Annotated in this window: 58 protein-coding genes (2 of these 58 cut by a window edge); 40 read left to right on the top strand and 18 right to left on the bottom strand. The window is 54.9% G+C overall.

Features of this window, described 5'->3' with window-relative positions; genetic code table 11:
• The 8 genes from FIV00_RS20865 to FIV00_RS20830 form a co-directional block, all read left to right on the top strand.
• A protein-coding gene (locus tag FIV00_RS20865) for an enolase C-terminal domain-like protein (RefSeq protein WP_152502565.1) crosses the window boundary here: on the top strand, positions 1-595 show its 3' portion. Its footprint begins 530 nt before the window's first position; the window shows 595 of its 1125 coding nt (coding positions 531-1125); the start codon falls outside the window, past its left edge; it ends in the stop codon at positions 593-595.
• A 57-nt stretch (positions 596-652) separates the two neighbouring features.
• Positions 653-1645: a substrate-binding domain-containing protein gene (locus FIV00_RS20860; protein ID WP_152502564.1), complete on the top strand. Its 993-nt coding sequence runs from the start codon at positions 653-655 to the stop codon at positions 1643-1645.
• A 76-nt stretch (positions 1646-1721) separates the two neighbouring features.
• Positions 1722-2696, top strand: coding sequence for an ABC transporter permease (locus tag FIV00_RS20855; protein WP_173006083.1), 975 nt, complete (start codon positions 1722-1724; stop codon positions 2694-2696).
• Complete coding sequence (locus FIV00_RS20850; protein WP_152502562.1) at positions 2693-4204, top strand: sugar ABC transporter ATP-binding protein; 1512 nt, start codon at positions 2693-2695, stop codon at positions 4202-4204. Before FIV00_RS20855 ends, FIV00_RS20850 begins: the two co-directional genes overlap by 4 nt.
• Entirely contained in the window at positions 4201-4968 is a 768-nt protein-coding gene (locus FIV00_RS20845) for an SDR family NAD(P)-dependent oxidoreductase (protein WP_152502561.1), read from the top strand. The genes FIV00_RS20850 and FIV00_RS20845 overlap by 4 nt, the downstream gene beginning before the upstream one ends.
• A 2-nt stretch (positions 4969-4970) precedes the next feature.
• The gene (locus FIV00_RS20840; RefSeq protein WP_152502560.1) at positions 4971-6008 is read left to right on the top strand and encodes a zinc-binding alcohol dehydrogenase family protein; all 1038 of its coding nucleotides are present in this window, start codon (positions 4971-4973) and stop codon (positions 6006-6008) included.
• A complete protein-coding gene (locus FIV00_RS20835) occupies positions 6001-6966 on the top strand; it encodes an aldo/keto reductase (protein ID WP_247649267.1) in 966 nt (321 codons plus the stop codon). The genes FIV00_RS20840 and FIV00_RS20835 overlap by 8 nt, the downstream gene beginning before the upstream one ends.
• Entirely contained in the window at positions 6963-7796 is an 834-nt protein-coding gene (locus FIV00_RS20830) for an amidohydrolase (protein WP_152502558.1), read from the top strand. The genes FIV00_RS20835 and FIV00_RS20830 overlap by 4 nt, the downstream gene beginning before the upstream one ends.
• Before the next feature lie 84 nt (positions 7797-7880).
• Here FIV00_RS20830 and FIV00_RS20825 read toward each other — a convergent pair whose 3' ends face one another.
• Entirely contained in the window at positions 7881-8780 is a 900-nt protein-coding gene (locus FIV00_RS20825) for an FCD domain-containing protein (RefSeq protein WP_152502557.1), read from the bottom strand.
• A 146-nt stretch (positions 8781-8926) separates the two neighbouring features.
• On the opposite strand from FIV00_RS20825, the gene FIV00_RS20820 reads away from it, so the two are divergent.
• The 3 genes from FIV00_RS20820 to FIV00_RS20810 all read left to right on the top strand — a co-directional run bounded on the left by FIV00_RS20820 (position 8927) and on the right by FIV00_RS20810 (position 11784).
• Positions 8927-9910 carry a sialic acid TRAP transporter substrate-binding protein SiaP gene (locus FIV00_RS20820; RefSeq protein WP_152502556.1) on the top strand — a complete coding sequence of 328 codons (984 nt, stop codon included), beginning with the start codon at positions 8927-8929 and terminating at the stop codon, positions 9908-9910.
• A 72-nt stretch (positions 9911-9982) separates the two neighbouring features.
• Complete coding sequence (locus tag FIV00_RS20815; protein WP_152502555.1) at positions 9983-10507, top strand: TRAP transporter small permease; 525 nt, start codon at positions 9983-9985, stop codon at positions 10505-10507.
• Positions 10504-11784: a TRAP transporter large permease gene (locus FIV00_RS20810; protein ID WP_152502554.1), complete on the top strand. Its 1281-nt coding sequence runs from the start codon at positions 10504-10506 to the stop codon at positions 11782-11784. The genes FIV00_RS20815 and FIV00_RS20810 overlap by 4 nt, the downstream gene beginning before the upstream one ends.
• 178 nt (positions 11785-11962) lie before the next feature.
• Here FIV00_RS20810 and FIV00_RS20805 read toward each other — a convergent pair whose 3' ends face one another.
• The 4 genes from FIV00_RS20805 to FIV00_RS20790 all read right to left on the bottom strand — a co-directional run bounded on the left by FIV00_RS20805 (position 11963) and on the right by FIV00_RS20790 (position 17130).
• Positions 11963-13918 carry a tripartite tricarboxylate transporter permease gene (locus tag FIV00_RS20805; protein WP_152502553.1) on the bottom strand — a complete coding sequence of 652 codons (1956 nt, stop codon included), beginning with the start codon at positions 13916-13918 and terminating at the stop codon, positions 11963-11965.
• A 74-nt stretch (positions 13919-13992) separates the two neighbouring features.
• A complete protein-coding gene (locus FIV00_RS20800) occupies positions 13993-14943 on the bottom strand; it encodes a tripartite tricarboxylate transporter substrate binding protein (protein ID WP_209006640.1) in 951 nt (316 codons plus the stop codon).
• Positions 14944-15025: 82 nt separating this feature from the next.
• Positions 15026-15958, bottom strand: coding sequence for a hydroxyacid dehydrogenase (locus FIV00_RS20795; protein WP_152504360.1), 933 nt, complete (start codon positions 15956-15958; stop codon positions 15026-15028).
• Positions 15959-16143: 185 nt separating this feature from the next.
• Positions 16144-17130, bottom strand: coding sequence for an ester cyclase (locus FIV00_RS20790; protein ID WP_152502552.1), 987 nt, complete (start codon positions 17128-17130; stop codon positions 16144-16146).
• A gap of 149 nt (positions 17131-17279) precedes the next feature.
• Here FIV00_RS20790 and FIV00_RS20785 point away from each other — a divergent pair, with 149 nt between their 5' ends.
• The 17 genes from FIV00_RS20785 (at position 17280) to FIV00_RS20705 (ending at position 33626) form a co-directional block, all read left to right on the top strand.
• Positions 17280-18335, top strand: coding sequence for an ABC transporter ATP-binding protein (locus FIV00_RS20785; RefSeq protein WP_152502551.1), 1056 nt, complete (start codon positions 17280-17282; stop codon positions 18333-18335).
• Positions 18336-18407: 72 nt separating this feature from the next.
• Positions 18408-19643, top strand: coding sequence for an ABC transporter substrate-binding protein (locus FIV00_RS20780; RefSeq protein ID WP_152502550.1), 1236 nt, complete (start codon positions 18408-18410; stop codon positions 19641-19643).
• A 73-nt stretch (positions 19644-19716) separates the two neighbouring features.
• Positions 19717-20742, top strand: coding sequence for a carbohydrate ABC transporter permease (locus FIV00_RS20775; RefSeq protein ID WP_152502549.1), 1026 nt, complete (start codon positions 19717-19719; stop codon positions 20740-20742).
• A 3-nt stretch (positions 20743-20745) separates the two neighbouring features.
• Positions 20746-21627, top strand: a complete 882-nt coding sequence (locus tag FIV00_RS20770; RefSeq protein ID WP_152502548.1) for a carbohydrate ABC transporter permease — start codon at positions 20746-20748, stop codon at positions 21625-21627.
• 12 nt (positions 21628-21639) lie between these two features.
• Complete coding sequence (locus FIV00_RS20765) at positions 21640-22641, top strand: hypothetical protein (protein ID WP_152502547.1); 1002 nt, start codon at positions 21640-21642, stop codon at positions 22639-22641.
• Positions 22638-23174 (top strand): ester cyclase, encoded by a 537-nt coding sequence (locus FIV00_RS20760; RefSeq protein WP_152502546.1) that lies wholly within the window; start codon positions 22638-22640, stop codon positions 23172-23174. The genes FIV00_RS20765 and FIV00_RS20760 overlap by 4 nt, the downstream gene beginning before the upstream one ends.
• Positions 23175-23317: 143 nt before the next feature.
• Positions 23318-24628, top strand: a complete 1311-nt coding sequence (hisD, locus tag FIV00_RS20755; protein ID WP_152502545.1) for a histidinol dehydrogenase — start codon at positions 23318-23320, stop codon at positions 24626-24628.
• Positions 24625-25257, top strand: coding sequence for a glutathione S-transferase family protein (locus FIV00_RS20750; RefSeq protein WP_152502544.1), 633 nt, complete (start codon positions 24625-24627; stop codon positions 25255-25257). The genes hisD and FIV00_RS20750 overlap by 4 nt, the downstream gene beginning before the upstream one ends.
• The gene (locus FIV00_RS20745; protein ID WP_152502543.1) at positions 25254-26309 is read left to right on the top strand and encodes an ester cyclase; all 1056 of its coding nucleotides are present in this window, start codon (positions 25254-25256) and stop codon (positions 26307-26309) included. Before FIV00_RS20750 ends, FIV00_RS20745 begins: the two co-directional genes overlap by 4 nt.
• Positions 26306-27073, top strand: a complete 768-nt coding sequence (locus tag FIV00_RS20740) for an SDR family NAD(P)-dependent oxidoreductase (RefSeq protein WP_152502542.1) — start codon at positions 26306-26308, stop codon at positions 27071-27073. Before FIV00_RS20745 ends, FIV00_RS20740 begins: the two co-directional genes overlap by 4 nt.
• On the top strand, positions 27073-28104 hold the full coding sequence (locus FIV00_RS20735) for a LacI family DNA-binding transcriptional regulator (RefSeq protein ID WP_152502541.1): 1032 nt from the start codon (positions 27073-27075) through the stop codon (positions 28102-28104). Before FIV00_RS20740 ends, FIV00_RS20735 begins: the two co-directional genes overlap by 1 nt.
• The gene (locus FIV00_RS20730) at positions 28091-29059 is read left to right on the top strand and encodes an ester cyclase (RefSeq protein ID WP_152502540.1); all 969 of its coding nucleotides are present in this window, start codon (positions 28091-28093) and stop codon (positions 29057-29059) included. The genes FIV00_RS20735 and FIV00_RS20730 overlap by 14 nt, the downstream gene beginning before the upstream one ends.
• A gap of 30 nt (positions 29060-29089) precedes the next feature.
• The gene (locus FIV00_RS20725; protein WP_152502539.1) at positions 29090-30055 is read left to right on the top strand and encodes a cupin domain-containing protein; all 966 of its coding nucleotides are present in this window, start codon (positions 29090-29092) and stop codon (positions 30053-30055) included.
• Positions 30056-30105: 50 nt separating this feature from the next.
• Positions 30106-31239: a cobalamin-independent methionine synthase II family protein gene (locus FIV00_RS20720; RefSeq protein WP_152502538.1), complete on the top strand. Its 1134-nt coding sequence runs from the start codon at positions 30106-30108 to the stop codon at positions 31237-31239.
• On the top strand, positions 31236-31928 hold the full coding sequence (locus tag FIV00_RS20715) for an alpha/beta fold hydrolase (RefSeq protein WP_152502537.1): 693 nt from the start codon (positions 31236-31238) through the stop codon (positions 31926-31928). Before FIV00_RS20720 ends, FIV00_RS20715 begins: the two co-directional genes overlap by 4 nt.
• On the top strand, positions 31928-32623 hold the full coding sequence (locus FIV00_RS20710) for an RraA family protein (protein WP_152502536.1): 696 nt from the start codon (positions 31928-31930) through the stop codon (positions 32621-32623). The genes FIV00_RS20715 and FIV00_RS20710 overlap by 1 nt, the downstream gene beginning before the upstream one ends.
• 352 nt (positions 32624-32975) lie before the next feature.
• Positions 32976-33626 carry a peroxiredoxin gene (locus tag FIV00_RS20705; RefSeq protein ID WP_152502535.1) on the top strand — a complete coding sequence of 217 codons (651 nt, stop codon included), beginning with the start codon at positions 32976-32978 and terminating at the stop codon, positions 33624-33626.
• A 157-nt stretch (positions 33627-33783) separates the two neighbouring features.
• On the opposite strand, the gene FIV00_RS20700 is transcribed toward FIV00_RS20705, so the two are convergent.
• Complete coding sequence (locus FIV00_RS20700; RefSeq protein WP_209006639.1) at positions 33784-34185, bottom strand: cytochrome c family protein; 402 nt, start codon at positions 34183-34185, stop codon at positions 33784-33786.
• Between the two features lie 172 nt (positions 34186-34357).
• Between FIV00_RS20700 and FIV00_RS20695 the strand changes: the two genes are divergently transcribed.
• A complete protein-coding gene (locus FIV00_RS20695; RefSeq protein ID WP_152502534.1) occupies positions 34358-36451 on the top strand; it encodes a 4Fe-4S binding protein in 2094 nt (697 codons plus the stop codon).
• Between the two features lie 44 nt (positions 36452-36495).
• Positions 36496-37374 (top strand): FAD:protein FMN transferase, encoded by an 879-nt coding sequence (locus FIV00_RS20690; RefSeq protein ID WP_173006082.1) that lies wholly within the window; start codon positions 36496-36498, stop codon positions 37372-37374.
• Positions 37375-37551: 177 nt separating this feature from the next.
• On the opposite strand, the gene FIV00_RS20685 is transcribed toward FIV00_RS20690, so the two are convergent.
• Positions 37552-38469: a transporter substrate-binding domain-containing protein gene (locus FIV00_RS20685; RefSeq protein ID WP_152502532.1), complete on the bottom strand. Its 918-nt coding sequence runs from the start codon at positions 38467-38469 to the stop codon at positions 37552-37554.
• Positions 38469-39194 carry a cytochrome c-550 PedF gene (gene pedF, locus FIV00_RS20680; protein ID WP_152502531.1) on the bottom strand — a complete coding sequence of 242 codons (726 nt, stop codon included), beginning with the start codon at positions 39192-39194 and terminating at the stop codon, positions 38469-38471. Before pedF ends, FIV00_RS20685 begins: the two co-directional genes overlap by 1 nt.
• Positions 39195-39358: 164 nt before the next feature.
• Here pedF and FIV00_RS20675 point away from each other — a divergent pair, with 164 nt between their 5' ends.
• Genes FIV00_RS20675 through FIV00_RS20650 form a run of 6 tightly spaced genes read left to right on the top strand, consistent with a single transcriptional unit; the run spans position 39359 to position 44079 of the window.
• On the top strand, positions 39359-40531 hold the full coding sequence (locus FIV00_RS20675) for an ABC transporter substrate-binding protein (RefSeq protein WP_152502530.1): 1173 nt from the start codon (positions 39359-39361) through the stop codon (positions 40529-40531).
• 3 nt (positions 40532-40534) lie between these two features.
• Positions 40535-41506, top strand: coding sequence for a YVTN family beta-propeller repeat protein (locus FIV00_RS20670; protein WP_152502529.1), 972 nt, complete (start codon positions 40535-40537; stop codon positions 41504-41506).
• A gap of 19 nt (positions 41507-41525) precedes the next feature.
• Complete coding sequence (locus FIV00_RS20665; RefSeq protein WP_152502528.1) at positions 41526-41984, top strand: hypothetical protein; 459 nt, start codon at positions 41526-41528, stop codon at positions 41982-41984.
• Positions 41981-42703, top strand: a complete 723-nt coding sequence (locus FIV00_RS20660; RefSeq protein WP_152502527.1) for an ABC transporter ATP-binding protein — start codon at positions 41981-41983, stop codon at positions 42701-42703. The genes FIV00_RS20665 and FIV00_RS20660 overlap by 4 nt, the downstream gene beginning before the upstream one ends.
• The gene (locus FIV00_RS20655) at positions 42700-43491 is read left to right on the top strand and encodes an ABC transporter permease (RefSeq protein ID WP_152502526.1); all 792 of its coding nucleotides are present in this window, start codon (positions 42700-42702) and stop codon (positions 43489-43491) included. The genes FIV00_RS20660 and FIV00_RS20655 overlap by 4 nt, the downstream gene beginning before the upstream one ends.
• A gap of 39 nt (positions 43492-43530) precedes the next feature.
• Positions 43531-44079 (top strand): tetratricopeptide repeat protein, encoded by a 549-nt coding sequence (locus FIV00_RS20650; protein WP_152502525.1) that lies wholly within the window; start codon positions 43531-43533, stop codon positions 44077-44079.
• A 124-nt stretch (positions 44080-44203) separates the two neighbouring features.
• Here the strand turns inward: FIV00_RS20650 and FIV00_RS20645 are convergent, their stop codons facing one another.
• The 5 genes from FIV00_RS20645 to FIV00_RS20625 all read right to left on the bottom strand — a co-directional run bounded on the left by FIV00_RS20645 (position 44204) and on the right by FIV00_RS20625 (position 48455).
• The gene (locus FIV00_RS20645; protein WP_152502524.1) at positions 44204-44860 is read right to left on the bottom strand and encodes a transglycosylase domain-containing protein; all 657 of its coding nucleotides are present in this window, start codon (positions 44858-44860) and stop codon (positions 44204-44206) included.
• Positions 44861-45153: 293 nt separating this feature from the next.
• A complete protein-coding gene (locus tag FIV00_RS20640) occupies positions 45154-46020 on the bottom strand; it encodes a PHB depolymerase family esterase (RefSeq protein WP_152502523.1) in 867 nt (288 codons plus the stop codon).
• 104 nt (positions 46021-46124) lie between these two features.
• Entirely contained in the window at positions 46125-46724 is a 600-nt protein-coding gene (locus FIV00_RS20635) for an ATP-binding cassette domain-containing protein (protein ID WP_152502522.1), read from the bottom strand.
• On the bottom strand, positions 46721-47497 hold the full coding sequence (locus tag FIV00_RS20630) for an ABC transporter permease (RefSeq protein WP_247649266.1): 777 nt from the start codon (positions 47495-47497) through the stop codon (positions 46721-46723). Before FIV00_RS20630 ends, FIV00_RS20635 begins: the two co-directional genes overlap by 4 nt.
• Positions 47478-48455, bottom strand: coding sequence for an ABC transporter substrate-binding protein (locus tag FIV00_RS20625; RefSeq protein ID WP_152502520.1), 978 nt, complete (start codon positions 48453-48455; stop codon positions 47478-47480). Before FIV00_RS20625 ends, FIV00_RS20630 begins: the two co-directional genes overlap by 20 nt.
• A 344-nt stretch (positions 48456-48799) precedes the next feature.
• Here FIV00_RS20625 and FIV00_RS20620 point away from each other — a divergent pair, with 344 nt between their 5' ends.
• The 4 genes from FIV00_RS20620 to FIV00_RS20605 all read left to right on the top strand — a co-directional run bounded on the left by FIV00_RS20620 (position 48800) and on the right by FIV00_RS20605 (position 52969).
• Positions 48800-50563 (top strand): PQQ-dependent methanol/ethanol family dehydrogenase, encoded by a 1764-nt coding sequence (locus FIV00_RS20620; RefSeq protein WP_152502519.1) that lies wholly within the window; start codon positions 48800-48802, stop codon positions 50561-50563.
• 119 nt (positions 50564-50682) lie between these two features.
• Positions 50683-51411, top strand: coding sequence for a response regulator transcription factor (locus FIV00_RS20615; protein WP_152502518.1), 729 nt, complete (start codon positions 50683-50685; stop codon positions 51409-51411).
• A 243-nt stretch (positions 51412-51654) separates the two neighbouring features.
• The gene (locus FIV00_RS20610) at positions 51655-52311 is read left to right on the top strand and encodes a CoxG family protein (RefSeq protein ID WP_152502517.1); all 657 of its coding nucleotides are present in this window, start codon (positions 51655-51657) and stop codon (positions 52309-52311) included.
• A gap of 103 nt (positions 52312-52414) precedes the next feature.
• On the top strand, positions 52415-52969 hold the full coding sequence (locus tag FIV00_RS20605) for a tetratricopeptide repeat protein (RefSeq protein ID WP_152502516.1): 555 nt from the start codon (positions 52415-52417) through the stop codon (positions 52967-52969).
• Positions 52970-53048: 79 nt separating this feature from the next.
• Here the strand turns inward: FIV00_RS20605 and FIV00_RS20600 are convergent, their stop codons facing one another.
• The 5 genes in view from FIV00_RS20600 to FIV00_RS20580 are tightly spaced (at most 2 nt apart) and all read right to left on the bottom strand, a layout consistent with a single transcriptional unit that may run on beyond the window.
• On the bottom strand, positions 53049-54473 hold the full coding sequence (locus FIV00_RS20600; RefSeq protein WP_152502515.1) for an FGGY family carbohydrate kinase: 1425 nt from the start codon (positions 54471-54473) through the stop codon (positions 53049-53051).
• Complete coding sequence (locus tag FIV00_RS20595; RefSeq protein WP_152502514.1) at positions 54470-55108, bottom strand: nucleoside/nucleotide kinase family protein; 639 nt, start codon at positions 55106-55108, stop codon at positions 54470-54472. The genes FIV00_RS20600 and FIV00_RS20595 overlap by 4 nt, the downstream gene beginning before the upstream one ends.
• Positions 55105-55953, bottom strand: coding sequence for a sugar phosphate isomerase/epimerase (locus FIV00_RS20590; RefSeq protein ID WP_152504358.1), 849 nt, complete (start codon positions 55951-55953; stop codon positions 55105-55107). Before FIV00_RS20590 ends, FIV00_RS20595 begins: the two co-directional genes overlap by 4 nt.
• Before the next feature lie 2 nt (positions 55954-55955).
• On the bottom strand, positions 55956-56948 hold the full coding sequence (locus tag FIV00_RS20585) for an ABC transporter permease (RefSeq protein WP_152502513.1): 993 nt from the start codon (positions 56946-56948) through the stop codon (positions 55956-55958).
• Positions 56945-56991, bottom strand: partial view of an ABC transporter permease gene (locus FIV00_RS20580; protein ID WP_152502512.1) — the 3' portion only. 967 nt of this gene lie beyond the right edge of the window; only the last 47 of its 1014 coding nucleotides appear in the window; its start codon lies off the right edge, out of view — the gene reads right to left on this strand; it ends in the stop codon at positions 56945-56947. The genes FIV00_RS20585 and FIV00_RS20580 overlap by 4 nt, the downstream gene beginning before the upstream one ends.

Below are 56991 nucleotides of genomic sequence, written 5' to 3'. Positions count from 1 at the left end.
AGTGCGCGCCGCGGTTAGTCAGGACATGATCCTGATGTCCGACCCGGTGTCCGAATACACACTTTCTGAAGCAATCAAAGTGGCCAGGCAGCTCGAGGATCTCAATTACAGATGGCTCGAGGAACCTTTCCGTGACTACGAACTTGATAAATACGCCAAGCTTACCCGCGCCACCGATATCGAAATCGTTGGAACCGAAACCACACGCGGCGGCCCCTGGGGAATTGCTCAAGCCATCAAGTTCGACGCGGTTAACACCGTGCGCGCGGACGTCTCATGGAAGGCAGGCATCACGGGAACCCTGAAATCCTGTCATCTAGCCGAAGCCCACGGGATGAACTGTGAACTGCACACGACAACCATGGGCCCCATGGACATGGCGAATGTTCATGTCTCTTGTGCGGTTCGAAACTGCGATTTCTTCGAACTCTTTGTTCCAGAAGACATTTTCCAAGCCCCTATGCGCCAGAGCTACTACGAGTTCATCGACGAAAATGGCGACATTCACGCTCCTGAGGGGCATGGACTTGGCGTGGAGATCGACTGGGACCTCGTCGATGACAACTGCGTATCTCATCGCATCTACAGCAACTGATTATCACCGGCGCAGGAGGAAGCGCACGGAATAATCGAACTGGGAGGAAGTAAAAAAATGAAACTGATCGCAAAACTCGTAACCGGTGTCGCACTGAGTGCGATGACCATGGTTTCGGCCGTGGCTGACGACGCTCGCTACGCCTGGTATGCGTCAACCGTGCATCCTTATTTCGATGAAGTGCAAAAAGGCGTCGACAAGTTTTCGGAAGACTTTGGGATCGAGGTCACTAAGCGCCTTGGCCAGGATTGGACACAGGACAACCAGAACGAAAACGTCGCCGCCATGGCAGCACAGGGTTTCAATGCTTTCAGCATTTTTCCGTCAGATGTGTCAGGTGCCAGAGGGCTCTATGAAGAGCTTGCCGAGCAGGGCATCACCATCGTGGACTTTGGTCAGGCAACCAAGGAGCCTACCCCAGCTGCCTTCTATGTCGGGACCCAGCTGAAAGAGGCGGCGATGCTCGCCACGGAAGAGCTGATCAAATCCATGGGTGGCAAAGGCAACATCATCAATGTTCTGGAGGTTCCGGGAGACAACACCCGCTTGCGTCAGGAAGGTGTCGAGGAAGTGGTAGCCAAGTATCCTGATGTCAAGATCATCCAGACTGTCGGCGATCTATCTTCTATCGAAGACAGTGTCGAAAAGGTCCAAAACGCTATTGCCGCCAACCTTGGCAATATCGACGGCATGATCGCGACCGGTTACACACCTACCGTTGCCATTGCCCAGCTGCTGACCGAGTATCATGAAAATGGCGGTGAGCGCATCCACTTCTACGGTATCGACACGGATGCTGTTGTTCTCGATGCGATCCGGGCTGGCCATATAGATGGAACGATGGCGCAGAACCCATTCGGGCATGGCTATATTCCAATGGTATTGCTGAAAAAACTGTCCGAGGGTTACAAGCCTCGCGAAGGCGTGCATGCGATCGATGCTGGTGTCGTGCCGGTTACTGCTGAAAACATCGATACATTTCAGGCTGATATCTCTGAACTGACCAAAGACATCATCGACAATCTCGACAGCACTTATCTGACCAATTGATCCAGCTGAAATACCTCGCGGAACCGGCTTGCCGGTTCCGCGAGCCATGCTCATATGTCAACGACAGGACCCAGCTGTGTTTCTCACCAGGCTAAAGTCGGGAAAGATCATCACGGGAGCAGAGTCAGGCATCATTGGTGCCGCCCTGATCCTGGTAATTTTGTTCGCACTCTCATCGGACAGCTTTCTGACCCAATACAATCTGTTCAATCTCACACGCACGCAGTCGCTCTATATCTTTGTCGCTCTTTCGCAGGCGGTAATGCTGGCTACCGGCAACATGAACCTTTCGGTTGGGGCGATTGCCGGACTGACCGCGGTAATTTTCGGCTACTCCGTCGACACGCTCGATCTCGCATGGCCGCTCGCTCTGTTGATTGCATTGGGTGTTGCCTTGTTTGCAGGTGCTTTCAACGGGTTCGTCATGACCGTTCTTGGTGTGAACTCGTTTATCGTGAGTTTGTCGACCCTCTTCATTTTCACCGGGTTCGTCTACGGGATTTCGGAGGGTTATTCCTACCGCGAGATACCAGCGGATTTTGTCAGGATAGGCCGCGGCAACTTTCTGGGATTGCCCTATTTGTTTTACCTGATGGTCGCGACCTTGATCGCTGTTTGGTACATGTTCCGGTACACAGTTTTTGGACGGCAGGTGCTAGCAACCGGCAGCAATCTGGAAGCTGCAAAACTCTCAGGCATCAACACTGGCCGCATCATAATGGGCGCTAATCTCCTGTCGGCATTCTTTGCTGGCGTCGGCGGCTTGCTTTGGGTGTCCAGGCTGGGGTCTGCTCAACCTGCCATCGGTCAGAATTGGCTTCTGATTTCATTTGCAGTCGCGATCATCGGTGGAACAGCACTCGCCGGTGGCCGCATTACAGCCATCGGCCTTTTCTGTGGCGGCCTGATCATGGTTCTGATCAAAAACGGCCTCATCCTGGTGCAGGCAAATGTCTACTTCGAGCAGGCGTTTTTGGGATCAATCATCCTCCTGACCATATTGCTCGACCGGGCTCGTGAGGTCTGGAGCCGCAAGGCTGGAAAGTCATGACGCTCGAGCTTAGGAACATAAGCAAGTCCTTTCCCGGTGTGAGGGCCCTGGACGATGTGTCAGTCACATTTAATCCAGGGGAGGTTCATGCGTTGCTCGGTGAAAACGGCGCCGGGAAAAGCACTTTGATCAAGGCCATTTGCGGCATTCAAAGGGCCGACCACGGCACGATCTCGTTGGATGGTGTTCCGCTTAACCTGTCGTCCCTGAAGGACGGAATGCGTCACGGCATCACTATCGTGAACCAGGAAATCCAGGTGTTTTCGGAAAGCAGCGTCGCCGAAAACATCATGATCGACAAACTTGAAAAGTACCGCGGCTTTGGCGGGATTTCCTGGAAGCGTCTCAACGCTGATGCGCTAGAATATCTTGAACTTGTCGGACTTGAGATTGACCCGGAGACACCTATTGGCGGCCTCAGTGCCGCGCAGAAGCAACTTGTCCAAATTGCCAAGGCGCTTTCCAGCAAGGCGACTGTCATTTTGTTCGATGAACCGACATCATCCATTACCGCAAATGAAGTCACCAAACTGTTTGAGGTGATTGGGGACCTCAAGGCCAAGGGCTACACCTTGATCTTTGTGTCCCACAAGCTTGAGGAAGTTCTCGAGATTTGTGACCAGGTAACCGTGCTTCGCGACGGTCGTCATGTCGGGACGCGATGTATCTCGGAGCTGGACAAGGAAACCATCATTGAGTTGATGATTGGCCGGAAAATTCAGATCGAGAATTTTGCCAGGCTTGAGACCGATCCAGATGACGTGGTCTTGAGTGCAAAGGAACTGTCGTCGAAAGGTCTGTTCGAAAACGCGTCATTCAATCTCCGGCGCGGAGAGGTCCTGGGCTTTTACGGATTGGTCGGTTCCGGGCGGACCGAACTTGCAAAGACGATTATCGGCCACTTTCCCATCAGTTCCGGAGCGCTGTCCGTCCATGGACGCGATGTAAAGGTGCGAAACGTCGCGGACTGCATCAAGACGCATAACATCGGCTACGTGTCGGAGAACCGCAAGGAAGACGGTCTTTTTCTAGATTTTGATATCGAAACCAACATGACATTGGCGATCTGGAAGAGAATTCAGAATCCTTTGACACGCGCTATTGACGTAAAAGAACAACGCAACGTTGCAAACGGGCTGATGAGTGCGCTGGATGTGCGTGCAACCGGTATCGATCAGCGTGTCGGCAATCTGAGCGGAGGCAATCAGCAGAAGATTTCGATCGCAAAATGGCTTGCAGCAAATTGCGATATCCTGATTATCGATGAACCGTCGGTTGGCGTCGATATCGGCGCGAAGACCATGATTCACAAGCTGATCTGGGATCTTGCCAAGGTCGAGAAGAAGTCGATTATCCTGATTTCCTCGGATATGCCGGAAATGATTTCGCTGGCCAGCCGGATCCTTGTTTTCAAGGAAAAACGCATCACGGGCGTGGTTCCGGGCATCGCAGAACCCGGGCAAACCTACGATGCATTGAGCCGCGGGATCGGGAGACTGATGGCATGACGACACTGGAAAGTCCGTTCCGCCTGGACGGGAAAGTAGCCTTGATCACCGGTGGGGGAAGCGGATTGGGGTTGGCCATGGCCCGCTGCTTTGTTGCTTCAGGTGCCAAGGTTCTGATTGCCGGCAAGACAGAAGCAAAGCTGCGGAGCGCTGTGTCGGAACTGGGCGAAGGCGCTTCGTATCATGTCGCCGACATCACCTCGCAAGGTGCTGCACGCGATTTGGTCAGCACCTGTGTCGAGCGCTATGGAGGCCTCGACATACTGGTCAACAACGCCGGAAATCATGTCAAGAAACCACTCCTTGAAACGGAAGTGGGAGACATTCAAGCCATATTGGACACCCATGTGCTGGCGGCATTCGAGCTGAGCCGAAACGCCGTTCCGGTTATGAACGCCCGGGGTGGTGGCTCCATCTTGTTTATCGCATCAATGGCTTCATATCTCTCCGTACCCCAAGTCATCGGCTACACGGTGGCAAAATCTGCGGTGCTTGGGCTTGTCCGGGGAATAGCAGCGGAAATCAGTCTGGAAGGCATCCGCATTAATGGAATTGCCCCAGGGTGGATCGAGACCCCCATGACGGCCAAGGCACTCGACAACGATCCAGAACGCAAGAACAAGATAATTTCAAGAACACCGATGAAGACCATGGGCACGCCGGAAGATATCGGCTGGGCGGCGACGTATCTGGTCTCAGATGCCGCCGCCTTTGTGAACGGTCATGTGCTGGTCGTCGATGGTGGGGCCCTTAGCGGATTTTAGCAATGAGAGCATTTTATATTGACAGCCCCGGAGTGACGCGCTTCGGGACCGCAACGCCGCCTGAGATGAAGGAAGATGAAGTTCTTCTGAGAGTTCAAAGGATAGGCTTATGCGGGTCAGATCTGAATACGTATCGAGGGCGCAATCCTCTTGTCAGTTACCCTCGCATTCCTGGGCACGAAATTGCCGGTGAAATTGTCAAAGTCGGTTCACGGGTTCCGGGCTCAATCCAACCTGGTCAACACGTCACTCTGAACCCTTACAAAAATTGCGGTGAGTGCCCGGCATGCCGCAAAGGACGGATCAATGCTTGCCGCAACAACCAGACCATGGGTGTTCAGCGTGAAGGCGCTTTGACCGAAGTCATCGCCGTTCCCTGGGAGCGGATCGTGAAGGCATCCGTCAAGGAACTCAATCATCTTGCGCTCATCGAGCCGATGGCCGTTGGCTTTCATGCGGTCCGGCGCGGGCGAGCCCACAAGGGGGACAAGGTCATCGTGTTCGGCTGTGGTGCCATCGGGCTTGGGGCCATCGCCGGCTGCGTGCGTGCTGGCGCGGAGGTTTTGGCAGTCGATATTGTCGATCGGAAACTGGAGATTGCACGTGAAGTGGGCGCCGTTGCAACAATCAACAGCAGGTCTCAGGATGTCATTGATTTCGTGATGGATTTCACCCGCGGCGACGGTATGGACCTCGCAATCGAAGCCGTGGGCCATCCCCAAACCTTTGTTGATTGTGTCGAGGTGGCGGCTCCTGCTGGACGCGTGGTTTATATCGGTTATTCAAAAGCGCCGGTGTCTTACGACACAAAAAAGATCCTGACCAAGGAGTTGGACATCATGGGATCCCGCGGTGCGTTACAGCAGGATTTCGAGGATGCGGTAAATTATGTCGAGGCGGGCGGCTATCCAGCCGATGCGACGATCACCAGAGTTTTCGATTTCGAAGATGCCGGCACCGCGCTTCAGCTTTGGGAAGAGGACCCGAATTCGGTTACCAAGTTCATCATAGCGCATCCTGAAGTACCCAGCCGTGACTGATGCTGTTGGCGGTCTTGCTTTTGGCACTTCTGCGCTTGCCGGCCTTTATAGGCCTTGCGACGCGGATGCTGCCAATTCAGTGCTCTGGGCGGCTTGGGCACATGGCATCCGCTCGTTTGACACGGCGCCTCACTATGGCAATGGAATGTCCGAGCGGCGTTTGGGCGATTTCCTGCGGGAGAAGGAGGGATGGGTTCTTTCAACAAAGGTCGGCCGTCTCCTGACACCTGCCGCCGAGACGGCCGATAGTATCAATGGGTTCCACAATCCGCTGCCCTTCGACCAGCATTTTGATTTTTCCTACGACGGCATTATGCGGTCTGTTGAGGCAAGCTTTCACAGGCTTGGTCTCAACCGGATCGATACGCTTTATGTTCACGACATTGGCGATCCCGTCGCTGGCACTGATACAGCTGTTCACAAGAAGCAGCTGCTTGAAGGCGGGCAGGTGGCCCTAAGCGAGTTGAAGTCTGCCGGTGTCGTCAAGACGGTTGGACTGGGCGTCAATCACACGGCGATCTGCTGTGAGCTTGTGCCAGATATGAACCTTGATCAAATCCTGCTTGCCGGAAGATACACGTTGCTGGATCAATCCGCTCGGGAAGAGCTGTTTCCGATACTTGAAAAGAGAGGTGTCCGTCTGGTTGTCGGCGGAGTGTTTAATTCGGGTATTCTGGCAACAGGCCCAACAAAGGGTGCGCACTATGACTATGCTCCGGCTTCGGACCTTGTATTGAAGAAAGTGTCTGAAATCGAAGCGATTTGTAAAAGCCACAACGTTCCACTTGCGGCAGCCGCTTTACAGTATCCGGCACGTAATACCCTGGTTGCATCGACCTTGATCGGAACGGCCAGGACAAGTTCATTGATGAGAAACATCGAGCAATTCAAGACACCCTTGCCCGAGGCATTGTGGAATGATCTGCGACGATCCGGGTTCATTGGAGAGAGAGAATGATTGTCGACGCCCATCAGCATTTCTGGACGCTGGCAAGAGGTGACTACGCCTGGCCGAACGAAAGCGTCGCGCCGATTTTCAAGGACTTCGGTCCACAGGATCTGGAGCCATTGCTTGTCGCTGCAGGCGTTGACCGCACGGTTCTGGTTCAGGCGACCGATAGTGTCGACGAAACAAGGTTTCTACTCGATTTGGCCGGGAAGTCGGACCGCATTGCCGCAGTGGTCGGATGGGTCGATTTTGCATCCAATGCGGCGGTCAACACAGTTCAAGACCTGGCGAAGAACCCGCTGCTCAAGGGGCTCAGACCCATGTTGCAGGGGATTGAACAGTCAGACTGGATTTTGCAAGACGCAGCCGAAGCTGTCCTGACACAAATGGTCAGTGCCGACTTGCGGTTCGACGCGTTGGTCCAGCCGCGTCATTTGCCGCATCTATTTGAACTGGCAAAGCGTCATCCGGGTCTGTCGATTGTCGTCGACCATCTGGCCAAACCGGAAATGGGAGAAGGTCGCGAACCTGATCATCTCTGGCGGACGGGCATGGAGAGCCTTGCAGCAAGGCCGAACGTCTATTGCAAACTCTCCGGCATGGTTACGGAAATAGGGCCAGACTGGAAACTGCAGGACCTGCAGCCTTTTGCAAAGACGATCCTTGAATGCTTTGGACCTGATCGGGTGATGTTTGGGAGCGACTGGCCAGTCGTAAACCTTGCAAGCGACTATGCTTCCTGGCTAACAGCTGCTCGTTCACTTCTGTCTGGTTTGTCGGAGAGCGACGTGAGCAAGATCATGGGCGGCACGGCGCGGAAATTCTACGGGATCGACTAGCCTGATCTGTGCTGCGAAGATCAGAGATCTCTTACGAGCCGATGATGTCATTACAAGATCTGAAGCCGAATACCCGGAACGCGATCAGGATATTTGCGGCCTTTCCTGAAAACGGTTGAGGACTGAGCGCCAGGCATGCTTGAGATGTCGACGCATGACAGCTCTGGCCGCACTGCGCTCGCGGGCTCGAAGAGCGTCGATGATTTCCAGATGATCATTGAGCGCAATAAGCCGCCGCTCCGTGTTGTGTTCCCGCCAGCTTTCGTGGAACCTGAAATAGAATATCAGGGACAAAGCAGCTTCGTTGACCAGCAACAGAATGCTGCTTGAATACTTCAACAGCAGGCGATGGAAGGCTGCATCCATCTCAGCGACATTCTGAGAGGACTCTTCGGGAGCGTCGAGGTAGGATCTGTGCAGCTGTTGTGCTGCGTCCAGGTGTTGCCAGAACTCAGAATCTTCGGGCAAGTCGACAAGTTTGTCCAACGCCGACATCTCGCAGTAGTACCGGAAATCAAAAAGGGTATCAGCCAGTTCTCTGGTGAAGCCATGGTAAGTCCAGTTTCTGTGCTGTTCTTTGCTGAGAAACCCAAATCGGCTGAAGCTGACAAAAATCTGGTGGAGTGTTGCGATCGGGACATTGATCTGAGAGGCAACATGACTTTCGGAGATCCTGGCTCCTCTCGCGATCTTCTCATCCAAAAGCCAATTGAAAAACCGTGTTTCAGCAATTTCGCGTGTAGGCTTCGTCAAAACGGGAGAGTAAAAATCGGAGCCTCTGACAGGCTGCAACAGTTGAACGCCATCATCGTTCCTTTCGATGATCTTGTTCTTTTCCAGGTGAGCCAAGACCTTTCGCGCTGTCGTCCGGCTTACTCCAAGGGCCAAGGCAAGCCCTTGTATGGTCGATGGAAGTTTTCCTTCACGGCATAAATTCAGCGACTCATTGTAGGACAGCTTAAATGTTTTGTCGGTTCGAGCCATTTCAAGCTCCGCTGCTGGAATTCTGAGTGTTCTTAATATCTGTTTTATATTTTTAAAAACATCTTCTCAAGGCATGCGTGTCTTTTATAAATTTTGAACATAGAAGTGTGCGGCTGGATGGAGGTCTGGTCGAGGAAGGAGACACAATGTTCAAGAAATCTATGAATCGCCTGTTGGCCACGTCCATAGTCAGCGCAACTGCTGTTTTGGGAGCAAGTGCTGTTCAGGCTCAAGACGTTTTGAAGTTCGGACATGTTTACGAGGCGGCCACCCCTTACCATGAGGCAGCGCTCCGGACCGCGGCTGAATTTGAAAAGGCAACTGACGGCAGATTCAAAATTGAAGTGTTTCCTGCGTCTCAGCTCGGCAAGGAAGTCGCGTTGAACGAAGGATTGTCTCTCGGCACTGTCGACATAATCTACACCGGCATGGGGTTCATGGGTCAAAGCTACCCGCCAATCTCCATTTCAGACTATCCCTTCACACTGCGTGGGTATGACCATTGGAAGGCCTATGCCACATCGGATCTGTTCCGTGAGCTTGCTGGCGAATATACGAAAGTAACGGGCAATCTGGTTGCGTCGATGACGTATTACGGAGCCCGTCACGTAACGTCGAACAAGCCTATCCTGAAGCCGGAGGACATGGCTGGTCTTAAGATCCGCACGCCAAATGCACCCGCCTACCAGTTGTTCCCGAAGGCAACCGGTGCGAACCCGACACCGATGGCATTTTCTGAAGTCTATCTTGCGCTTCAGCAAGGCGTTGTCGACGCTCAGGAAAACCCGCTTCCGACGATCCAGTTCAAGAAGTTCTACGAGGTTCAGTCGAACATCAACCTGACCGGTCACATCACCAACTCGCTGGCGGTGCTGGTGTCGCCGATTACGGCTCAGAAGCTGGGCGATGACTACGCGGTTCTTCAAAAGATCCTGGGTGAATCCTCTGATTGGGCTTCGGGAAAAATTGTTGAATCCGAAAACAATCTCGCTGGTTGGTTTCGCGAACAGGGCGTAACGGTCAATGAAGTCGACCGGGCACCGTTTATCGCTGCCGTGGCGCCGCATCTGAAAGGCGACGAAACACCGTTCTCGGCGGAGCTTTACGACAAGCTTCAGGCGATCAAATAACCCACCCGGATTGTTTGAAACGTTTATTGGTTTGCCCCAACCGGGGCAAACCAACTGGCGAAAGGACGGTACATGGCTGTGGACCCGGCAAGCATTGAAAAGCTGCTAAAAGAACAGGAAGTGGAACAGGCAAAAGCGACCGAAGGAAACCGGCTGTCCATAACCGACTATGTGCTTCTGGCGATTTTCCTGACGCTTTTCGTCGTCGTATTCCTGCAGTTTTTCACCCGCTATGTTCTCAACGACTCCATCGCTTGGACCGAGGAGGCTGCACGTTATCTGCTCATCATCCTCGGATTTGCGGGAGCCTTTAAGTGCCAACAGCTCGATCTTCACATCAGGCTGGAATTTGTAGACCACTGGCTGCCCAGACAAGCAAAGTATCTTAAGTTCTTTGCATTGATTGCCACGACGGTGTTCTTTGCATTCTGCGGCTATTCCTTGCTGGAACTGATCGAGAAAACGAGTTTTCAGCACATGGTGTCGCTCCCGTTCCCCAAATACTACCTCTATTACGTGCTCTTGGCGGCAATCGTCGCCGTCGTCTGCCTCCAGCTGGTGCAGTTGACGAAGGCTTTTCGGACACTCCTCAAATGACAATCTTCCTTTTGTTTGCAAGCCTCTTTGCGCTGATGCTGTTGCGCGTACCGATAGCCGTCGCTCTCGGACTGTCTTCGCTGGGCTACATTCTGATTGAGGGGCTGCCTGCTGTTGTCCTGCCGCACAACATGATTGGGGGTATGGACAGTTTCCCGCTTCTGGCTGTTCCATTTTTCATTCTCGCCGGCGCTTTGATGAACTCGGCCGGTATCACCTCACGCATATTCGATTTCGCGCGTTCCATTGTCGGATGGATGCATGGCGGCCTTGGTCATGTGAACATTGGCGCGAGTATCATTTTTGCCGGTATGTCTGGCGCCGCCGTCGCAGATGCCGGCGGGCTTGGTGCAATCGAAATACGGGCGATGCGGGACTCCGGTTACGATGACGACTTTTCCGTTGGTGTTACGGCAGCTTCGTCGACAATAGGCCCGATTATTCCTCCGTCGCTTCCGCTTGTGATCTTTGGCGTAATGGCGTCCGTCTCAATCGGCGAATTGTTTGTTGCAGGCATCGTACCCGGGCTGTTGATGGCGTTGTCGCTGATGGTCATGGTCTGGTTCTATTCGCGTCGGCGCAACTACCCGAGGGACACCGAATTTCGCATGGGGAATGTCTGGAACACCTTCAAACGCGCCTTTTTGCCCTTAATGACACCGGTCATTATCGTCGGCGGCATCGTTTCTGGAGCCTTCACACCAACGGAAGCTGCGGTTTGCGCGGCTGCCTATGCCATGTGCCTCGGGCTGTTCGTGTACGGGACACTTAATGCCAAGCGTCTGGCCACGGCTGCGATGGAAACGATCGAAATGACGGCGTCCATCCTCCTCATTGTCGGCGCGGCAAGCGTGTTCGCCTGGATCCTGACCTCCAATCAGGCCGCGGCCCTCTTCGCAAAAGGGCTGTTGTCGCTGACCGAAAACAAATATCTGATCCTGCTGTTGATCACTCTGGTGGTCCTGGTTGTGGGCCTGTTCATGGAAACGATTGCGGCGATTTCCATTCTGGTTCCGGTTCTGTTGCCCGTGACACAGCAAATTGGCGTCGATCCTGTACACCTGGGCATCATCGTCATTTTGAACCTGATGATCGGACTTTTGACGCCGCCCGTCGGTATGGTGCTTTTTGTCCTCTCGAAGGTTTCGAACGTGCCATTTGAAAGATGCGTCAAAGCAACGGTGCCGTTCCTGGTGCCATTGGTAGGCGTCTTGCTCCTCCTGACCTTCGTGCCCTCGCTGACACTCTATTTGCCGGAGGTTCTTTACCGGCAATAGTGCCTTCGCGTATCAGCGCGAAGGCACGTGTAGAGCGCAAAAGTATTGTGAGGGAACGAGACCACGTTCCGGCGTGCAGGTTGTCCCGGCTGCGACATGGCGCTGTTTGAACACAGTCTATTCTAACAGTTGAGACAATGGTCAAATAAGCCTTCTTGGTCTCACAAGAAGAGGCAAATTACGGCAAAGGCACTGACAAGACTTCGCTGAAGAGCAGGGTGCATGCGGCGATTACTCCCGTGACACTCAGGATCAGGATCGTCCAACTCTTCGCCGAGTATTTGTCATGCTGTGCAATGACTGTCAGAACCAGGCCAAGGAGCGCTGCCGCAATTCCAAACCCGAGGATGGGAAAGAGAAACACTGCGCCGAGCATGGCGATGGGCAACGCCCAAATTCGGATCCACGAACCTTCCACAGCGAACTCGGTCACGTGCCTTGTTAGCGCAAGCCGAAGAAGAGCAAGACAAACAAACGCTGTCATTGCCATTGCGATCGTGCGAGGGAACACAGCAGCTTCAGGATTGAGATGCGCCGACTGCTGAAGAGCCAGCAGCGCGATCCCGCCAGCGATCAGAAGAGCAATCAGGTCGCGCATGATCGCGGGTCTTGCTGCGCGCTCGCGATCATGTCCAGGTGTCTCCTCGCGTCGAGAGACGATTTGCTTCAGGCGCGGCAGGAACGGGTAGAAAAACGTAAGCAATGTCAGCGCAATGATCGCCATGGACAAGGGACGCCCAAAGAACTGCCCCCAGAGATTGCCGATTGCGTCGCCAATCGTCCAGCTTTGAACGAACCCCTGTTCCGCGATGCGGCCGAGGATCAGGCCAAGTACGATGGGTGAAACGGAAAACCCGCGCTTGCCTGCAACCCAGCCGACCACGCCAAGCACGATCATGATCGCAATGTCCGACAGGCTGTTGCGGATTGCGAATGTGCCAATCACTGTCATGAAGGCAACCACCGGAACGAGGGCAGCTTTCGGTGCCCGCACAATAGCGCCATAGGCAAAGCGGCCGATCATCAATCCGACAGGCAGCATCAGAACCGTCGCCAGCAAGAGGCCAAAGATAAAGGTGTAAACGATGCTGGCACCGTCAGCGAAAAGGCTGGGGCCTGTGCGCACTCCCTGAACCAGCAATGCACCGAGGATAACCGCGTCGGGTGGTGTACCTGGAATGCCGAGCACCAGGGTTGGAATGAAGCCGCCTCCGACTGTGGCGTTGTTTGCAGATTCTGTTGCGACAATCCCGCCAGGGTTGCCCTCGCCATAAGGTGGTTTGCCTTTGTTCGTGCGCCTTGCTTCGGAGTAGGCAACCAGACCTGCAATCGATCCACCAGCGCCTGGCAGCGCGCCTACCATGGTGCCGACCACGGAACTGCGAATGACGTTGACCTTGTTCTTGATCAGAAGCCGAAATGCTTCCGGAAGCCGAAAGCCGCGGGTCTGCTCCGGTGCCTTCAGATGCCGGTCCGGGGTGGCGACGAGATCAATCAGAACGGGGATACAATAAAGGCCGATCAGGGCGGAAACAGTCTCGACACCACCTAAAAGCACATTTGACCCGAAGGTGAAGCGGACCTCCGCGCTTGTCTCGGAAATTCCAATCATTGCAAGAAGCAGCCCGAAGCATGCGCCGATCACGCCTTTCAGAAAATCGCCTGTAGACAGCGCAGCAATGAGCGAAAGTCCGAAGATGGCAAGCCAGAAGTATTCCACCGGGCCAAAAGCCAGGGCTGCCTCGGCAAGCGGTGGCGCAAGCAACAAGAGCGCTAGGGCGCCGACAAGCCCTCCGATGACCGACGAGATACAGGCGACCGACACCGCCAGGTCTCCATCACCGCGTTTGGCCATCGGATAGCCGTCGAAGGTTGTCGCGATTGCCGATGGTGTGCCGGGTGTATTCAGCAAAATGGCGGCATATGCGCCGCCATAAATTGCTCCGGTGTAAATCGCCCCCATGAGAATAAGCGCGCTGTCCGGCGACATTGTAAATGTTAGCGGAACCAGAACCGCAACGGCCATTGTCGCTGTTAAACCGGGAATGGAGCCGATGATTGTACCTGCTGCCACACCCAACAGGGCGAGCAGCAGATTTAGCGGTGACAGCGCACCGACAACAAACTCGAGCATCGATTCCTCCTGGGAGAGACGGGCGCGTCAGGGACGTGAAGAAGGAGGCGCGAGGTGCGCCTCCTTCAGCAGTGTCACTCGATGATACCCGCTGACCGCGCAGCATTCAGATAGCCATCGGCCTTTTCTGAAATAAAGGCGTCCATATCGGCGCCATAGCCCACGTCCACGAGCGCAAAGCCGCCATCGAGCATTTGCTTCTGGAATTCAGGATCGGCGTTGATGGCCTTGATCGCGTCAGAGACTTGCGTCCGCACCTCTTCCGATGCGGAGTTAGGCACCGCAATGCCGCGATACGCACCCGACACCATGTCAAAACCAAGTTCACGGAAGGTGGGAACGTCAGGAAACGCCGGATGGCGATCTTCCATGGCGACCGCAAGCACACGTACTTTGTCACCTTGTGCAGCGCCGACAGTCGTATAGCCCCAGGCTGCTTTTACCTGGTTGCCCAAAAGAGCCGTAACAGAAGCGCCCGTACCCTTGAACGAGACATAAGTGCTTTCGATGCCCGCCATTTCGTCGAACTGGACTTGTGCCAGGTGATTTGCCGTGCCTTTGCCTGAACCGGAGAAAATGACCTGCTTCGGATTGGCCTTGGCATCATCGATGAGATCTTGAAGCGTCTTGTAGGGACTGTCTGCCGTTACCACGATGGCGTCGGGCGTGTAGTGAAACATGTAAACCGCAGCCAGATCATCAGTCTTGAAACCGACATCGCCTTGTTCCGGCTTGATGATGATGTGGGGAAGGTTGATCCCCATGATGACCGAACCGTCGCCCGCCATGTTGTTCAGCTGCGACCAACCCACGGCACCGCCACCGCCCGGCTGATAGTTTACCACCATCTGTTCGCCAAAGAGCTTCTCGAAAAAGGGTTGCTGAAAACGTGCCGTAATGTCGGATTCACCGCCCGGACCGAATGGAATGATATAGTCTACGCTGCCCTTCGGAAAATCCTCAGCAGACGCAACGCTGGCGAATGCGGTTAGTGTCAGCGCCATTAAGGTCGACTTCAACTTCATGTGTATCTCCTCCCATTTGAAATGCTTATTCTTGATTGTTTTTTTGATCTTAGGCATTTTCCGCAGGGTTCGTCACGTGTTTTTACTTAGAAAATCTTCTAGCCTCAGAATTCCTCCCGGTTAAAACTTGAAGGACATTTTCAACGGTCACTTGGCTCACTCGGATATTTGCCTGTTGCGTGACGCCCGCGATATGCGGCGTCAGAATGAGATTTGGGCATGTTTTGAAGATGGCCGCCGCGTTCGCGTCGAGTGGCTCATCTGAGAAAACGTCGAGGGCTGCACCTGCCAGTTGGCCTTGCTTCAAGGCAGAGGCGAGAGCAGGCTCTTCAACGATTCCACCCCGTGCCGTGTTGATCAGAAGCGCACCGGTTTTCATCCTCGCGAGCGCGTCTGCTCCGAGCAATCCCGCCGTGGATTGTGTGAGCGGGACATGCAGGGAAAGGATGTCTGAAATTGCGAGAAGTTCATCCAGATCGCAAGAGTGCACATTTGCCCGGGCCGGATCCGCTTCGGGCAGAAAAGGGTCGAAAGCGGCGATTTTCATGCCAAGCGCACGTGCGGCCTGCGAGACCGCCTGTGCAATCGCTCCAAACCCCAGAAGGCCGAGGGTGAGCCCGTGAATTTCGCTGCCGGTGCCAAGTGTGCTCCGTGGCCAATCACCGGTCAGAATATCGGGGCTTGATGAAAAGACACCCCGCCTCAGAACCAGCATAGTTCCGATGACATACTCCACGACCGACTGTGTGTTGGCCCCTGTCGCGGGTTTGACGCTGACGTCTTTCTCCGCGCAAGCTTCAAGGTCGATATTCTCCAATCCGACCCCCAGGCGGCCAACGACGCGAAGGTCTGGTGCAGCGCTCAGGAGAGCCAGATCAACCTGTGTTCGATTTCGCACAATCAACGCATCTGCTTGTGCAAGCTCCTTGTGCAGGCGTCCGGTATCGTCAACCAATGTCGGATCATAACAAACGTCAAATTCCGGGCCGAATGCTTCAAGAGATGGCTCGTGCATGAACTCTGATATGACGACTTTTTCTGCCAACGAAGCCCCTCCCTCGAGTGCTAGCAACCGCGTGGTCTGCGCCGATCCTGCCGACCAAGGGCAACCATAGCAACGTAGGCTGATGTCCCGGCTGCAGTCTACATCGGCGAGGCACTTAAGCGCCTACGCGCATTTCGGCTTGTCGAAAGCGTGTTTCAGCCGGACTGTTCTGCGATCAAGTCCCGGCCCATTTGCTGAAACAGATCCAGGTAGTCCAGCAACACCCAGTTTTCCATGATCTTTCCATCGGCACAGCGGTAGAAATCCATGACGCGAAGGGTGAGGGACTTGCCGGAAGCCGCTTCCCCCAGATAATCGCCTGCATGCGTCATCGTCATGGAAGGCCACCCGCTGACTGCTGCATAGTTGCCATTGCCGATCCGGCAATAGTGATCGCCACCCACCCGGTCTGGAAAAGCGGTCAGGAAAGACGCGCGATGGTCTTTTTCGAAGCCGCTCCAACGGTAATTGGAACCGATGCCGCCGGGCCCGTACCAGAGCATGTCGTCATGCCAGTAACCGTCATCGCCGGTCTGGCCCTTTGATGTGAAGGTTTTTGGGTCGAACGCCTTGAGATCAGCCAGCATTGCCTCGCAAAGATCAAGTGTCTTTTCCCCGTCAGCCTGTTCAGTTGGCAAAACACCGTCGTGAGTGGCCGGACCGGGAAACAGCATCTCCGTGCCAAGCATTTTCGGTAGAGGCAAGCCACCCGATTGACGCATCAGGTCCAGGAGGTCGATGATTATCTTGGCTTCCGAAATCCGTCCGTCGGGTTCCACGCGGTAAAACTCTCCTGCACGCAGAAAAGCAAGATGGCCTGATGGTTTGACGCCGAAAAGCGGCTCTTCGAAATTTCCGACATAGTGGGCTACGCTCGCCAGCCAGTGCCCTCCGGGCGCACGCCTGTTCGGGCCTCCGATGAAGATTTCGTCGCGGCGGCGAACGTCTTTCAGTGCGTTTGCCAGCGGATCGAAGAAACCGGCGATAACGGCATCGCGGCCTTGAAGGCGATTGACCGGATAGGCGACGTCAAAGACAACATCCTCTGCCAGATGACGGTCAAACAGGTCTTTTGCCTGAGAAGCTGAGACTGTGTGAACCTCACTCAGAAATTGATGCGGGGTTTTCCGAAAATCGGGCATTTCCAAACCTTTAAGATGAAGAGCTGAACGTGTCTTGATATCATTTTTGCATTCGTATGCAAAAAATCATTGCCAAAGAATGATAAGTGTGTCTACTTATTTTGCATAGGAATGCAAAATGAGCTTGCGGACGGTTCGGGAGGGGCGCTGTGGCTGAGATTCAGCTTAAAAACGTGTCAAAACGTTGGGGTGCCTTTGTCGGCGTCGACAACTTCAACTTGACGATCGCAGATCGTGAATTTCTCGTACTTCTGGGACCCTCCGGATGCGGCAAGACCACAACGATGCGCATGATCGCAGGTCTTGAGGACGCCACGGACGGCGAGATTGCTATTGGTGACCGGGTGGTCAACAATCTCGAGCCTAAGGACAGGGATATCGCCATGGTCTTCCAGTCCTATGGCCTCTATCCGAACATGAATGTTTATGACAACATTCGCTTTCCGCTGAAGGTGCGCAAAGTCGACCCCTCGACCCATGATGAAAGGGTCATGCGCGCTGCCGACATGGTTGAACTTCGCGAGTTTTTGCACCGAAAGCCTGCGGAATTGTCAGGTGGTCAGCGTCAGCGCGTTGCGCTTGCCCGCGCCATTGTGCGCGAGCCGAACGTCTTCCTAATGGACGAGCCGCTCTCCAACCTTGATGCGAAGTTGCGAGTCTCCACACGGGCGCAGATCAAGAACCTGCAGCACGAGCTTCAGGTCACTACGATCTATGTGACACACGATCAGATCGAAGCAATGACGCTTGCTGATCGTGTTGTTGTGATGCAGCGCGGTATCATTCAGCAGGTCGGGACTCCAACCGATATCTATGACAAGCCGGCCAACACATTCGTTGCGGGCTTTATCGGTTCCCCAGCTATGAACCTTATGAACGGCACCCTAAAGGGCGGCACATTTACCGGCGAGCATGTCGAAATCGCCGGATTGAGCGGCCCGGACGGACCGGTGACCCTCGGATTTCGTGCCGAAGATGCAGCCGTTGCTCAGTCCAGTGCCGAAGCGGAGATCAATGCACCGGTCTACACGATGGAGCTTCTCGGCGATGCCACGATGATCACGGTCAAGGCGGGAGGCGCACTGGTCTCCGTGAAGGCGAGCAAAGACTATCGAATAGAGATTGATGAGACCGTCGGTCTGCATATCCCGCCAGAGATCTGTCACCTATTTCATCACGAGACAGGCGCGCGTCTCGACGCCTAAAGCCTGTCCATACCCGGCATAGCCGGTTTCCAGAGATGCGTCATAGGCGCAAGGAATAGCAGGAGGACAAACATGCTTGTAAAAAGACTATTGTTGGCAGGTGCCATGTCGGTAATGGCGACCGCAGCATATGCTGAGTGCGGCGTCGAAAACGGCCGGGTCAGCATCATCGGCAACGAATTTCCGGCAATTCAAACCGTTGGGGCGGGCGCTCAGGAATGCGCTTCGGACACGGTTGAAGTCAAATCGAACCTCACGGCTGACCATCAGAAGCTCAATGTTGCTGGCATGAGCGGAGATCCGGCCGAATACACCACAGCGATCATCGCCAACTCCTCCATCGTTGCCTTGATGAACGAGGATCTGATCCGCCCGCTCGACGATCTTGTGGCCAAGCATGGCGATGGCTTGAGCAAGAACCAGCTGATCACAATTGATGGCAAGGTCATGGCGGTTGCTTTCATGGCCAACGCGCAACACCTGGTTTACCGAAAGGACATCCTGGAGGAGCTTGGGGTCGAGCCGCCGAAAACCTATGAGGACATGCTCGGCATCGCGCAGATGATCCGCGACAAGGGCATCATGGAAAATCCAGTTGGCGGTGCCTATGCTGCGGGCTGGAACCTTGCGCAGGAATTCAACAACATGTTCCTGGGCTTTGGCGGTGAGTTCTTCAAGCCGGGTACTGCAGAGCCGAACGTCAATTCCGAAGCCGGTATCAAGGCTCTGGAAATGATGAAAGCGCTCAGCGAATACATGAATCCGGATTTTCTGACCCACGATTCAAACGCCACAAATGCCGAGTACCGCGCCGGCAATGTTGCGTTGATGAACATGTGGGGATCGCGTGCAGCCACTTTGACAACGGCTGACGGTGTGCCTCAGGACGTCGTTGACGGGTTTGCCATTTCCGGTCCGATGACCGTGGGCGGTGGTTCAACACCTGCTTCGACACTTTGGTGGGACGGCTGGACCGTTGCAAAGAACATTTCCGACGAAGATGCGGAAGCGACTTTCGTTGCAATGAAAAATGCGATCGATCCGTCCATTCTCAAAGACGACGATGTTGCGATCCAGGCCGTCTGGCTGATCGACGGTTATGAGCCGACACCGGCAGCAACTGGCGTCTTCGATGCTGCCAACAAGGGCACGATCCCATATCCGACATTTCCCTACATGGGGCTGATGCACACAGCGCTTGGTGCTGAGTTGACAGATTTCATGCAGGGCAAGGAAAGCGCTGAACAGGCGCTCAAGGATGTGGAAGCCGCTTATACAGCTGCTGCCAAGGAAAAGGGCTTCCTTTAATCGGAACCGCCCGGAGTGCGTCCAACTGGACGCATTCCATTTTCTCCAATCAACCAGATGATCGGGCAACGGTATGAAACACAGGACCTTCTTTTGGTTTTTTCTACCGACAGCACTCGCAATGCTGATCTTCATTGCGGCGCCTATAGGGTCGGTCGTGATCCAGTCGCTGTTCGTACCTCATGAGGCCGTGCTGGTTGAAACGGAAAACTGCGGCCCCTTTGGCTGTACCAAAAGCGTGGTGATCGACCAGGAGGCGACGGCGCAATTGCGTGAGGCCGAACCGCTTGGCCGATTTGCCGGACTTGGGATCTATCTGGACCGAGGACACCTGGCAGTTGCTGAAGTGAGCGAGGCCTGGACCACAAGCCAGAGCATCGGTGAGTTCTTCAGTGATGTCGGCGACCTTCCCTTCTATAGGGCAATGGCTTTCACGCTGGCTTACACGTTTGTCGTGACACCGGCGCTCATAGCCCTCGGATTTGTGATCGCGCTTGCAGTAAATTCGCTGAACCGAAGAATACGCGGTTTCGTTATTTTCTTCTCGCTTCTGCCGATGATCGTGACCCCGCTGATCGGTTCACTGACCCTTTATTGGATGATCGACAGCCGCGGCATCATAGGTGAATTCATTCAATATGTTGCGGGCAGTCCGGACCTGTCGCTGAAGGCCTCGACACCATTGATGTGGATCGCGCTGATGGTGTACGGCATTTGGCATTCGGCACCATTTGCTTTCGTTGTTTTTTACGCCGGATTGCAAACCGTGCCGCAGGACACGCTGGAAAGCGCGCAGATTGATGGCGCAACACGCTGGCAGCAGACCAGATATGTTGTGCTCCCGCATCTGACGCCGCTCGTGACATTTGTGGCTCTTATTCAGCTCATGGACAATTTCCGCGTGTTTGAGCCGATCATCGGTTTCAATGCCTCCGCTCATGCAACGTCGCTGTCTTGGATCATTTTCAACGATCTGAGCGGAGAGACAAATCAGCTGTCAGCGGCTGCGACCACATCCGTTCTGACGATTATCGGGGTGGCCATTTTGCTGTCGCCGGTTCTTGTGCGCACTTGGCGCGACTTCAAAGGGAAGGCTTGAGCCATGAGTTCATCTGCCAGGCAGGCACCGGTTTCCCTGAAGGTTGCCTCGACCTTATTCATCGTATTCTGGCTTCTGCTAGCTGCGTTTCCGTTCTTCTGGACGCTATGGGGGTCGTTCAAGGTCGAACTCGACTTCTTTTCAATCGCCGACTGGACCAATGCGATCACAGGCAAGCTGACGGAAGAAACGCACGGGTCGGCCTTTACCGGGGCAGGGTACTACGGTGCCTGGGTGCAGGAAGAGTTTTGGCGCGCTGCGCTGAATACAGGCATTGTCTGCCTCTTTGTTGTCGTCACCTCGTTAACGATTGGCACTCTTGGTGGATACGCGCTCAGCCGCTCTAACTACAATTATGTCTTCTGGCTCCTGATTGCCGCGCTGATTTTCCGCGCCATGCCTCAAATCACGCTGGTTTCCGGGTATCTGCCGCCTTTCTTTGCCTGGAACCTTTGGGGATACCTGCCGACGGCGATCATCGTGCTTGTGGCGATAAACCAGCCGTTCACTTTGTGGATGCTGCACTCGTTCTTCAAGAAGATCCCGATCGATCTCGACGAAAGCGCCAAAGTTGACGGATGCACCCAGTTTCAGGCCTTTCGCTATGTCATCATTCCGGTGATGTGGCCCGGCGTCATCACGACCGGTTTGTTCAGCTTCCTGCTCGCCTACAATGATTTTGCCGTCACCACGATGCTGCTGAACGAGCAGAACCGGACCATGGTGCCGAAAATCGCGGCGTTTCTCGGAACGACCTACACCGAAGGCAACGTCATGTTTGCAGTCGCGGCTGTCGTGTCGGCCACAGCACCATTGTTCCTGCTCGTGATGCTGTTCCAGCGCCAGATTGTCTCCGGACTGACCGCCGGTGCGGTGAAAGGCTGATCGGTGAACCAGGTGTCTCCCATACCGGCAAACAAGGCTGCCCTGAAGACGTATGTGGACGCCTACCGGTTGGAACGTGCCGGTGGCACAGCGGCCGCAGCGCGCCGCTTTTTCGCCGGTGACGCGGTTATCAATCTTGTGCATCCCTTTGATGCGATTATCGGTCCGGACAGCTATATCGACCAGTTCCTGGAGCCACTTACTCAAGCTTTGAGCGGACTTGGGCGGTCAGACTATATCGCCTTTGGCGGCAGCTTTGAGGAGGCAAGCTGGGTCACTTCGACAGGTTACTATTTTGGGAATTTCACATCGCCCTGGCTTGGCATCAGGCCCACAGGAACGCTGGCGTATCTCCGCTTTGGCGAGTTCCACCGAATGGAAGAAGGGCGCGCTGTCGAGAGCTACATCTATCTCGATATTCCCGAGCTGATGATTGCGGCCAGTCAGTGGCCAATTGCCGTTTCACCAGGCGCGACCCGCGGCTATACGGGGTATTTGCCTGGTCCGGTGACCCAGGACGGTCTGCAGTGGCACCACAATGATCCGGCGGTAAGCGCGGTCTCCCTGAAGATGGTCACACACATGCTGCGCAAGCTCGCGACCAAGGACGAACAGTGGCGCCCGTACTGGCATGAAAACATGCTCTGGTATGGCCCCGCCGCCTTTGGCAGTTTTGCGGGACTGGAGAGCTTCGCCGGGTTCCAGGTGCCATTCGAAAACACATTCAGCGAGTGGATCGGAGGAGCCGTTGAAGGCAGCCGTACCCGGCATTTCACGCGATTTGGTGACGGTAATTATGTCTGTTCAGGCGGATGGCCATCGCTGAATGCGGTTCAGGCGAAGCCGTTTTTGGGGCAACCGTCCAAAGGGGATCGTCTCTATATGCGCGTGTGCGACTGGTGGCGACGTGAGGGAGACAAGTTGATGGAGAACTGGGTCTTTGTCGATGTGCCACATGTGCTTTTGCAAATGGGTTTTGATGTTTTTGACGAAATGAACAGAGGCCGAACATGAAGGGATCTCGTCCAGAACAGGCTGTTTTGAGCCGTGATACGGATATGAGCAAAACCGATGAGACGAAACGTGTCATCGAGACAATGGTCGATGGCCTCAATGACCACCGGATCGCCGACATTGGAGAATTCTTTTCTGAAGGGTTCCGTTGGCTCGGCAACACCGGCTGCGGCACGAAAACCGGACTCAAGGAATTTCAGGACAATTGGCAAAAGCCGTTTCAGGCGGCCTTTTCGGAAAAGATTTGCGTTGATGAAGCGCGTCTTTACATGGGCGAGTGGGCGGCTGCATTCGGGAGGCAGGAAGCGACACATTCAGGTGCGTTCATGGGCATCGAGCCGACCGGCAAAAGGATCCAAATCCGCTACATGGACTTCTGGAAAGTCGTTGATGGCAAGATTGTCGACAACTGGGTCATGGTGGATTTTCCGCATGTTCTGGCTCAGCTCGGAAGAGACGTCTTCAATGGGGAAGGGTGGGAGGCCTTCGACCGTGGCGACCGTCAACCTCCTGTTCCTGGCAAGGCGGCCTAGCCGGGCCGCGAACCACTTCCAGAGCAATCTGAATAAGCATCTTGATTGTTCTGCATACGTATGCAAATTGAGAATTGACAACTTTGCGTAAAGGGCAGGAGGCCGGAACAAGACCTTCGCCGGCGCTTTGAAAGGGAAGAAACATGGCGATTGAATATCTCAAGCGTGGCAAGCCGGAAGCCGAACGGTCTGAGGATGACGCCAAGGTTCGTTCCATCGTCGAGGGAACGCTGCACGAGATCGAGACACGCGGCGATGCTGCCGTGCGCGAGCTCTCAGAAAAGTTCGACAATTACGCACCGCAGTCCTTCCGCCTGTCGCCGTCCGAAATTGAAGCCCTGATGAACAAGGTGTCGCCGCGTGACATGGCCGACATCAAGTTTGCGCAGGAGCAGGTGCGGAAATTTGCGCAGGCGCAACGCGAATCCATGCTCGACATCGAGGTGGAAACCTTGCCCGGTGTCATTCTCGGTCACAAAAACATCCCGGTTCAGTCGGTCGGCTGTTATGTGCCTGGTGGCAAGTTCCCGATGGTCGCTTCAGCGCATATGTCCGTCGCAACGGCATCCGTGGCGAAAGTACCGCGTATCGTTGCCGCAACGCCGCCTTTTAAAGGTGCGCCGAACCCCGCGGTTATCGCGGCCATGCATCTGGGTGGTGCACACGAGATTTACGTGCTCGGCGGTATTCAGGCAGTCGGCGCAATGGCGATCGGGACAGAGACCATAGACCCTGTACATATGCTGGTCGGTCCTGGAAACGCATTTGTTGCTGAAGCCAAGCGACAGCTGTTTGGGCGCGTCGGGATCGATCTCTTTGCAGGGCCGACGGAAACCATGGTCATTGCGGATGAAACGGTTGACGCTGAAATGTGCGCGACAGACCTTCTTGGGCAGGCAGAACATGGCTATAACTCTCCAGCCGTCCTCGTCACGAATTCCCGCAAGCTTGCATCCGGGACATTGACGGAAATCGACCGTCTCCTGGGCATTTTGCCGACAGCCGAGACTGCTTCGAAATCCTGGGAAGACTATGGCGAAGTCATTCTGTGTGACAGCTATGATGAGATGTTGGCTGTCGCCAACGATATTGCGTCTGAACATGTGCAGGTGATGACGGACAGGGACGATTGGTTCCTTGAAAACATGACTTGCTACGGTGCGCTGTTCCTGGGCGCTCGAACCAATGTTGCCAATGGTGACAAGGTCATCGGTACGAATCATACGCTGCCGACAAAGAAGGCCGGCCGCTACACAGGCGGCCTCTGGGTTGGGAAATTCCTGAAGACGCACTCTTACCAAAAAGTGCTGACAGACGAGGCCGCAGCTGAAATCGGCGCTTATTGTTCCCGTCTCTGCATGCTTGAGGGTTTCGTCGGCCATGCTGAACAGGCCAATATCCGGGTGCGCCGCTATGGAGGCGGCAATGTACCTTATGGAGAAGCAGCAGAATGATAAAGGTCCATGGACGTCTGACATCCGCCAATGTTCAGCCCGTCGTCTGGTGCCTGGAAGAACTGGGCATATCTTATGAACGTCTTGATGTCGGTGGGCCGTTCGGCGGCAATGACACGGCGGAATTTCTTGCAATGAATCCGCTGGGTCTGGTGCCCGTGTTGGAAGACGATGGTCAGACCCTCTCAGAGGCCATGACCATATTGCGTTACCTCATGCGCAAATATGGCGATCATCCCTCTGATCCGATGGCTGCTGCTCAGATCGAGCGCTGGGCAGACATGTCGAGGCAGCACATCTATGTCCCGCTTATCCCGACCATTTTCATACAATTTGTGCGCACCACGGTCGAAGACCGGAACGTAGCCGCAATTGCTGCGGCAGAGGCAACACTTAAACAAGCCATGACCATTGTCGAACAGTTGATAAAGGGTCCCTATATCGGCGGCGACACGCTTAACCTTGCCGACTTTCAGATTGGCGGTCTGCTGTACCGATACTATGAGCTGGAGTTTGACCGCGCGGATCTGCCGGGGCTCAAAGCATATTACGACCGACTGTGTGAACGCCCAGCCTTTCAGAAGAATGTCATGATCGATTTCTGGCCGATGAAGGTGCCAGGCGCATGACGCTGGACAGGCATACGCAGCACAAGCAACGCATCGCCTCCTTGCGCGAAGCGATGTACGATTTTGAGGAGGTGAGTGTCCGCAAGGCGCTCACCGACCTTTGTGCTCCGGATGCCGTGTTTCGTCTTTGCCATCCAATTGGCGAAACGACGGGAAGCGACGCTTTTTATGACAAGGCCTATGCTGCCTTGTTCAAGGCCATACCTGACCTGGAGCGCCGCGATACTATCGTGATGGCCGGGCCGACACCTGAGGGCAATGACTGGGTCGGATGCGGTGGGTATTACACCGGTTCTTTTTTGAGCCCCTGGCTCGATATCCCGGCGACCAGACACCAGGTCGCCATGCGTTTTCACGAGTTTTTCCGTTTTGCCGACGGCAAGGTGGTCGAGTTTCAGGCTCTTTGGGACATACCGGAGGTCATGATGCAGGCCAACGCCTGGCCTATGGCACCGAGTCTAGGCAGGGAGTGGCAAGTTCCGGGACCTGCCACTGCCGATGGCATTGTGCCAGGACCTTACGACGCAAGCGCCGGCGAGGTCACCTGTCAGCACATTATCGATATGCTCACTTACATGAAGCGGCACCCGTCGCAAGGTGGCCCTGAAGTTATGGAAATGCCGAGATTCTGGCACCCTCGGATGAGCTGGTACGGCCCGTCCGGTATCGGGACCGGACGCGGCATCGAGGGCTTCCGCAAATGGCACCAGATCCCATTCCTCAACGGTATGCCGGACCGAGGAAAATACGTGGATCAGGTCCAGTATCACTTCTTTGGCGATAGAAATTATGCCGCCGTGACCGGTTGGCCGAACATGATTCAGACCGTTTCGCACGACGGCTGGATGGGAATTGCGCCTTCCGGCAAGAAAATCACCATGCGCAGCCTGGATTTTTGGAGACTTGAGAACGGACTGATCCGTGAAAACTGGGTGCTGGTCGATCTGCTGGACGCCTATGCGCAACTCGATGTCGACGTTTTCCATCGTCTCCGGGAATTCAACAAGGCCAGTGCGGGCTTTGACCCAGACACCGGAGTGGCCCTTAAATGATCGAGCTTCCTTCCACCCCAAGTTTTTCTCTCGCCGGAAAACGTGTCCTTGTTACAGGCGCTTCATCCGGTATCGGGTTGGCTTGTGCCACAGCATTGGCGGAAGCTGGTGGCGAGGTTGTCCTGGCTGCCCGACGCGAGGAAAAGCTCAAAGAGGCCGTCGAAGCGCTCAATGGACGAGGCTGGAAGGCATCTGCTTTGCAGCTCGATATTGCCGATGTGCTGGAGGTGCAGGTGAGCGTGGAAAGGCACGGGCCGTTTGACGTACTTGTAAACAGTGCAGGCCTTGCTCGGCACACTCCGGCGACACAAACCACGCCTGAAGATTTTGACGCGGTGATGAATGTCAATCTGAGGGGCGCTTATTTCATCACGCAGTGTGTCGCCAGGGGCCTGATCGAAGCGGGGAGACCCGGTTCCCTGATCAACATGTCATCTCAGATGGCGCATGTCGGTGGCATCGATCGCGCAGTCTATTGTGCATCGAAATTTGCCGTCGAAGGCTTCACCAAGGCAATGGCCCTGGAATTCGGGCCCAAGCAGGTGCGGGTCAACACCATTTGCCCAACCTTCATCCGAACACCCTTCACCGAACAGACCTTCGACAATCCTGAGCGTGTCAAATGGATCGAACAAAAGATCAAGTTGGGACGCACTGGCGTTGTGGAAGACATCATGGGCGCGGTGCATTACCTGGCAAGTGATGCATCGTCCCTCGTGACCGGAACGTCCATGCTGATCGACGGAGGTTGGACGGCAGATTGATGGGCAACGAAAAAGTCACCTCAGTTGAAGTTGCGCGGCATGCCGGTGTCAGCCAGTCGGCGGTCAGCCGCGTTTTCACGCCAGGTGCCTCCGTGTCTCCGAAAATGGCAGACAAAGTCCTGAAAGCGGCTGAGGAGCTTGGATATCGGCCAAATGTTCTCGCCCGCTCACTGATCACGGGGCGCTCTCGCATCATCGGCCTCGTTGTGGCCTATCTGGAAAACCAGTTTTACCCGGATGCTTTGGAAAAGCTTTCAAATGCCCTTCAGGCACACGGGTACCACATTCTTGTTTTCATGGTGTCGAATGATGATGCCGGCATCGACAAGGTGATGGGTGAACTGCTCGACTACCAGGTCGACGGCATCATCACCGCCTCGGTCGGCATGTCGAACGAGCTTGCTTCTCGCTGCTCGAGCGCCGGTGTGCCAGTGGTGCTATTCAACCGTGGGCAGGATGACGAGCGCCTCAATCAGGTGACTTCCAACAATTTCGAAGGTGGCCGAAAGATTGCTGAATTCCTGGTGGCCGGCGGTCACAAACGCATCGCGCATATTGCCGGATGGGCTGGTTCTTCAACAGGACGGGACCGTGAAGCAGGTTTCCGGGCGGGGCTGGCAGCAGCAGGTCAGGACCTGGTGGCCTGTGTTGACGGAATGTACAGGCGTGAGACGGCGGCCGCTGCAGCACTAGACATGTTCAAGGGCGAGGACCGCCCTGACGCGGTTTTTGTCGGCAACGATCATATGGCTTTCGCCGTCATGGACGTTTTGCGGTTTGAGTTGAAACTGGATGTTCCAGGCGATGTTTCGGTCGTCGGCTACGATGACGTGCCTCTTTCTTCCTGGCCCGCGTACGACCTGACAACGTTGCGCCAACCTTCCAACCGGATGGTGGAAGCGACGGTTTCCACGCTGCTTGGCTGGATCGAGGAAGGCAGCAAGGACGTTCAGAAAATCAAGATTGATGGGCCGCTCATGATCCGCGGGTCCGCACGTATACCGGAAGGATGGCCGAATGAAAGGCTTTGACCCGCGCTGGAAGGATTTTCCCGATTATATCATCGGGATCACCCGGGAAATCTGGGAACAGCGAAAGATTGCCACGCTTCATCACTACTATTCCGACGACATCGTAGTTCGTTCGCCAGGGTCTGTCGTTGTTGGCAACCAGGACGTTATCGGTGCGACAATGGCAACACTTGCCGAGTTTCCTGATCGCACGCTTCTGGGAGAAGATGTCATTTGGTCCGGTTCGCCTGAAGAAGGCATGCTGTCGTCTCACCGGATCATTTCTACAGCGACCCATCTCGGGGGCGGTGTCTACGGCAAGGCAAGCGGCAAGAAACTCCGGTACCGGATCATCGCCGACTGTCACGCGATCAACAATCAGATCAATGACGAGTGGCTGATCCGAGATCAGGGCGCAATCGTGCGCCAAATGGGCTGGGATCCGGCAGACTATGCGAGAGACCTCATTGTGCGTGAAGGCGGCCCTGAGGATTGTGTGCCTCCATTCACGCCGTCCATTGACCAGCCGGGACCATACAAGGGCAAAGGCAATGACAATGAGTGGGGCGCCAAATACGCGGACATTCTCACACGGATCATGAATGCCGATATGGCAGCCATAGAAGCTGAATATGATCGGGCCTGCCAGCTTGCCTATCCTGGTGGGGCTGCTGGTTGTTCCTGGGGTGATGCAGACCGGTTCTGGATGGGACTGCGTGCAAGCTTTCCGTCAGCAGAATTCAATATCGAGCACCAGATTGGGCGCGATGACCCTTTGATGCCACCGCGTGCGGCACTTCGTTGGTCGCTCCAGGGCATACATGACGGCTGGGGTGCCTTTGGACAGCCGTCCGGTGCCGAGGTCCATGTGATGGGCGCTGCCCATGCCGAGTTCGGCCCATGGGGCCTGCGCCGTGAATACGTACTTTTTGATGAAACGGCGGTCTGGAAACAGATTGTCCTGAAAACAGGCTGACCGCCAGCCACAACACCAACAGGTTCCGTTATGACCCCTGAAGAAATGGAAACACGGATCGTCCGATACGGCGATTTGAAACCCTGCCGTACGGCCTTTATCGATGCCCATACGCCGGGCTCCGATCAAAAGGAGAACTTTACGATCATTGGAGGCGGTGTTTCCGAAAGCCCGGACCAGCACGTCCATATCAAAGAGACGCCAGGCTTCAACATAGGTGCCGCCGGACAACCGCCAAAGTGTCGGAATTCACTTCACTCGCACACAACTGCCGAAGTGTTTTATGTCTTGAAAGGGCGCTGGCGTTTCTTCTGGGGTCGTTGGGGCAAGGCCGGGGAAATGGTGCTTGAAGAAGGCGACATCTTCAATATTCCGACCGGAATCTTCCGTGGTTTTGAAAACATCGGCACGGACTACGGGATGATCATGGCAATCCTTGGCGGTGACGATGCCGGCGGAGGGGTGACCTGGGCACCACAGGTGATCGAAGACGCAGCAGATCATGGTCTTGTGCTGGGTGAAAACGGCGTTCTTTATGACACCAAAAAAGGTCAGTCACTGCCTGCTGATGTCAATCCGATGCCCCTCTTGAGCGAAGAAGAACTCAAGGCGTTTCCGGAACCTGGCAACAACGCTGTCGTTCGCGATTATGTCGCGCGATACTGGGACATGATGGCGCTTGCAGCTGGCAATCCCTGTAAGGTTATCGGTGAAAACGCACTCCTCAAAGACAAACCGGGTTTTGAAGTCGAATTCCTGACCCGCGGATCGATCCCCGATACCGCCTACAAGCTGAACTGCCACGAGATCCTGATGGTCATGCGCGGTCATTGGAAACTCAGCTGGACAGGTGGCGAGAAGGTCTTGGCTCCGGGGGACACCTGCGCTGTGCCGCCAGAACTGGAGCACCGTCTGGAACCGTCGATGAGCGGAGAAGCCAGCCTCTTCAGAGTTATGAACACAGCCGACCCCGCCGGACCAACCTGGATCGGGTGACATTGAGTTTTGATGGACAGGCCAACCGGTTCCGCAAGGGGGAAATGCACATGAGCAAAATTGAAGTCACGCATGTGGGATCGCTTCCCCGCACGCAAAAAGTCGTCGACTACATATTCGCCCGGGAAAATGGTGACGACTATGAAGTCGCTGCGTTTGATGCGGCAATGACGGAAGCAGTCAATGACACCGTGCGCAAACAGGTGGATGCGGGTGTGTCCATTGTAAGCGATGGTGAGACTTCCAAGATTTCTTACGCGACTTACGTGAAGGATCGATACACTGGTTTTTCAGGTGACAGTCCGCGCAATGCTCCTGCTGACTTGAAGCTCTATCCGAGTTTTCTGAAACGCATCGCAGAAAGCGGCGGCACTCCGAAATACGCCCGGCCGATGTGTACTGGTGAAGTTCGTTCAAAAGGGCAGGGAGAGCTGGAAAAGGACATCGCCAATCTGAAGGCGGCGATGGCAGCCAATGGAGTCGAGCGCGGCTTTATGAATGCAGCGTCCCCTGGGGTGATCTCGCTCTTTTTGCAGAACGACTTTTATTCTTCGCGTGAGGCTTACCTTGAAGCCCTGGCCGAGGTCATGAAGGCGGAGTATGAGACAATCGTTGGTGCAGGGCTGGATTTGCAGCTGGATTGTCCCGACCTGGCCCTGTCGCGGCACATGCTCTTCACCGATCTGTCCGATGAAGAGTTTCTGAAGATTGCTGCGAGCCATATCGAGGCTCTCAACCATGCCCTGCAGAACATTGATCCAGCCAATGTGAGGATTCACATTTGCTGGGGCAACTACGAAGGACCGCACGTGTGCGATATTTCCATGGACAAGGTGTTTTCCACGTTGATGTCCGCGCGAGCAAGGTATGTCCTCTTCGAGACGTCAAATCCTCGCCATGCTCATGAATGGTCCGTCTTCAGGGATCGAAAATCTGAAATTCCCGAGGACAAGATCCTTGTACCGGGCGTTGTCGACACCACAACGAATTTTGTCGAGCACCCGGAAGCTGTTGCACAGCGTCTCGACCGGTTTGTCGACATTGTCGGTTCAGATAGGGTGATTGCGGGCTCCGATTGTGGCTTCGGAACATTTGCAGGTTTTGGTGCCGTTGATCCTGAAATTGCCTATGCCAAGCTTGGCGCACTCGCCGAAGGGGCTGCCATTGCCGGAGAGCGTGCGTGACACCTTTGGTCCTGTTGCCCGGCATGATGTGTGATGCGCGTCTTTACGGACCGCAGATCGCCGAATTGTCGGGCAAGGTGCCATTGCATCTGGCGCCTGTGACAGGGCATGCGAGCATCGGTGAACTGGCCGAAGAAATCCTGCAAAATGCGCCTTCTCGTTTCGCGCTCGCCGGCCTTTCAATGGGCGGCATTGTGGCAATGGAAGTTGTCCGCCAAGCGCCGGAGCGCGTTGCAAGGCTTGCATTGCTCGACACCAATCCGCGCGCCGAACTCGATGAGGTCAAGCAAGGCCGTGAACCGCAGATAGACAAGGTCCGGGCCGGCAGCCTCAAGGACGTCATGAGAGACGAATTGAAGCCCAATTATCTGGCAAACGGACCGCGTCGCCAGGATGTCCTGGATCTCTGCATGAATATGGCGCTGGATCTGGGGGCTGGTGTATTCGAACGCCAATCACGGGCCTTGCAGACACGGCCGGATCAACAGAAGACCTTGGCCGCAGTCGCGTGTCCGACCCTGATCCTCATGGGCGCCGAAGACAGGCTTTGCCCGCTCGACCGACACGAACTGATGCATGACCTCATAAGCGGATCGACTTTGACGGTCGTGGAAGGTGCTGGGCATCTCCCGACACTTGAACAACCTGACGCTGTCAACGAGGCGTTTAAAACCTGGCTGGAAATCTGATGGATACTGACCTCATCGACCTCCTGAAATCCGTCGATACCCCGACTGTCTGCAACGCAATCGAAGTCGCCGAAGGAGGGCGGGGTTTCAATCGCTTCACGCGCGGCACAATGTTGTGTTCCGCGCCAGAGGCCGGCGCGATGGTCGGAATTGCAAGAACGGCAAAGATCTCCGCTTTGGCACCGCCAACGGAGCCGGCCGAGGTTATCAAGGCTCGGCGTATGGATTACTACCGCTATATGTCGGAAGGTCCACGTCCGGCGATAACGGTTGTCGAAGACCTCGACTATCCAAATGCGATTGGTGCCTTCTGGGGGGAGATCAACACAACGCTGCACAAGGGGTTTGATCTGGCAGGCACACTCACCAATGGCGTCATGCGCGATCTTGGCGACTTGCCTGAAGGGTTTCCGGTTGTCGCCGGATCCATCGGCCCGAGCCATGGATATGTGCATGTGAAGGAAATCGACACGCCCGTGAAGATCTTTGGCCTTGATATTCACCCAGGTGAACTTGTGCACGCTGACCGCCACGGTGCACTTGTGATACCGGATGCGGTCTTGCCAAACCTTGCAAATGCCATCCGAAAACTTCTGGAAACAGAAATGCTGGTTTTGGGCCCTGCGCGCGAACCAGGGTTCAATTTCGAGAAATTTCAAGCCGCATGGACCGCGTTCGAAAAAGCGCGAACGTGAGCTTGTTGTCTGCTCTTCAAGGGCCCCGGCAGCGGGGCTGGTTCAAACTTGCCTAGCGTTTTACAGAGTGTCGATTTGACGCCAATTCAAATGAGCTCATTTGGTGGTTGTTTTCGTTGAGCGCGGCACAACTGGCTCCTTGAAAGTGCTTGGCTGAGAATGCATATCGAGTGAAACAGACCAAGGTCAGTTCCGTGAGCATTTCGGTTCGGCTGGGTTTTCTCGGTAAAGGTACTCATTGCCGCATTGGACCAAGTGCCGAACATGCACTAAACATCAAGCCGAACTCATCAAGCAGGGCTGATCATTCGCCTTCCGCCTCCGATCCACGAAGACTGAAAGGACACATCACATGTCACTTCGTATCAACGATACAGTTCCGAATTTCACAGCTGAAACCGACCATGGTCAGATCACTTTCCATGACTGGATCGGCGACAGCTGGGCGATCCTGTTCAGTCACCCCAAAGACTTCACCCCGGTGTGCACCACTGAGTTCGGCGCTGTTGCACAGCTTGCAGCGGAATGGGAAAAGCGGGGCACCAAGGTGATCGGCGTGTCGGTCGACAGCGCGGATGATCACAAGAAGTGGAAAGCCGATATTGAAAAGGTCGGTGGTGCTGCTGCCGGTTTTCCGATCATTGCCGACGAGGGGCTGGAAGTTTCAAAGGCCTTCGACATGTTGCCGTCAGAAGCGTATCTGCCGGATGGGCGTACACCTGCAGACAGTGCGACTGTGCGTTCGGTTTTCATTATCGGACCGGACAAGCAGCTGAAACTGTCGATGACCTACCCGATGACGGTCGGCCGTAACTTTGCCGAAGTGTTGCGTGCGCTTGATGCGCTGCAGACAACAGGCAAGGGTGTTGCAACACCGGCCAACTGGGAAGTCGGTCAGGACGTAATCATCCCGGCGACCGTAAGTGACGAAGATGCCAAGGCAAAGTTCGGTTCGTTTGAGACCGTTCTGCCGTATTTGCGCAAAACCAAGGTTCCGGCCTAACGCAAATAACCGGAACAGCACCCACGCGTGCTGTTCCGGCGTCTGATCGCAAACTCATTGCTGATTGAGCTGTTCGAAGGTGCCGGCAATCCGTTTTGCCAACCTTTACAAAGCCTCTGAAGTCTCGAGGCAGTTGATTTCCTGCCGTTTTTTCACGTCACTTGTCACTTTGTGGTGCAAGGCTTGCAAGGTACGTCAGGATAAAATCCTGGACAGTCCTGTCCTGAATGCCGACATGGCGCATCTTTGTTCCAGGAAGAAAACCGGTGTTGTCTTCCATCCAGGCGCGAAGCGCAGCAGGGGTCCAGACAATGCCTGAAGCGGCAAGAGCTTCAGAATAGTCATAGTCCGGAAACGTCCCGGCTCCTCGGCCAATGATGTTTTCAAGCGGTGGTCCGTAACTCGGGTCGTTCGAATTGGGTGCATGGCAGCGCCGGCACTCTACCCTGTAAAGCATTTCTCCAGCAGTAATCTTGGCCTTCTCAAAGACTTCCGATGCTTGTGCGGTTTGCGCAAGTGAAACCACTGCAATTGCCAAAAATACGTCCCGGATTGACATGGGATTTCTCCTCTTTTGGATAAGAGGAGGAAACGCCATGCGCAACTATGCGACGTTGATCTGGGTCAACGATTTTATTGTCCTTTGGTACAGGGCAGGGAATGCTTTCCGGAAACCTTCTTGATCTAAAGGACAGTTGCGTCAGTTTTTCCGAACAGAAAAACTGCCTCTCATGGAGGAGTTTCAAAACAGGGCGCTTGGCTGTCTGGGCGGGCTGGCAAAGCACATCGTCTTTGCCGCTGCGGTTCTTTTACTATTGCTCTCAGCAAGCAGCGCTGAGGAACTGGAGCGGGAAGAAGCAGCGCGTTACATCGAACCTCCCTATCAATTGGGGGACCTGCTTGAAGGCGGCATATATGAGCTGATCAACCTGGATGGCAGGGTTTCCGGCTACGCATTTGAGACGGAGCCTTTGGCACCACTTCCCGGTTTTTCAGGTGCCCCGATCAATCTGTTTGTCATTCTGACGCTGGAAGGGCGCCTGATTGACGTGGATATCGTTTCTCACAACGAACCGATCTTCGTCTCGGGGCTTGGCGAAGCCCCGTTTCAGGAATTCATTTCGCAATACAAGGGATACTCCATCACCGATTCACTGGTCATTGGTGTTCCCTATGGTGACCAAAGCAGCGGCTCATCGCTTGTTTATCTTGATGGTGTGACAAAGGCGACAGCCAGCGTGCGTATCGCTCATGAAACGCTGCTTGCTGCCGCGCTCAAGGTTGCGCGTGAAAAGATGCAAGGGATTGGCGGACGGGCAGCCGCCAAACCGGACCTTGAACACGCTGAACCGTTGACCTGGGAGCAAATTGTTGAGGAGGGTATTGCGGGCCGCCGGGTGGTTACCAATCGTGAAGTCGACGATGCGTTTGCAGATTCGATCTGGGCCGATGACGACCCCGTGGCAAAGGATGAGCCGGACGAAATCTATCTGGACCTCTGGGTGGTCGATCTCGGCCCTCCTGCAATTGCCGAAGCCATTTTAGAGCCGGACAGTTTGAGCCAGCTCAGAAACTTCCAGGAGTTGTCGCCGGACGATGAGCCGATCCTTGTGATCGATGCAGGGCGCCACGGCCTTGTAACTGAGGATTTTGTGCGAAACACCAGCCCCAATTTGATCACGGCAAGTCAGGATGGCTTGCCGATTTCATTGCGGGACGCCGATCTGGATGTCGAATTGCGGGACGGCATACCCGGCGAATTTGCAATGGTGCTGCGGACAGATCGCCGACTGGGTTTCAATCCGATCGATGAATGGTCTTTGTCAGTCCGTGCTGTCCGGGAACATGGGTCTTTTCGGCCTGAAATCGGAACAGTTGACTTCACAGTTGCACACAAGACAGACGAGCGGTTTTTCATAAAGGACGAACCTCCCGCCCCTGTTCCAGTATGGCGCCAAGCTATGGATGCAAGGTCAGGTGACCTCGTGGTGCTTGCCGGCGGACTTGCCGCGCTGGTGCCTCTGCTGTTGCTGGGCCAGTCGAGATTGGCTGGGTTTCGACAATATACCCTTGTTCGGCTCGCAATTTTGGCGGGCGTGATCGGTTTCGTCGGATGGTGGGGACAAGGGCAGCTTTCCATTGCGACCGTCCTTGGCGTTGTGCGCAGCCTGTTCGAAGGGCAGAGCCTGGCATTCCTGCTCTATGACCCGTTTTCACTCTTGATCTGGGGTGTTGTGCTGCTGACATTTGTCATTTGGGGGCGCGGGTTCTTCTGCGGTTGGATGTGCCCTTTTGGCGCTATGCAGGAGTTCATGCACTATCTTGGCCGACTGTTGCGTCTTCCGCAGATCCAGGTTCCCGATCGCATCGACTTCTGGCTGGTCAAGCTCAAATATGTGATCCTTGCTGGCCTTCTCGCGCTTGCGATCTTGGCGCCAACCTATCTCGACACTGCCATTGAAGTGGAACCCTTCAAGACCGCGATAACAACTTTTTTTGTCCGGGAATGGTATTTTGTTCTTTATTGCGTCGGTCTGCTTTTGCTCAGCATGGTGGTGTTCAAGGGGTTCTGCCGCTACATCTGCCCGCTTGGGGCGGTGATGGCGATTGGCGGATTTCTGCGGCTGCGAGATTGGATTCCACGCAGGGATGTTTGTGGCAGTCCTTGTCAGCTATGCCGCGTAAAATGCAATTACAATGCAATCAAACCGACCGGTGGCATCAAATATGATGAGTGCTTTCAATGTCTTGATTGCGTGACCATTCATGACGACGACAATCAGTGCGTTCCGCTGATCCTTGCAAAACGGGGGAGGCAGCTTTGAAGCCTAGTCGACGCCGGTTCCTCACTATTATGGCCGGGTGTGCCATGTCGGCATCCGGAAGTTCTCCTGCGCAGTCTGAGGTGTCTGTCTGGCGCGGACGTGCACTCGGGGCGGAAGCGGAGATCCGGTTGTTCGGTGCCGACAAGACCAAGACAGGTCAGGCCATCGCCGCAGCAAGAGACACTGTGCTACGGATGGAAAGGTTGTTTTCCCTTTACCAACCGCGATCCGCATTGAACGCACTCAATGCGAACGGTTTCCTGGAAATGCCGCCCGAGTTCGCCCGCCTAATGAGTTTGGTGGACAAGATACACCGCCAGACTGACGGATTGTTCGACCCGACGGTTCAGCCCCTGATGGTGGCACAGGCGCGCGCGGACGGAGAGCTGTCAGCGACCGACAAGAAAGCGCTTGCGGAGAAGGTTGGGTGGGCCAAGGTTCAAAGGCAATCGGCGCATTTGTCGTTTGCCGTACCGGGAATGGCAATGACACTGAATGGAATAGCACAGGGCTTTGCAACGGATCGGGTTAGCGAAGTCCTGAATGCGCATGGTTTTGCGCCCCACCTGGTTCACATTGGTGAATACCGTGCGGGGGAACAGTCAGCACAAATTGGTATCGCCGGTCAGCAAGGTGAGTTGTTGGATAGCATTCAGCTTTTCAATTCGGCAGTAGCGACATCTGCGCCTTTGGGAACCCGTTTCGAAAACGGCAATGGCCACATTGTGAACCCGGATCTGACCAAAACCATCCCCAGTTGGCGATCTGTCAGCGTGAAGGCGAAGACCGCAGCTGAAGCTGACGGCCTTTCAACCGCGATTGCATTGACGGCATCACCCGAATTGGCGAAGCAAGCAGTAGAAATAGGCCTGGCGCAGGCAATCTGGCTCGAAGTGACCACGGGTGAATTGTTGCGTTTTTGATAAGGGGTACGGCCCAATCAACAGTAGGTTCAGTTCGTTCGAGCCTTGATCTGCTGTGTTTCCTAAGCCTGTGGGCGATGCAAAGGTAGGGCCTGGCAAGTCAAGACCATGCACATGCGCGCTCAGTTGACGTCTGAAAGTGTTCTGTACACTTGGGGCCGCTTCGCGCGTTTCAGGCTACCAATCGGGTTGCGTGTAGGTCAGGCCATGGTCTTCAAAGATCTTCGCCATCCGCCCGTCCTCAACGGCATAACGGATAGCATCATCGACCGCATAGGATAGCGGGCGCCAGTTGTGTCGTACCGCAAGTCCCAGTGTCCAGGAAGACTTGGCCAATCCGGGGAAAGGGGGCAAGTGCACCGCTAACCCCTCAGTCAAATCGTGCTCAAGCTGAGATAGAGGTGCCATGACTGCCATGACCTCACCGTTCGCCAGGGCCGACATGGCGTCGCGCGCACTTGGATAACGGCGCATGTTTGACACAAGCTGGCCTCGAGCGAAGCCAGTCAGATAAAAATCAGAGAGAGTGTCGTTTTCAACGCCGACAGTGTCAAAACGGAAATAGGCAGGAACGGGTGGATCTTCCGGATAGGCGTCCTTCCGGTAAGCAATGGCAAGCTGTTCGTTGTAGTACTGACCGTTCAGGACAACCATTTCATTCCGGCAACCGAGCTCACGATCATAAGGTACATGAAGCATGACGTTGGAGATCTGTCCGCCAATGAGCTTGCCGCGCCAGACGTTGTTGCGCAGGTCACCATCGACGTTTTCATCAGCTGCCGTGACAATGAACTGAGCCTCAACGCCAAGGTCTGCCGCAATCAGCTTGCCAATCTCGATATCCACGCCTTTCAAGATTCCGTTTTCCTTATAGGAAAATGGCGGAAAATCTTCATAAACAGCGATTTTGATCGACCCGCGTTCCTGGATATCGTCAAGGCTCCGGCCAACGATATCGCGACCCACATTTTGCGGCTTGCGTTCCGCTTCATCGCCGAAACGCACATTTTCACAGTTCTGAGCAAACGCATCAGTCCCGGCCATGGTGATCATGGCCAGGACTGCGATCGCTGCTTGTCGCGCAAGTTTGAACATTATTCGGCGGCCGATAGTCCGATCGTCAGTATCTCAGCGGTTTTCTTAAGACTGTCATCTGAACCATCCAACTGCAGGACGGCCCGGGATGCAACGGAATCCGCTCGAGGAGCGCCGGAACCTGTTTCCAGGGAATTGGCAATTTCCTCCATTTCCAAGCGCAGCGGTGCGATCGTGCTTTCAGCTTCAGCTGCAGGGATGGACTTTTCGGAGAGTTCCTTGATCACATCTCGTATTGCCTTCAAACGCTCCGAATGTGGATCAAGTGCGCCTTCGTCTGGCCGCGTTTCAACATAAGTGCGAATGGCCCATGCTGCTTCCTGGCCGAGCAATTCGCCGAATGCCGGCATCTTGGTAATGCCGTTCTGAGTGTAGCCGTTCTGGTACCGCTCCAAGTACCATTCGTCCCCGAAGTCGTCGGCCTCCAGATATCTGAGGTCGGGGGCCAGCCCGCCGGAAATCACCTCCAGGCCATGGCAGCGTGCACAATTCTGATTATAGCCCGACGCGCCGACCTTGACCGCCAGCGCCCAGAATTCACTGTCTGGATCTCTCCAGGGATTTTCCAGGAGCCACTCTTCGCCGAGATCAGGAAGACCGGCCGTATCGACCGCCTGTGGCGCTACATCGCCATGAGCTTCCACACGTCCCATCGGGTCAAGTGATGTCAGGGAAAGGGCGGTTCCAGCCGCAAAGATGCCCAGCATGCATTTGCGAAAATTCATGAGTTCTCTCCTCCCGAGATCGTCGCGAATAAATACGCACAGCTGATGAAGAGGCGCTATTGTACCAAGGGACAAGTCTCCTTTCCTTGCTTCCGTAGTGACTGTCAGACTAACCTGTTGGTTGTTGAATGTTCACGCGTATTCGGATCACGGAGACTGGTCGAATGATTATCAGGTCGATCGCGAAATACTTAGTGATATTATGGGTTTGTTGCGGTGCGGCATATGCTGAAGTTGCCGTTACGATCGGTTATCTGGAGCAATTGGAACCACAACCTCCGGTACTCTCAAATCTCGACCCGGTTCCCGCCGATGAGGGTTTGGCCGGTGCAGGAATTGGCCTAAAGGACAATGCAACGACCGGCCGCTTTTTGAAGCAGACTTATGCGCTGGAGGCACGGATCGTGGAAGAAGGCGGAGACTTTGCTGCCGCCGCGCGTGACCTGCTGTCGATCACACCCTTTATCATCGTCAAGGCACCCAGGGACAAGTTATTGGCATTGGCGGATCTGCCGGAAGCCAACGCTGCGGTCATCTTCAATGTGAGCGCGAACGACACGGATCTGAGGGATGCATCTTGCCGGGCAAATGTTTTGCACACTCTGCCTTCAAGGGCCATGCTGACTGATGCTCTTGCCCAATTCGGCGTTCGCAAGAAATGGACGGACTGGGTCGTGATTGCCGGACCAAACCCAAAAGACCAGGCCTATGCCGATGCTCTTGAGAGGTCGGCAAAGAAATTCGGTGTGAGCATCCGTGAAAGCAAGGTCTGGGATATTGATGCGGACATGCGTCGTACTGCCTTCCAGGAATTGCCCTTGTTCACGCAGGATTTTCCCGAGCATGACCTTTTGGTTGTCGCCGATGAGACAGATGACTTCGGCCGGTACGTCCCCATGAACTTGTGGCAACCCAGGCCGGTTGCCGGAACAGAGGGGCTGGTTCCCACTGCATGGCACAGGACTGTGGAACAATGGGGCGCTGCGCAACTGCAAAAGCGTTTCGATAGGGCCGCAGACAGGCCAATGCGATCCGTCGACTATGCGGCTTGGGCGGCAATGCGGGCGATCGGAGAGGCTGTTACACGTACAAACCAGGCGGATGCCGCAGCCATACGCGGGTACCTGCTTTCGGACAAATTCGAGTTGGCCGGATTCAAGGGCAGGCCACTGACCTTCCGGTCTTGGAATGGCCAATTGCGCCAGCCGATCCCGCTCATACATTCGCGCGCGTTGGTGGCACAGGCCCCGCTGGAGGGGTTCCTCCATCAGCGCACCGAGCTCGATACCCTTGGAATAGACGAAGCGGAAAGCGCGTGTACCGCGTATAGGGAGTGAATCATGCGAAGGTTATGGCCAATCATTGGGCTCGCAGCCGGGATGGGGCTGACGTCTGCACTGGCTGACGAGATTTGGGTGTCCAACGAAAAAGACGACACGATCAGTGTGATCGACATCGACACACTCGAAGTTGTCCGCACGATCGACGTTGGCGAAAGGCCACGCGGCATCACATTCGCCATCGACCATTCCGTGCTCTACCTATGCGCATCCGACAGCGACACGGTGCAGGTCATAGACCCGGAAACGGGCAAGATTCTGCACGAACTTCCTTCCGGTGAAGACCCGGAACAATTCGTGTTGCACCCGGACAACCGACATCTTTACATCGCCAACGAGGATGACGCGATCACAACCGTGGTGGACACTGAGACAAAACGTGTTGTGGCACAGATCGATGTTGGAATTGAACCGGAAGGGATGGCGGTCTCGCCGGATGGGAAGATTGCGATCACGACATCTGAGACGACCAACATGGCTCATTGGATCGACACCAGTACGCAGGAACTGTTCGCCAACACGATTGTCGATCAGCGCCCGCGCCATGCGGAGTTTACACTTGACGGTTCGGAACTCTGGGTCAGTTCGGAGATTGGCGGCACGATCACGGTTTTCGACAGGGAAAGCCAGCAGGAAAAGGCCAAGATAGAATTCGAGATACAGGGCATCCATCCCGATCGAGTTCAGCCTGTCGGTTTTGAAATGACGCGCGATGGCAAACACGTGTTCGTTGCTCTCGGTCCGTCTAATCATGTGGCTGTTGTCGATCCAAAAACCTATGAAGTGACGGACTACATCCTGGTCGGTCGCAGGGTTTGGCACATGGCATTCAACGGTGACGAGAGCCTGCTTTTTACCACCAATGGCCTTTCTGGAGATGTCACCGTTATTGATGTTGCCGAACTGGCGCCCATCAAATCGATCAAGGTGGGCCGCTTCCCGTGGGGAGCGGCGTTCCGGCCAACAAACTGAATAAATCTGGGAGGAAAATATGAAGTTTTTGCTCGCTTGCGCGACGACCCTGGCTATCCTGACTGCCCCGGTCCTCGCGAGTGAAGGGGATGACGATGACGACGATGCACCGACATTCGGCACTGCAGGTATCCTGTCGCGTGACAACAGGGAAGATCTTCCGGCACTGACCTTGTCTGCCGGTGTGCCGCTGAACGAAAGCGGAGCTCTCGAACTCAAATCCGGCACTTACTACGAGATTGAAATCGAGGCAGACGGCAGCCAGGAATTGGCATTGGCCGGGGCAGGGTTTTTCAGGGCGATCTGGATCGATGAGATTGTCATCGAAGGCATTGAGATCCGCCCGCTTGGCGTCGATAGTCTGGAATTCGACGAAGCGGGAACAGCTGAAATCAGCTTCCTTGCAATCAAGCCTGGAACCTACAGTTTCGGCGTTCCAGGCAGTGACCTTCAAACGCTTGAGATCACCATAAAGTGACGGTTCGCCTTGATGTTCAGGGCATCACGCATCGATTTGGAAAAAAGACTGCCCTGAACGATGTCAGTTTTAAACTGAACCCCGGGGCATTTTGCGCTCTTCTCGGTCCGAACGGAGCCGGGAAGAGCACCTTGTTTTCAATAATGACCCGGCTGTTTGTCCCTGATGCCGGTCAAGTCCTGGTTGATGGCTATTCGCTGGCGCGTGAACCCGGAAAGGCACTTGCACGCATCGGTGTGGTGTTCCAGCAGCCGACGCTCGACCTGGACCTTACGGTTTGGCGCAATCTCAAGTATTTCGCAGCCCTTCACGGCATGTCGGGCGCTGAGGCTGACAAGCGGATCACGGCATGCCTGGAGCGTGTAAACATGGCAGAGCGTGTCGGTGAAAAGGTCAGGACCCTCAATGGCGGACACAGGCGACGAATGGAAATTGCCCGTGCGTTGATCCACGATCCGCAGGTTCTCTTGCTCGATGAACCCACAGTTGGACTTGATGCCGCTACCAGGCAGTCGATCACAGCTTATGTTCATGATCTGGCACGCGAGCGGGATCTCGCAGTCCTGTGGGCAACGCATCTGGTTGATGAGATCAATGACGAAGATCGACTTGTCGTGCTTCATGAGGGCAGAATTTGCGCTGATGGACACGCGGGAGAAATTGCGACGGGCAGATCGCTTCAGTCTCGTTTTCTGGAGCTGACTGGAGACAACGAATGAGAGCCGCTCTGGTCTGCCTCCTGGCAATCATTCACCGCGAGGCCCTGCGATTTGTATCACAGCGCGGACGTTTTCTGGCGGCAATCGTCAGGCCATTGGTATGGCTGATCGTTTTTGCGGCCGGATTTCGTGCTGCACTCGGACTATCAATACAGCCGCCGTACCTGACCTATATAACTTATGAGATCTATATCGTTCCCGGACTGTGCGGCATGATACAGCTCTTTTCAGGCATGCAATCCTCGCTCAGTCTGGTCTATGACCGTGAAATGGGATCGATGCGCCTGCTTCTGACAAGTCCGATCCCACGCTGGTGGCTGCTGTTTTGCAAGCTGTTTGCAAGCACCATCATTTCGATTTTTCAGGTCTATACATTCCTCGCGATCGCAGGGCTCTTGGGCATCGGTTTCTCGCCGTCCGGCTATGCTGCCATTCTGCCCGCTCTCATTCTGAACGGACTGATGCTTGGCGCGCTCGGTCTCTTGCTGTCGAGCACGATCAATCAGTTGGAGAATTTCGCCGGCGTGATGAACTTCGTGATCTTTCCGATGTTCTTTCTGTCGACGGCTCTCTATCCGCTTTGGAAGATGGCGGAAGCCTCAACCATCCTGCGGGACATTTGTGCGTTCAATCCGTTTTCCCACGGCGTCGAACTCATTCGTTTTGCACTTTACGGACAGGTTGACTGGATAGCTTTGCTTTGGGTGGTGTTTGCTTTCGCAGTCTTTCTCTTTGTCAGTCTTTGGGGGTATGATCCGTCACGCGGCATGGTCAGGCGAAAGGCCTGAGCACGTGTCTGACGGGTTTTGTAAACAGGAGGCCCGGACATGAAATACGGACTTGTCACAATATTGCTCGCGACCGGAATTTTGGGGCAGAGCGCGCTGGCCGAACAGGTCGACAGTGGCGGAACACTCAATCCGGACGAAATGAGCCTCAGCAAATCGCTTAGCCGTGCTCTGGAGGGCGACGTTGATATGGTCGTGTGCGCACAGGGCTACATGCTGACAAAGAAAGGCGACCACGACGCGGCGCGCAAACTGTTTCGGACCTGCGCTGAACAAGGCTGGACAGGAACCATGACCTGGATGGCCTATATGGAGCAGAACGGTCTTGGAAAGGCTGAGAACCCGGAAACTGCTGCCGAATGGGACCGAAGAGCCGCCGAGGCTGGCGACCCAATCGGACAGTTCAACTACGGCCTGGATCTTCTGCGCGGTTATGGCGTCGAGCAGGACATTGACCTTGGCAAGAGTTTCATTGACCGATCAGCTGAGCAGGGCTTCGAAACCGCGGAAGAACTTCAGCAGGGTGGGTACGACTGGAAACTCGTTACACCAGATGCTGACGAATGGAAATTTCAACGTATTTACTAGGGCGATTGTTCGTTTGCGGGAGCGTTTGGACGACTGCGTTGGCCAGTTGTCCTGCAGCTGAACAATAGACTGCATGTCACAGTTCTGCGGATCCATTTCATGTTTCTGCGCCAACTTTGTGCAGCTACATGCAGCCTTCCAACCAGACATCGGAATTGTCGATGGGGGCACATTTGCCCGAAACAAGTCTGCCGATTCTGCCAGTTCGGTCAGCTAAAGCGTCATCCTTGGTTCCGATCCGGTACCGCGCAGGGGCAATCATTACCGCGAGAAGAGACAGATATTGCTCGTCTTTGATCGCGCGAGGTGGTGCGCCAAATACTGCCTCACTCATGCGATGAAAGCCCGTCACCCAACCCTCCGGTCCACGTCCCATTTCCAGAGTGTCCAGCCAAAGTGCCATTATTTGCTCTTTGCTCAGTTCGCTCTCCAAACCAAGCGCGTAACCGGTTTGCCTGATTTTCCCGATACCCGGGGTGAATTTTTCAAATCCGACACGCTTTGACAGCGATTGCGAAATGGTTGTTATGCCAGCGCCCGGTGTCGTCATGTCCACGCCGCCATGTTGCTCGAACCGTGGGTCTTGTACCGCCAGAAGCTGTTGGTAGCGCTTCGCTCCCAAAGAAGCTCCCCCGAAGTCGGAAGCAATGAGGGTATCGGCCCGCGTTCTCAAATCGTCTGCATCGGAAATCGCGTCAAAATAGCCAAACGCGCCATAGCCAATGCATCCAACCAGCAAGAGTGCGATCGAACCCGCACCGACCTTGGCGAACTTTTTCATTGATTGTATCCCCGGTTGCAGCCTCCCTGGCAAAGTTGATGGTCCTGAATTGCGGCATCAAAAAGTTGCAACAGCTGATTTACGTGGGAAATCGGGTTTGAGGCCGTCATGCGTCTCCGGCCATTTTGCGGCGAGATGGGCGTCGAAAATTGCTATTTCTCCCCAACGCAAATTCACAGAAAGAACCTGGAACAGGCGGTCCACCTAGAGCGAAACCGAGTGCTCGCCCGTATCGATTAGTCATTGGCCCTACGCTTATGCAGACACATCCAAGTGCGTCGTAATCAACTCGGTCAATTCGACTGGCTGGTTGAATCAGTTGCGGCGGATGGCTCATCCGCATGGCTAAAGGCACCTTCGCCCAGTTGATATCTTTCCAGAGCCCGTTTCAACGCATTCGATATCCAGCCTTTTGGGACGATGTGGCCACGCTCGTGAAGGCACAACATGACCTCTTTGCCGCTTTGGCATGTTGACCATGTCAGGCAGGTGTGCCCGTTGAGCGTTTCGGTATGGTCAGGTTCCTGCGCGCACATGTTGGTCCGCCGCCAAAGCTCGACAGCCACGTTCGGGTTGCCGTCCGGACCGAGAGGAAGGTCCATGACATTGTCCTTGAACCCATGAACATGCATGACGTTCATTGGGCCGGTCGGGCAGTCTATTCCGTCTTGCCGGTAGAGTGTTCCGGCAGCCGGCAAGATACCGGCAACCAGATCTCCGGCATCACATGCCACGCGCCATGCCATTGCTGAACCGTAGGAAAAACCGGTCGCATAAATTCGGCTGCGGTCAATTGGGAACCTCTTTGCGACATCCTCAATCACGGCGCGGACGAAGGGCACATCCCGGTTGTTGCGTTCCCAGAAATCCCATGTCCGGCGCAAGCCCTCCGGTGCAACCAGAAGTGCACTGTTCCCGTTGATCGCTTTCAGCACCTTCGGGTTCTTCAAAGGGTGTTTGGAGTCGCGCTTCCAGCCGTGAAAGTGGATCAGGACCGGCAGAGGCGTTACGCCATCCCAGTTTTCCGGGGCTTTGGCTCGATAAACCCTCTTGTCCAAACTGCAGGCTGCATCGAGCCCGCAAGGATGCGCATTCGCCGGCGAGGTGACGCCGGAATTTCCGATCAGAACCAGTGCACCCAGGATGGATAGTAGTTTCACGCGTGGTGATCGCCATCGAAATCTTGTCATTGAACGTAGCCTATGGCGCACCATCAAAGCGACCAATTCAAATCACCGTCAGCAACCTTCACACGAGCTCTCTTCTAAGCCGGCGCGTTGGACAAGACGGCGGGATGACCTTGCAGATGCAGCACACGAGTTGCCAGTGCCTCTGCTTCGATTTCGGAATGTGTTACCAGAAGTGTTGCGACCTGTGTTTCCCTCAACAAGTCTCGTGTCAATTCGATCATCTCGCCAGAAAGCGCCTTGTCGAGCGATGCATAGGGTTCGTCCATGACCAGAAAGTCCGGTTTGGCAGCAAAGGCGCGCGCAAGTGCCAGCCGACGTCTTTGGCCAAGCGAAAGCTGGTCGGGGAGATGATCTGCTTTTCCGTCCAATCCGACCCTTTTCAAGGCCTGATCGACCTCTTCGTCGTCAAGGCCGACTATCAACTTCAGATTTTCGCCTGCGGTGCGCCAAGGTAGCAGCGTCGGCTCCTGAAACACCATCGAAAGGCGCTCCGGTCTGCTGACTTGCCCTTCAAAAACCGTATCAAGACCTGATGCGATCCGAAGCAGGGTCGTTTTGCCTATACCCGAGGGGCCAAGCACAGCCACGCAATCGCCTGCTTCAATGTCGAAGCCGACCTTTCCCAATACCGGCAGGCTTCCATAAGCCTTGCTTTGAATGTCAATCTTGATCATGCGCGCCGCCAACGGCTTGCCCTGCGTTCCCAAGGCTGAAGAACGGCAAACTCTATCAGGAGCATGACAATGATGAATGCAAGAGCATAGGTAAGCACCATGGCCACATCGAAGAGCTGGAAATAGAGATGGATCTGGAAGCCGACACCGTTCGATCTGCCAAGGAACTCGACCACGAGAACAATCTTCCAGATCAAGGCTGTTCCCGTGCGAGCGCTGGCGGCAAAAAATGGCGCCAATTGGGGGACAGTAATATGTCTGAACCGCGTCAGGCGAGAAACGCGGAAAATCTTGGACATGTCATCAAGGGCAGGATCGAACGTTCTTGCGCCTTCGCGAATGAGCACCGTGACCATCGGGATCTTGTTGATGGCGACCGCGGCGATGGCCGCGACTTCGGTCAGCCCAATCCAGAGGTAACACAGCACGATTGTAACAAGAGCAGGCAGGTTCAAGAAAAACAGTAACCACGGATCAAGCCACGTATCGACTGCTTTTCTTCTTCCCATAATAAGGCCAAACACAGTTCCGATGGTCATGGCCAGAACGAATGCGGCCAGAACCCGGGCGAGCGTTATGCCCAGGTGATAAAGCAAAGGACCATTGGTCAGTTCGCTGAAGGTCAGCCTTCCGACTTCAAAAGGTGAGGGGAGGATAGCCGGGTCTGCTATGGCAGCTGCGAAGGCCGTCCACCCAACCAAAAGCAGACCCAACGAAATCAATCGGATGCTGATTGATCCTGATACCTCGGTATCAACCTTCCGGGACGACAAACACACCCTCCGGCAAACTGGTTGCCGACCCGACGAGTTTTTCTCCGCCCAGTCGTCCCATGACTTCGAGCATCTGCTCGGCCTGCTCTTCATTCACCGGACCTGGGGCGGGAATTCCGGCGATGAATCCGGCTTTCAACGCCTCAAAATCCGCATCGCTTTTGGCGCGCATCATGGGCCTTATCTTGTCAAAAGCAGTTGGGTCGTTTGCCAAAACGTCCTTTGCTCCTCGGGATGCTGCCATGAAGCCGCGCACGAGATCCGGTTGTTCCTTGAGCATTTTGCCGTGAAAGACATATCCAAGGAGCGGAGTATCGGGATTGAGTCCAAGCGCCTTGGCTGCCTCGGATACGGAGATCAATTCTCGCATGCCTTTGGCTTTCATCTTGGCTGCGAAATGCCAGAAATTGATGGCACCGGCTGTTTCACCAGACAGTGCACTCTTGAAGATCAGTGGTGGAGCACCGAACACCTGTTCTGTTTCTGCTGCAAGATCAAGACCGTACTCCTGCTCCGCATAGGCTCTCAGAATAAGCCAGCTCTTGTCGACCGGCCCACCGGCAATTCCGATTTTTCGACCGACCAAATCCTTCAAGGATTTGGCCTGACTGTCTTTCGGGACCATGAGGCCACCAACGGATTTGGAATAGGGCACGAAAACGTAGTCGTGTCCGTCAGCCCGCTGGCGGGCAACCCAAAGCCAGTCGGCGACAACGATATCAGCTTCACCGCCCTGAAACGCAATTCGTGTTGCCGGATTGCCGGCCATTCCCATAACTTCCAGTTGAAATCCGTTTTGGGTGTCCAAGCTGTTTTGTTTGATGGTTTCAAGTTCCCAGTTAACCGTCCCAACTTTCAGGACAGCTGCTTTGAGAACGGGTGTCTCCTGCGCGCTTGCTGCTGGTGCAAGTGCAAGGCTGCAGAAACCGACAGCAAGCAATTTGATAAGCCGATGCATGATTTCCTCCCGAAATCGTTTTGATCCAGCTTAGCAGTCATGGACCGGCAATGAATTGGACTTTCGGTCGGGCAGGGCTTCCTCAACTGTGCTTCCCCGGCGCAAGGGGTTGTCTCAGAGCCGTTGAAAAAACGTCGCGTAAGTTCGACGCGGTCAAACTTCGATTTTGTTGCGCCGCACTTTTCATAAATTGCAGAAACACGCCATTTTTGAGGTGCACTATGGTGCAATTCTCGCCGAGGATTGTTTCCACTAGACTTAAATTCAGGGAGGCGGCGACTTCAGGTGTTCATCCATACGTTGGATTGGTCGCTCTGTCCGAACTGAACCTGGGAGGAGACAGGATGAAGAAGTTTTTCGCATTGGCTGCGGTCAGCGCGCTCGCGATCACAGGTGCGCACGCAGACGTAACGGAAGAAGATCTGGCCAAAGACGCGGTGACGACCGACAGCGTTTTGACCAATGGTATGGGCCGCGATCAGCAGCGGTTTTCGCCACTTAAAATCATCAACAAGGACAACGTCAAAAACGTTGTACCGGCTTGGGCCTTTTCGCTGGGAGGCGAAAAACAACGCGGTCAGGAAACACAACCTCTGATTTATGACGGGGTAATGTATATCACCGGCTCCTATTCTCGCCTCTATGCGATCAACGTGAAGACCGGCGAGGAGATCTGGCAATATGATGCCCGTCTGCCGGAAGGTATTCTGCCATGCTGCGACGTGGTCAACCGTGGCGCCGCAATCTATGGCGATAAAATCTATTTCGGAACATTGGATGCCAGGATTGTCGCCCTTGATCTGAAGACCGGCGACGTCGTCTGGCGCAAGAAAATCGCGGACTATAAGGCAGGTTACTCCTATACGGCCGCACCGGTTATCGTGAATGGTCTTGTCGTCACTGGAAACTCAGGCGGCGAGTTTGGTATCGTTGGCGAAGTTCAGGCCCGCGATGCGGAAACCGGAGAGCTTGTCTGGACCCGGCCTGTGATCGAAGGACATATGGGAACCTTCAAGGGCGAAGAGAGCACCATGACCGGAACGCTGAACGCGACCTGGCCAGGCGACCTTTGGAAGACCGGCGGTGGTGCCACGTGGCTTGGTGGCACGTATGATCAGGACACAAACACGCTGGTGTTCGGCGCTGGCAACCCAGCACCCTGGAACAGTTGGCTGCGGTCTGCGGGCAATCCGACAGGGACTGAAGGCGATAATCTCTACGCAGCCTCGCGGATCGGCATCAATCCGGAAAACGGTGAGATCAAGTGGCACTATCAGACGACGCCTCGCGAAGGTTGGGACTTTGACGGCGTGAACGAGGTCATTCCATTTGTTGATGCCAGCGGCAACAAGCGTTATGCGACTGCAGACAGGAATGGATATTTCTACATCCTCAATCGGGATGACGGTGCGTTCGTCAACGCCTGGCCGTTCGTCAAACAGATCACCTGGGCAGATGGCATCGGTGAAGACGGTCGTCCCAAGTTTGTTGAAAACAACCGTCCTGGCGATCCAAGCAAGGCAGCAGACGGTAAGAAGGGTGAAGTGGTCTTTGCCGTGCCTTCGTTCCTGGGTGGCAAAAACTGGATGCCGATGGCACACAATCCGGACAACGGCCTTTTCTACGTTCCATCCAACGAGTGGGGCATGGACATCTGGAATGAGCCGATTACCTACAAGAAGGGCGCTGCCTATCTTGGTTCCGGCTTTACCATTAAGCCTATCTTCGAAGACCATATCGGTTCTTTGAAGGCGATTGACCCGAACACTGGTGAGATCAAGTGGGAATACAAGAACAACGCTCCCTTGTGGGGTGGTGTTATGACCACAGCCGGCGGCCTCGTGTTTACCGGCATGCCGGAAGGCCAGTTCAAGGCGTTTGATGCTGATACGGGCGAAGAACTCTGGTCCTTCCAGACCGGTTCGGGCATCGTTGGGCAGCCGATTACCTGGGACATGGATGGTGAGCAGTATATTGCCATTGCATCCGGTTGGGGTGGTGCGGTCCCGCTTTGGGGCGGTGAAGTCGCCAAGAAAGTGAACTACTTGAACCAGGGTGGATCGATCTGGGTGTTCAAGCTTCCCAAGCAGCTGGCGTCCTCCAACTAAGGTCAGACGCTTATACGCTTCCGGCGGCATTCGCGCCGGAAGCGTCCCGTTCTTAAGCGCAAGTAGCAATCGAAGAACCCTGTCGGAACCCATCGTCCGAAACCGGGAGTCAGCGGATCATGTCAATCGAGGCCGAAAATGCCAACAAGTTCCTGATCATCGATGATCATCCCTTGTTTCGTGAAGCTTTGCATAGTGCCGTGGAGCTGGCTTATCCCAACTCTGATACGCTTGATGCGGCCTCGCTGGACGATGCGTGTGAGTTGCTCGACGACGATTCCGGCTTCGATCTTGCACTGCTTGATCTGTCCATTCCCGGCGTGAAAGGCATGGATGGACTTTTGCATCTCAGGACCCATTATCCGAGGCTTCCGGTTGTTGTGGTCTCCGGCGCAGAAGATCCTCCGATCATTGCCCAGGTAATGGCCTATGGGGCGGCCGGTTTCATTCCAAAGTCTTCAAAGAAAAAAACATTGGCGCTAGCCATACAGCAGGTCATGAATGGTGCCACTTACCTGCCTGAAAACTATAACGACACCGATGATGAACCGCTTGACGACCAGACCCGGAAAATGATCGAGCGCCTGTCCAGTTTGACACCGCAACAGATCCGCGTTCTTCAGATGATTTGCAGTGGTTTGCTGAACAAGCAGATCGCATACGAACTTCAAGTTGGCGAAACAACCGTCAAGGCGCATGTCTCTGAAGTCCTGCGCAAGTTATGCGTCTCAAGCCGGACGCAGGCCGTGATAGAGGTCAAGAAACTGGAGGCTTTGGGTACGGCAGATCCGTTTGTCTCAACGACAACGGCAGGCCCGGGTTTCAGGCCGGCGCGTCATCATAGCTGAACTGGCTCGGAAGCTTCGACCTGGCTAGCTGAAACCCGACGATTTATGAATGTGCGCGCGATGTCGAGCTTGAGATGTCAGGCTCGGTTGGAGATTGTATTGATCGAATTCAGTTTGTTTTACATGGATTTATGATGTGCCATAAAGTCTAAGTCATTCGATCCTTAGTACAATTTACTATTTTTATTAACTGATATCTTTTGCGCGAATGAATGTACGAAATATAATTCGTGGAGAGATTCTTTGGATATTTCTGGCAACCAGACAATCATGGCGGGGCGTGAAGACGTATGGCGAGCCCTCAACGACCCAGATGTTCTAAGGGCCTGCATTCCGGGCTGCCAAAGCCTCGACAAGACTTCCGACACACAGATGAGCGCTGAGGTCACGACGAAGATCGGGCCGGTAAAGGCGAAATTCAAAGGTGCCGTGACACTCGAAAATATCAATCCGCCCGAAAGTTATTCCATCAATGGAGAAGGTATCGGTGGCGTCGCTGGATTTGCGAAAGGGGGCGCGGATGTAAAGCTGTCGGAAGTGGAAGGTGGCACCTTGCTTGAATATGTCGCCAAGGCTCATGTCGGGGGCAAACTTGCGCAATTGGGCAGCAGGTTGGTGGAATCCACAGCCCGGAAAATGGCCGACGAGTTTTTTACAAAATTCTCTGAAATGGTTGTCGGCCAAGCGAAGACTGAGAGTGCTTCACCGGCAACGGCTCCTTCAAAAGAGAAAGATCATACGGCTGCTCCCGCTTCTGGTGTCAGTGCTTCTGAAACTGCGTCTTCTGCAGGCTCTGTCAATTCAGATAGGGCAAAGCAGAAATCACTTTTCGGCAATCCGATTTTATGGGGATCGGCAGCAGTCATCGTGCTCGTTATTGCGTTGGCCGTTTTGAGTTAAGGGCCAATTTGATTGAGAGCGCTTGGGTGGCTGGCAGATTGTTCCGGGAACAGACGGCCGGAATGAAATCGGGTAGTATGTTCTCAGTGTGGAGGAGTTTGAAATGCGCAAACTGGCGTTGATGCTTTGTGTCCTCGTTGCAGCTGGTGCTGCTCATGCGGAAACACGTTTCACAGTTGAGGATGATCTTGGCGTTCTCAATCCTCAAGATACCGGCGTTCAAATGCTGAAGCGGAAGATCGAGATGGGTGTGATCGATTCCGTTACGTGTTCACTTGGGATCAATGCCACCAAGAATGACAACCACGAACTGGCTCGCAAACTGACCCGGAGATGCGCAGAGGCAGGTTACACCAAGGCCATGACCTGGATGAGCCAACTCGAAGACAATGGCATGGGCGGAGACTACAACCCCGATGCCGCCGCCGAGTGGGACCGTCGCGCCGCCGAAGCTGGCGATCCGGTTGGCAGATACAATTATGGCCTGGATCTGATGCGCGGACATGGAGTTGCCAAGGACGAAATGCTCGGCCGGCGGTATGTCGACCAGGCAGCACAGGACGGCCTGGAAATCGCCAAACGTCTGCAAAGAGCAGGTTACGACCTCGACGAAGTCACTCCTGATGCAGACAACTGGAAATACGCACCACTCTTCTAAAGTTGTGCTTCAAAGCGTCAGTAGCGCATCGCTGCTCGGCTCGTCGGCTCTGTCGCGATGGCTGAGAACGACAAGCTGGTTATAGCGCCACGCTGGCGTTTGCTTCGGCGGCCCTACGCCAATCACTGGCATAAGCCTCAAGACCTGGAATAGCTGCAGGTTCCACCGGTTGCAGACGAAGTTCGAAAGGCTGTTCGCCTAAAACCCGGGTTGCCAGGCAAAGGGCGCCGATAACGACGCCATTTTTTTCTTCTGAGAGTTCAGTTTTGATATCTGGGCGCAGAGCTGCGACCAGCGGCGCATACAAAGGCTCCTTCAAAAAAGTACCGTCGAGGATCAAGCGACGACCACCCCCAAGTGTATCCGCGCAAGTCACCGTCAAAAGCGCGGCCTGTAGCACTGCAAGAGCCGTTCGCTCTGCAGTGGTTTCCGGCATTGGCCCGACAATCTGGCCATGCCCGGCGCTGCCAGGAAACTGGCCGTCATTGTTGCTGAAGCCGGGAAGGGCCATGGTGCCTTGTTTCACGATGCGAATGAGCGGACCAAGCTCGGCTTTGTCGCCGTGCCAGCTGGGGCCGGCAATTGCCGAGAATTCACGTCCTGCCATCACCAGGGCGCCGCCAACAGGCAAACCGTTCATGTCGGCGTTTATCGTCGTGCCTCGATCGTGATCGAATGTCGCCAGGTTGGTTTCCCTTGACATTGCAACGACCCAGGTGCCGGTTGAAACCAGTGTGAAGTCTTCAAGTCCAGCGGCTACATATCGGTAGAAGTTTGAGCTGGAATCGTGGGCGCCGGTCAGAACGGTAATGTTGGCAGGCAAGCCGTAGCGTCTCATCAGCGTGTGACGAACGGTGCCGAGTTTGGACCAGGCTGGCTGGAAGTCTGGCAAAAGCCCACGCCAACCCTGTATATCCACAATGGGGCTCCAATGATGCCGCAAAACATTCCAGAGATGCGACTGGGCCCCCATGGCAGAATATTCAGAAACTGCGACACCGGTCAGCCACCATCCCCAGTACTGGGCAATGTTCAGATAGTGGTTTGCCTTTGCGAAGGTTTTTGGATCGGCACGTTGCATTCGAAGCAATTGCCTCGCCGCGTGGGTCGAGGCCATCATCACCTGACTTCCGCGATCTTCGAATGTGCCGCATTTGCCGAGGTATTCGGAGTTGATGTCTTCCGGGCAGTGATCCTCATAGTCGATCATGGGCAGCATCGCACCCATGTTTTCGTCGGCAGAATCCTCGCCGACCAGAACACCTCCCGCGCCGTGTCCTACCGGTATAAGGAACTCAATCGGATGGTGCTGGCAGATGTCGGCAAGAGTTTCTCCCAACCAATCGCCCAATGTCTTCAGGTCATGGTGCCGCCAGGGTGGGCCGTCGGAGACTCTGTTCGGCGTCGATCGGTTTTCAAGCAGGTTTCCAGTTCGATCCGCCACCCACAGGTCAACGTTGGTTTTTCCAACGTCGAGGACCGCGATTTTGCCCTTGCCGGTCATTCTCCGTAACGGATTACAAAGTCAGCTGAAGTTTGGTGTTCCCGGACGAGCCGTCCGTTTGGCAAATCGTTCTCCTCGACTTTGGCAGCGATCTCGGCCTCGCTGAGCTGAAAAGCCTCCCAGCGTTCGCTGAGCCTTTTACGAAGCACGCTTTCAGGAACATCCAACGACACTGTCACGTCAAAGTATGGAAGCAGGTTCTTCCAAGGATCTCTGTCCAGAAGAAGGTAATTTCCTTCTGCCACAAGAATACGAACCGATTTGCCGATCAGGCGCGCACCGGCACGTGCAATTTCGATCTCACGGTCGAAAACCGGCACCGCCACGGTCGGCTCTTTGTTGTCGCGCAGCCGGGCCAGCATGGAAGCAAGTCCGCCGACATCAAATGTGTCGGGGGAACCTTTTCGTGGGCGCAGGCCAGCTGGGACAAGATACAGATCGTCATAGTGAAACCCGTCCATCGGAAACACTTCGGCAGTTCCGGGCAGGCCTGCATTCAGACGGTCGACAAGGGAGCCTGCCAGTGTCGACTTGCCTGATCCGGGTGCACCTGCGACCGCACAGATGATGCGTTGCCCTGAGGCCATTTCCAGCAGGTGGTCTGCCAGGGCAGCTTCTGAGATTTCCACGCTCATATCAAACGATACTGCTTTGCCTTGTTGCGCAGGAAGGGGAGGCCCTTGTCCATCACTTCTTCAAAAGAGTTGGCGACCGGCCTCCAGATGGCAAGGCCGTATCCCACTTGCGGCGGCATGTTGATGAAGCTCTCCATCGCCAGTCCGCCCTTGAAGCCGATGGCCGCCAGAGTGGCGTAGATTTCATCCCAGTCGCAGGTTCCTTCGCCCGGCGTTCCTCTGTCACTTTCCGACAGGTGGATATAACGCAGATGTTCTCGCGCATCGAGGATCCCGTTGCCCACCCCCTTTTCTTCAATGTTCATGTGATAGGTGTCTAGGTGAATGAAGATGTTGTCAGCTCCCACCTTCTCAATCATGTCTTTTGCCTGCCAGCCCGTATTGATCAGGTGGTTTTCATACCGGTTTACCGGTTCGATCCCGAAGTCGATGCCAAGGTTCTTGGCGTGCTTTGCTGCGGCCTCCAGGGCACGGGCGATATTGTCGTATTCGGTCTGGGTAGGCGGCACGCCGGTGCGTTCACCAATCCCGCCATAGGTCACGCCGGAAAGCGCTTCCGCGCCCATGGCCTTGGTCATGTTCATTGCATCGATCAGATGCTCGATGGCACCGTCTGGGTTCACCGATGCCCAGTTTTCCTGCGGCAGACCCAACGAGCAGACAGCTCGCATGTTGTGCTTGGTCAGCAGATCGTGCGTGTGCTGCGCGTCAACGACGCTTGTGTCCAGAAGCGCGATCTCGATGAAATCCATTTTGTAGGCCGCGGCAGCCGGTATCGTTCTTTCTGCGCCCGCGCGGTCCCAATGCATGGTCCACATGCTTGTATGTACGCCGAAACCTTCCACGGTCATGTTCCTTTTCGTTGTCTGCTGCGCCATCGCAACCCGACCCACCTGAGCGCCATCACGGCGATCAGAAACAAGCCCCAGACTGCGGTCGAAAGATGTTGGTTTGCCCCGATCAGGTTCAGACCCGATGACAGCGCTTGAAGGATTATCAAGGCAATGGCCACGGGTAGGACGCGGCCGAAGCCACCGAAGGGGTCGATGCCACCTAGAAAACATGCCAGAACCGTGACAAGCAAAAGAGCCTCGCCATGGCCGACACGAACTGAGTTGAAACGCGCCGCCATCACGATGCCGGCAATCGCGCAAATAACGCCTGAGATGGCATAGATCGTGACCAGGGTTTTTCGGGTATGGATGCCGGAATACTCGGAGGCCTTGATGTTTGAGCCCACCATATAGACCGAGAACCCGTGCCGCGTGCGCTTCAACATGATGTGCCAGACGATCGCGGCAAGGATGAAAATGATCATCGGAACCGGAATGCCGGCAAGACTGCCGTGACCGAGGATGTTCACGAATTCCGGGAACCCTGAAATGTCACCGCCTCTGGTCAGAAATTCTCCCAGTCCGCGCAGAAAAATCATCATGGCAAGCGAAACAAGAATGGGGTGGGCGCCGACATAGGCAACAACAGCCCCCATGACCGCGCCAGACAAAGCACCGACAAGCACTGCAAGAGTGACGCCAAGGATAAAGGCTCCGATACCGGCATCAGGGCCGCCAAACTGGATCAGCGTCCAGGCCAAAGCCAGTCCGGATATGTTGGCCTGGTAAATAATCGCAAGGTTCAGCCCGCCGGATAGAATGGGTACCAGCATGGCCAGTGTCAGCAACCCCAGCACAGGCATCTGAAATGCCATGGATCTGAGGTTTGCCCCGGTGAGAAACAACGGTGTTGCCAAGGAGAATGCCAGGAACACCAGTCCGAGAAAAATCAGAAGCGGCAACGTTTCTGTACCGGCAACGGCATGAATGCGCTCTCTTAGGCTCATGTGGCGTTTTCCTTCAAGCGCGCCTCGGTGTCTCGCGACCTGT

The organism is Labrenzia sp. THAF82, assembly GCF_009363435.1.
Lineage (GTDB): Bacteria > Pseudomonadota > Alphaproteobacteria > Rhizobiales > Stappiaceae > Roseibium > Roseibium porphyridii.
Note: the sequence above shows the minus strand (reverse complement) of the source record. Positions and strands in the feature narration are given on the sequence as shown.

Coding starts and splice junctions, on each gene's coding strand:
- FIV00_RS20750 (WP_152502544.1), top strand. CDS start 24,625: ATGATAAAGGTCCATGGACGTCTGACATCCGCCAATGTTCAGCCCGTC.
- FIV00_RS20795 (WP_152504360.1), bottom strand. CDS start 15,958: ATGCACGAGCCATCTCTTGAAGCATTCGGCCCGGAATTTGACGTTTGT.
- FIV00_RS20820 (WP_152502556.1), top strand. CDS start 8,927: ATGTTCAAGAAATCTATGAATCGCCTGTTGGCCACGTCCATAGTCAGC.
- FIV00_RS20790 (WP_152502552.1), bottom strand. CDS start 17,130: ATGCCCGATTTTCGGAAAACCCCGCATCAATTTCTGAGTGAGGTTCAC.
- FIV00_RS20690 (WP_173006082.1), top strand. CDS start 36,496: ATGTCGGCATCCGGAAGTTCTCCTGCGCAGTCTGAGGTGTCTGTCTGG.
- FIV00_RS20685 (WP_152502532.1), bottom strand. CDS start 38,469: ATGTTCAAACTTGCGCGACAAGCAGCGATCGCAGTCCTGGCCATGATC.
- FIV00_RS20650 (WP_152502525.1), top strand. CDS start 43,531: ATGAAATACGGACTTGTCACAATATTGCTCGCGACCGGAATTTTGGGG.
- hisD (WP_152502545.1), top strand. CDS start 23,318: ATGGCGATTGAATATCTCAAGCGTGGCAAGCCGGAAGCCGAACGGTCT.
- FIV00_RS20595 (WP_152502514.1), bottom strand. CDS start 55,108: ATGAGCGTGGAAATCTCAGAAGCTGCCCTGGCAGACCACCTGCTGGAA.
- FIV00_RS20850 (WP_152502562.1), top strand. CDS start 2,693: ATGACGCTCGAGCTTAGGAACATAAGCAAGTCCTTTCCCGGTGTGAGG.
- FIV00_RS20625 (WP_152502520.1), bottom strand. CDS start 48,455: ATGCATCGGCTTATCAAATTGCTTGCTGTCGGTTTCTGCAGCCTTGCA.
- FIV00_RS20730 (WP_152502540.1), top strand. CDS start 28,091: ATGAAAGGCTTTGACCCGCGCTGGAAGGATTTTCCCGATTATATCATC.
- FIV00_RS20725 (WP_152502539.1), top strand. CDS start 29,090: ATGACCCCTGAAGAAATGGAAACACGGATCGTCCGATACGGCGATTTG.
- FIV00_RS20665 (WP_152502528.1), top strand. CDS start 41,526: ATGAAGTTTTTGCTCGCTTGCGCGACGACCCTGGCTATCCTGACTGCC.
- FIV00_RS20830 (WP_152502558.1), top strand. CDS start 6,963: ATGATTGTCGACGCCCATCAGCATTTCTGGACGCTGGCAAGAGGTGAC.
- FIV00_RS20810 (WP_152502554.1), top strand. CDS start 10,504: ATGACAATCTTCCTTTTGTTTGCAAGCCTCTTTGCGCTGATGCTGTTG.
- FIV00_RS20605 (WP_152502516.1), top strand. CDS start 52,415: ATGCGCAAACTGGCGTTGATGCTTTGTGTCCTCGTTGCAGCTGGTGCT.
- FIV00_RS20710 (WP_152502536.1), top strand. CDS start 31,928: ATGGATACTGACCTCATCGACCTCCTGAAATCCGTCGATACCCCGACT.
- FIV00_RS20735 (WP_152502541.1), top strand. CDS start 27,073: ATGGGCAACGAAAAAGTCACCTCAGTTGAAGTTGCGCGGCATGCCGGT.
- FIV00_RS20775 (WP_152502549.1), top strand. CDS start 19,717: ATGAAACACAGGACCTTCTTTTGGTTTTTTCTACCGACAGCACTCGCA.
- FIV00_RS20655 (WP_152502526.1), top strand. CDS start 42,700: ATGAGAGCCGCTCTGGTCTGCCTCCTGGCAATCATTCACCGCGAGGCC.
- FIV00_RS20670 (WP_152502529.1), top strand. CDS start 40,535: ATGCGAAGGTTATGGCCAATCATTGGGCTCGCAGCCGGGATGGGGCTG.
- FIV00_RS20585 (WP_152502513.1), bottom strand. CDS start 56,948: ATGAGCCTAAGAGAGCGCATTCATGCCGTTGCCGGTACAGAAACGTTG.
- FIV00_RS20635 (WP_152502522.1), bottom strand. CDS start 46,724: ATGATCAAGATTGACATTCAAAGCAAGGCTTATGGAAGCCTGCCGGTA.
- FIV00_RS20700 (WP_209006639.1), bottom strand. CDS start 34,185: ATGTCAATCCGGGACGTATTTTTGGCAATTGCAGTGGTTTCACTTGCG.
- FIV00_RS20770 (WP_152502548.1), top strand. CDS start 20,746: ATGAGTTCATCTGCCAGGCAGGCACCGGTTTCCCTGAAGGTTGCCTCG.
- pedF (WP_152502531.1), bottom strand. CDS start 39,194: ATGAATTTTCGCAAATGCATGCTGGGCATCTTTGCGGCTGGAACCGCC.
- FIV00_RS20845 (WP_152502561.1), top strand. CDS start 4,201: ATGACGACACTGGAAAGTCCGTTCCGCCTGGACGGGAAAGTAGCCTTG.
- FIV00_RS20620 (WP_152502519.1), top strand. CDS start 48,800: ATGAAGAAGTTTTTCGCATTGGCTGCGGTCAGCGCGCTCGCGATCACA.
- FIV00_RS20675 (WP_152502530.1), top strand. CDS start 39,359: ATGATTATCAGGTCGATCGCGAAATACTTAGTGATATTATGGGTTTGT.
- FIV00_RS20695 (WP_152502534.1), top strand. CDS start 34,358: ATGGAGGAGTTTCAAAACAGGGCGCTTGGCTGTCTGGGCGGGCTGGCA.
- FIV00_RS20860 (WP_152502564.1), top strand. CDS start 653: ATGAAACTGATCGCAAAACTCGTAACCGGTGTCGCACTGAGTGCGATG.
- FIV00_RS20825 (WP_152502557.1), bottom strand. CDS start 8,780: ATGGCTCGAACCGACAAAACATTTAAGCTGTCCTACAATGAGTCGCTG.
- FIV00_RS20745 (WP_152502543.1), top strand. CDS start 25,254: ATGACGCTGGACAGGCATACGCAGCACAAGCAACGCATCGCCTCCTTG.
- FIV00_RS20705 (WP_152502535.1), top strand. CDS start 32,976: ATGTCACTTCGTATCAACGATACAGTTCCGAATTTCACAGCTGAAACC.
- FIV00_RS20780 (WP_152502550.1), top strand. CDS start 18,408: ATGCTTGTAAAAAGACTATTGTTGGCAGGTGCCATGTCGGTAATGGCG.
- FIV00_RS20720 (WP_152502538.1), top strand. CDS start 30,106: ATGAGCAAAATTGAAGTCACGCATGTGGGATCGCTTCCCCGCACGCAA.
- FIV00_RS20805 (WP_152502553.1), bottom strand. CDS start 13,918: ATGCTCGAGTTTGTTGTCGGTGCGCTGTCACCGCTAAATCTGCTGCTC.
- FIV00_RS20615 (WP_152502518.1), top strand. CDS start 50,683: ATGTCAATCGAGGCCGAAAATGCCAACAAGTTCCTGATCATCGATGAT.
- FIV00_RS20740 (WP_152502542.1), top strand. CDS start 26,306: ATGATCGAGCTTCCTTCCACCCCAAGTTTTTCTCTCGCCGGAAAACGT.
- FIV00_RS20645 (WP_152502524.1), bottom strand. CDS start 44,860: ATGAAAAAGTTCGCCAAGGTCGGTGCGGGTTCGATCGCACTCTTGCTG.
- FIV00_RS20760 (WP_152502546.1), top strand. CDS start 22,638: ATGAAGGGATCTCGTCCAGAACAGGCTGTTTTGAGCCGTGATACGGAT.
- FIV00_RS20840 (WP_152502560.1), top strand. CDS start 4,971: ATGAGAGCATTTTATATTGACAGCCCCGGAGTGACGCGCTTCGGGACC.
- FIV00_RS20600 (WP_152502515.1), bottom strand. CDS start 54,473: ATGACCGGCAAGGGCAAAATCGCGGTCCTCGACGTTGGAAAAACCAAC.
- FIV00_RS20800 (WP_209006640.1), bottom strand. CDS start 14,943: ATGAAGTTGAAGTCGACCTTAATGGCGCTGACACTAACCGCATTCGCC.
- FIV00_RS20815 (WP_152502555.1), top strand. CDS start 9,983: ATGGCTGTGGACCCGGCAAGCATTGAAAAGCTGCTAAAAGAACAGGAA.